54 protein-coding genes and 10 tRNA genes (1 of these 64 only partly in view) are annotated in these 57390 nt (G+C 48.9%); 31 read left to right on the plus strand and 33 right to left on the minus strand.

Annotated elements, in window-relative coordinates:
- On the plus strand, window positions 1–243 hold a 243-nt coding region (locus BM082_RS16015; protein ID WP_139218799.1), incomplete at its 5' end, for a transposase.
- Window positions 244–276: 33 nt separating this feature from the next.
- On the opposite strand, the gene BM082_RS16020 is transcribed toward BM082_RS16015, so the two are convergent.
- From BM082_RS16020 to BM082_RS16045, 6 genes are all read right to left on the minus strand, one after another.
- The gene (locus BM082_RS16020; RefSeq protein ID WP_017012675.1) at window positions 277–1698 is read right to left on the minus strand and encodes an FG-GAP repeat protein; all 1422 of its coding nucleotides are present in this window, start codon (window positions 1696–1698) and stop codon (window positions 277–279) included.
- 688 nt (window positions 1699–2386) lie between these two features.
- A complete protein-coding gene (locus tag BM082_RS16025) occupies window positions 2387–3766 on the minus strand; it encodes a TRAP transporter large permease (protein ID WP_017012674.1) in 1380 nt (459 codons plus the stop codon).
- The gene (locus tag BM082_RS16030) at window positions 3763–4329 is read right to left on the minus strand and encodes a TRAP transporter small permease subunit (RefSeq protein WP_017012673.1); all 567 of its coding nucleotides are present in this window, start codon (window positions 4327–4329) and stop codon (window positions 3763–3765) included. Before BM082_RS16030 ends, BM082_RS16025 begins: the two co-directional genes overlap by 4 nt.
- 74 nt (window positions 4330–4403) lie before the next feature.
- The gene (locus BM082_RS16035; protein WP_017008023.1) at window positions 4404–5513 is read right to left on the minus strand and encodes a TRAP transporter substrate-binding protein; all 1110 of its coding nucleotides are present in this window, start codon (window positions 5511–5513) and stop codon (window positions 4404–4406) included.
- Window positions 5514–5906: 393 nt separating this feature from the next.
- Window positions 5907–7376, minus strand: a complete 1470-nt coding sequence (locus BM082_RS16040) for a PepSY-associated TM helix domain-containing protein (RefSeq protein ID WP_074927724.1) — start codon at window positions 7374–7376, stop codon at window positions 5907–5909.
- A gap of 131 nt (window positions 7377–7507) precedes the next feature.
- Complete coding sequence (locus BM082_RS16045; protein ID WP_074927726.1) at window positions 7508–7885, minus strand: hypothetical protein; 378 nt, start codon at window positions 7883–7885, stop codon at window positions 7508–7510.
- Window positions 7886–8291: 406 nt separating this feature from the next.
- On the opposite strand from BM082_RS16045, the gene metN reads away from it, so the two are divergent.
- The 5 genes from metN (at window position 8292) to BM082_RS16070 (ending at window position 12098) form a co-directional block, all read left to right on the plus strand.
- Window positions 8292–9326 (plus strand): methionine ABC transporter ATP-binding protein MetN, encoded by a 1035-nt coding sequence (metN, locus tag BM082_RS16050; RefSeq protein ID WP_017008029.1) that lies wholly within the window; start codon window positions 8292–8294, stop codon window positions 9324–9326.
- Entirely contained in the window at window positions 9316–10008 is a 693-nt protein-coding gene (locus BM082_RS16055) for a methionine ABC transporter permease (protein ID WP_017008030.1), read from the plus strand. Before metN ends, BM082_RS16055 begins: the two co-directional genes overlap by 11 nt.
- 108 nt (window positions 10009–10116) lie before the next feature.
- The gene (gene metQ, locus BM082_RS16060; protein WP_074927729.1) at window positions 10117–10929 is read left to right on the plus strand and encodes a methionine ABC transporter substrate-binding lipoprotein MetQ; all 813 of its coding nucleotides are present in this window, start codon (window positions 10117–10119) and stop codon (window positions 10927–10929) included.
- A 122-nt stretch (window positions 10930–11051) separates the two neighbouring features.
- The gene (locus BM082_RS16065) at window positions 11052–11816 is read left to right on the plus strand and encodes a sulfite exporter TauE/SafE family protein (protein ID WP_074927732.1); all 765 of its coding nucleotides are present in this window, start codon (window positions 11052–11054) and stop codon (window positions 11814–11816) included.
- 9 nt (window positions 11817–11825) lie between these two features.
- Window positions 11826–12098, plus strand: coding sequence for an Rdx family protein (locus tag BM082_RS16070; RefSeq protein ID WP_017012669.1), 273 nt, complete (start codon window positions 11826–11828; stop codon window positions 12096–12098).
- A 143-nt stretch (window positions 12099–12241) separates the two neighbouring features.
- On the opposite strand, the gene BM082_RS16075 is transcribed toward BM082_RS16070, so the two are convergent.
- Genes BM082_RS16075 through BM082_RS16090 form a run of 4 tightly spaced genes read right to left on the minus strand, consistent with a single transcriptional unit; the run spans window position 12242 to window position 14545 of the window.
- Window positions 12242–12637, minus strand: coding sequence for a CBS domain-containing protein (locus BM082_RS16075; RefSeq protein ID WP_017008039.1), 396 nt, complete (start codon window positions 12635–12637; stop codon window positions 12242–12244).
- Window positions 12634–12984 (minus strand): P-II family nitrogen regulator, encoded by a 351-nt coding sequence (locus tag BM082_RS16080; protein WP_017008042.1) that lies wholly within the window; start codon window positions 12982–12984, stop codon window positions 12634–12636. Before BM082_RS16080 ends, BM082_RS16075 begins: the two co-directional genes overlap by 4 nt.
- Entirely contained in the window at window positions 12984–13790 is an 807-nt protein-coding gene (locus tag BM082_RS16085) for a DUF1538 domain-containing protein (protein WP_074927735.1), read from the minus strand. The genes BM082_RS16080 and BM082_RS16085 overlap by 1 nt, the downstream gene beginning before the upstream one ends.
- On the minus strand, window positions 13787–14545 hold the full coding sequence (locus BM082_RS16090) for a DUF1538 family protein (protein WP_371735782.1): 759 nt from the start codon (window positions 14543–14545) through the stop codon (window positions 13787–13789). The genes BM082_RS16085 and BM082_RS16090 overlap by 4 nt, the downstream gene beginning before the upstream one ends.
- 171 nt (window positions 14546–14716) lie before the next feature.
- On the opposite strand from BM082_RS16090, the gene BM082_RS16095 reads away from it, so the two are divergent.
- A complete protein-coding gene (locus tag BM082_RS16095; protein ID WP_017008048.1) occupies window positions 14717–15613 on the plus strand; it encodes a TIGR01777 family oxidoreductase in 897 nt (298 codons plus the stop codon).
- Window positions 15614–15706: 93 nt separating this feature from the next.
- Here the strand turns inward: BM082_RS16095 and BM082_RS16100 are convergent, their stop codons facing one another.
- A complete protein-coding gene (locus BM082_RS16100; RefSeq protein WP_074927738.1) occupies window positions 15707–18148 on the minus strand; it encodes an ABC transporter permease in 2442 nt (813 codons plus the stop codon).
- Window positions 18145–18822 carry an ABC transporter ATP-binding protein gene (locus BM082_RS16105; RefSeq protein WP_074927741.1) on the minus strand — a complete coding sequence of 226 codons (678 nt, stop codon included), beginning with the start codon at window positions 18820–18822 and terminating at the stop codon, window positions 18145–18147. The genes BM082_RS16100 and BM082_RS16105 overlap by 4 nt, the downstream gene beginning before the upstream one ends.
- Between BM082_RS16105 and BM082_RS16110 the strand changes: the two genes are divergently transcribed.
- The 3 genes from BM082_RS16110 to BM082_RS16120 all read left to right on the plus strand — a co-directional run bounded on the left by BM082_RS16110 (window position 18821) and on the right by BM082_RS16120 (window position 21585).
- Complete coding sequence (locus BM082_RS16110; RefSeq protein WP_017008054.1) at window positions 18821–19417, plus strand: arylesterase; 597 nt, start codon at window positions 18821–18823, stop codon at window positions 19415–19417. The genes BM082_RS16105 and BM082_RS16110 overlap by 2 nt on opposite strands.
- 20 nt (window positions 19418–19437) lie before the next feature.
- Window positions 19438–20265, plus strand: a complete 828-nt coding sequence (locus BM082_RS16115) for an SDR family oxidoreductase (protein WP_074927744.1) — start codon at window positions 19438–19440, stop codon at window positions 20263–20265.
- Between the two features lie 465 nt (window positions 20266–20730).
- A complete protein-coding gene (locus BM082_RS16120) occupies window positions 20731–21585 on the plus strand; it encodes a co-chaperone YbbN (RefSeq protein WP_074927747.1) in 855 nt (284 codons plus the stop codon).
- Window positions 21586–21668: 83 nt separating this feature from the next.
- On the opposite strand, the gene cueR is transcribed toward BM082_RS16120, so the two are convergent.
- The gene (gene cueR, locus BM082_RS16125) at window positions 21669–22061 is read right to left on the minus strand and encodes a Cu(I)-responsive transcriptional regulator (RefSeq protein ID WP_017017504.1); all 393 of its coding nucleotides are present in this window, start codon (window positions 22059–22061) and stop codon (window positions 21669–21671) included.
- A gap of 222 nt (window positions 22062–22283) precedes the next feature.
- Between cueR and BM082_RS16135 the strand changes: the two genes are divergently transcribed.
- From BM082_RS16135 to BM082_RS16145, 3 genes are all read left to right on the plus strand, one after another.
- Window positions 22284–24944, plus strand: a complete 2661-nt coding sequence (locus BM082_RS16135) for a cation transporter (protein WP_422111075.1) — start codon at window positions 22284–22286, stop codon at window positions 24942–24944.
- 210 nt (window positions 24945–25154) lie between these two features.
- Window positions 25155–25589, plus strand: coding sequence for a DUF411 domain-containing protein (locus BM082_RS16140; RefSeq protein ID WP_017017502.1), 435 nt, complete (start codon window positions 25155–25157; stop codon window positions 25587–25589).
- Between the two features lie 55 nt (window positions 25590–25644).
- Window positions 25645–26511 carry a TraB/GumN family protein gene (locus tag BM082_RS16145; RefSeq protein ID WP_017008067.1) on the plus strand — a complete coding sequence of 289 codons (867 nt, stop codon included), beginning with the start codon at window positions 25645–25647 and terminating at the stop codon, window positions 26509–26511.
- 261 nt (window positions 26512–26772) lie between these two features.
- Here the strand turns inward: BM082_RS16145 and BM082_RS16150 are convergent.
- From BM082_RS16150 to BM082_RS16160, 4 genes are all read right to left on the minus strand, one after another.
- A tRNA-Pro gene (locus BM082_RS16150) sits at window positions 26773–26849 on the minus strand.
- Window positions 26850–26960: 111 nt separating this feature from the next.
- Window positions 26961–27037, minus strand: a tRNA-Pro gene (locus tag BM082_RS16155).
- A gap of 207 nt (window positions 27038–27244) precedes the next feature.
- Window positions 27245–27350: transfer RNA gene (locus BM082_RS24990), tRNA-OTHER, on the minus strand.
- A gap of 37 nt (window positions 27351–27387) precedes the next feature.
- Window positions 27388–27464, minus strand: a tRNA-Pro gene (locus BM082_RS16160).
- 257 nt (window positions 27465–27721) lie between these two features.
- Here BM082_RS16160 and BM082_RS16165 point away from each other — a divergent pair.
- Window positions 27722–27862, plus strand: coding sequence for a DUF3149 domain-containing protein (locus BM082_RS16165; RefSeq protein ID WP_017009034.1), 141 nt, complete (start codon window positions 27722–27724; stop codon window positions 27860–27862).
- Window positions 27863–28128: 266 nt separating this feature from the next.
- Entirely contained in the window at window positions 28129–28713 is a 585-nt protein-coding gene (gene smrA, locus BM082_RS16170; protein ID WP_074927750.1) for a DNA endonuclease SmrA, read from the plus strand.
- A gap of 63 nt (window positions 28714–28776) precedes the next feature.
- On the opposite strand, the gene BM082_RS16175 is transcribed toward smrA, so the two are convergent.
- The 5 genes from BM082_RS16175 to BM082_RS16195 form a co-directional block, all read right to left on the minus strand.
- Complete coding sequence (locus tag BM082_RS16175; RefSeq protein ID WP_074927753.1) at window positions 28777–29391, minus strand: LysE family translocator; 615 nt, start codon at window positions 29389–29391, stop codon at window positions 28777–28779.
- A complete protein-coding gene (locus BM082_RS16180; RefSeq protein ID WP_017016725.1) occupies window positions 29388–29807 on the minus strand; it encodes a lysozyme inhibitor LprI family protein in 420 nt (139 codons plus the stop codon). The genes BM082_RS16175 and BM082_RS16180 overlap by 4 nt, the downstream gene beginning before the upstream one ends.
- A complete protein-coding gene (gene ybaK / locus BM082_RS16185) occupies window positions 29804–30286 on the minus strand; it encodes a Cys-tRNA(Pro) deacylase (protein WP_017012661.1) in 483 nt (160 codons plus the stop codon). The genes BM082_RS16180 and ybaK overlap by 4 nt, the downstream gene beginning before the upstream one ends.
- Window positions 30287–30496: 210 nt before the next feature.
- Entirely contained in the window at window positions 30497–32173 is a 1677-nt protein-coding gene (gene ushA, locus BM082_RS16190; RefSeq protein WP_074927755.1) for a bifunctional UDP-sugar hydrolase/5'-nucleotidase UshA, read from the minus strand.
- A 223-nt stretch (window positions 32174–32396) separates the two neighbouring features.
- The gene (locus BM082_RS16195; RefSeq protein ID WP_017009040.1) at window positions 32397–33740 is read right to left on the minus strand and encodes a Na+/H+ antiporter NhaC family protein; all 1344 of its coding nucleotides are present in this window, start codon (window positions 33738–33740) and stop codon (window positions 32397–32399) included.
- A 399-nt stretch (window positions 33741–34139) separates the two neighbouring features.
- Between BM082_RS16195 and BM082_RS16200 the strand changes: the two genes are divergently transcribed.
- Complete coding sequence (locus tag BM082_RS16200) at window positions 34140–36014, plus strand: methyl-accepting chemotaxis protein (RefSeq protein ID WP_074927758.1); 1875 nt, start codon at window positions 34140–34142, stop codon at window positions 36012–36014.
- Window positions 36015–36141: 127 nt separating this feature from the next.
- Here BM082_RS16200 and kdsA read toward each other — a convergent pair whose 3' ends face one another.
- From kdsA to hemA, 6 genes are read right to left on the minus strand one after another with little or no spacing between them, the layout of a single operon-like run.
- Complete coding sequence (gene kdsA, locus BM082_RS16205; RefSeq protein WP_017009042.1) at window positions 36142–36996, minus strand: 3-deoxy-8-phosphooctulonate synthase; 855 nt, start codon at window positions 36994–36996, stop codon at window positions 36142–36144.
- 13 nt (window positions 36997–37009) lie between these two features.
- Window positions 37010–37819, minus strand: coding sequence for a SirB1 family protein (locus BM082_RS16210; protein ID WP_017009043.1), 810 nt, complete (start codon window positions 37817–37819; stop codon window positions 37010–37012).
- Between the two features lie 2 nt (window positions 37820–37821).
- Window positions 37822–38205, minus strand: coding sequence for a SirB2 family protein (locus BM082_RS16215; protein ID WP_017009044.1), 384 nt, complete (start codon window positions 38203–38205; stop codon window positions 37822–37824).
- Window positions 38206–38241: 36 nt separating this feature from the next.
- Entirely contained in the window at window positions 38242–39087 is an 846-nt protein-coding gene (gene prmC, locus BM082_RS16220) for a peptide chain release factor N(5)-glutamine methyltransferase (protein ID WP_074927761.1), read from the minus strand.
- A complete protein-coding gene (gene prfA, locus BM082_RS16225) occupies window positions 39087–40175 on the minus strand; it encodes a peptide chain release factor 1 (protein WP_017009046.1) in 1089 nt (362 codons plus the stop codon). The genes prmC and prfA overlap by 1 nt, the downstream gene beginning before the upstream one ends.
- A gap of 15 nt (window positions 40176–40190) precedes the next feature.
- A complete protein-coding gene (gene hemA / locus BM082_RS16230; protein WP_017009047.1) occupies window positions 40191–41450 on the minus strand; it encodes a glutamyl-tRNA reductase in 1260 nt (419 codons plus the stop codon).
- Between the two features lie 431 nt (window positions 41451–41881).
- Between hemA and lolB the strand changes: the two genes are divergently transcribed.
- The 15 genes from lolB (at window position 41882) to BM082_RS16305 (ending at window position 51301) form a co-directional block, all read left to right on the plus strand.
- Complete coding sequence (gene lolB / locus BM082_RS16235) at window positions 41882–42499, plus strand: lipoprotein insertase outer membrane protein LolB (protein ID WP_017009048.1); 618 nt, start codon at window positions 41882–41884, stop codon at window positions 42497–42499.
- Window positions 42496–43350 carry a 4-(cytidine 5'-diphospho)-2-C-methyl-D-erythritol kinase gene (ispE, locus tag BM082_RS16240; protein ID WP_017009049.1) on the plus strand — a complete coding sequence of 285 codons (855 nt, stop codon included), beginning with the start codon at window positions 42496–42498 and terminating at the stop codon, window positions 43348–43350. The genes lolB and ispE overlap by 4 nt, the downstream gene beginning before the upstream one ends.
- 42 nt (window positions 43351–43392) lie before the next feature.
- Window positions 43393–44337, plus strand: coding sequence for a ribose-phosphate pyrophosphokinase (locus BM082_RS16245; protein ID WP_026024499.1), 945 nt, complete (start codon window positions 43393–43395; stop codon window positions 44335–44337).
- Between the two features lie 201 nt (window positions 44338–44538).
- Window positions 44539–45129, plus strand: coding sequence for an aminoacyl-tRNA hydrolase (pth, locus tag BM082_RS16250; protein WP_017009051.1), 591 nt, complete (start codon window positions 44539–44541; stop codon window positions 45127–45129).
- A 26-nt stretch (window positions 45130–45155) separates the two neighbouring features.
- Window positions 45156–46247 (plus strand): redox-regulated ATPase YchF, encoded by a 1092-nt coding sequence (gene ychF / locus BM082_RS16255; RefSeq protein ID WP_017009052.1) that lies wholly within the window; start codon window positions 45156–45158, stop codon window positions 46245–46247.
- Between the two features lie 230 nt (window positions 46248–46477).
- Window positions 46478–46554: transfer RNA gene (locus tag BM082_RS16260), tRNA-Met, on the plus strand.
- 43 nt (window positions 46555–46597) lie between these two features.
- Window positions 46598–46682: transfer RNA gene (locus BM082_RS16265), tRNA-Leu, on the plus strand.
- A gap of 34 nt (window positions 46683–46716) precedes the next feature.
- Window positions 46717–46791 (plus strand) — tRNA-Gln (locus BM082_RS16270).
- An 11-nt stretch (window positions 46792–46802) separates the two neighbouring features.
- Window positions 46803–46879, plus strand: a tRNA-Met gene (locus BM082_RS16275).
- Between the two features lie 83 nt (window positions 46880–46962).
- Window positions 46963–47049 (plus strand) — tRNA-Leu (locus tag BM082_RS16280).
- A 39-nt stretch (window positions 47050–47088) separates the two neighbouring features.
- Window positions 47089–47173, plus strand: a tRNA-Leu gene (locus tag BM082_RS16285).
- Between the two features lie 201 nt (window positions 47174–47374).
- On the plus strand, window positions 47375–48139 hold the full coding sequence (locus tag BM082_RS16290; protein WP_017012302.1) for a DeoR/GlpR family DNA-binding transcription regulator: 765 nt from the start codon (window positions 47375–47377) through the stop codon (window positions 48137–48139).
- Between the two features lie 15 nt (window positions 48140–48154).
- The gene (gene glmS, locus BM082_RS16295; protein ID WP_074927764.1) at window positions 48155–49990 is read left to right on the plus strand and encodes a glutamine--fructose-6-phosphate transaminase (isomerizing); all 1836 of its coding nucleotides are present in this window, start codon (window positions 48155–48157) and stop codon (window positions 49988–49990) included.
- 337 nt (window positions 49991–50327) lie between these two features.
- Window positions 50328–50699: a helix-turn-helix transcriptional regulator gene (locus BM082_RS16300; protein WP_017012300.1), complete on the plus strand. Its 372-nt coding sequence runs from the start codon at window positions 50328–50330 to the stop codon at window positions 50697–50699.
- 230 nt (window positions 50700–50929) lie between these two features.
- Window positions 50930–51301, plus strand: coding sequence for a helix-turn-helix domain-containing protein (locus BM082_RS16305; RefSeq protein WP_017012299.1), 372 nt, complete (start codon window positions 50930–50932; stop codon window positions 51299–51301).
- 49 nt (window positions 51302–51350) lie between these two features.
- Here the strand turns inward: BM082_RS16305 and ilvA are convergent, their stop codons facing one another.
- The 5 genes in view from ilvA to ilvG are tightly spaced (at most 30 nt apart) and all read right to left on the minus strand, a layout consistent with a single transcriptional unit that may run on beyond the window.
- Window positions 51351–52910, minus strand: a complete 1560-nt coding sequence (gene ilvA, locus BM082_RS16310) for a threonine ammonia-lyase, biosynthetic (protein WP_017014639.1) — start codon at window positions 52908–52910, stop codon at window positions 51351–51353.
- Between the two features lie 2 nt (window positions 52911–52912).
- A complete protein-coding gene (gene ilvD / locus BM082_RS16315; RefSeq protein WP_017012297.1) occupies window positions 52913–54754 on the minus strand; it encodes a dihydroxy-acid dehydratase in 1842 nt (613 codons plus the stop codon).
- A 21-nt stretch (window positions 54755–54775) separates the two neighbouring features.
- Window positions 54776–55711, minus strand: a complete 936-nt coding sequence (locus BM082_RS16320) for a branched-chain amino acid transaminase (protein WP_017012296.1) — start codon at window positions 55709–55711, stop codon at window positions 54776–54778.
- 30 nt (window positions 55712–55741) lie between these two features.
- Window positions 55742–55984 (minus strand): acetolactate synthase 2 small subunit, encoded by a 243-nt coding sequence (gene ilvM, locus BM082_RS16325; protein WP_017012295.1) that lies wholly within the window; start codon window positions 55982–55984, stop codon window positions 55742–55744.
- A protein-coding gene (gene ilvG / locus BM082_RS16330) for an acetolactate synthase 2 catalytic subunit (protein WP_074927767.1) crosses the window boundary here: on the minus strand, window positions 55981–57390 show its 3' portion. Its footprint extends 237 nt past the window's final position; the window shows 1410 of its 1647 coding nt (coding positions 238–1647); the start codon falls outside the window, past its right edge — the gene reads right to left on this strand; the stop codon is at window positions 55981–55983. Before ilvG ends, ilvM begins: the two co-directional genes overlap by 4 nt.

Here is a 57390-nt window from a genome sequence, read left to right on the forward strand (position 1 = left end):
TATCCTGATGATATTCGCAAAGCGATATACACCACCAATGCGATTGAATCGCTCAACAGCGTTATCCGTAGAGCTATCAAAAAGCGAAAAGTATTCCCAAGTGATGATGCGGCAAGGAAGATGGTGTACCTGGCCATCAAGGACGCCAGCAAGAAATGGACGATGCCGATTCGAAACTGGCGTCAGGCGATGAGTCGATTTATTATCGAGTTCGGGGAACGCCTCGAAAAGCATATTAACTAAATGGCAGTTACACAGAATCTGTTACAGGCTCTACTAAAAAAGGTATACCGCCCCTGAATTTGTCGCGCCATTAACCGTAGCATCACCATTAATATTGAGAGTTGAAGCATCCTCAGCCTGTGCCCCTACCACAATCGAAAGACCATCGGTGCTTATTGAAAGACCGTCACCAAAAGAATCATCACTCTCAGTATTCGTTGCTTTTAGAAAGTGATCATATTCCCAGTTTGAATTGCGATACCGATATACATGTATCGCCCCTGCGTTGTTTTGAGAGCTATCATTCGTCTCACCATTAATGCCAACCGCTCCCGAGTCATCTTCAGAACGAATAGCCAAAGTATTGCCATCACCACTGAGCTCAACATTTGCTAAACGATCAAAGTTCGAAGGTTCATCTAGCTTGATAAACGCCTCTTGAAACCAGTTACCACTATCAAATCGAAAGAAATAGACTGCCCCCGTATTACTTGACAGGTTGTTTGTTTGTGTTCCATTAACACCGACACCGTCTGAATCTTCTAAAGGTGCAGAAACAGCTAAAATATTCCCCGTATCATCAAGGGCAACATCTGTACCAAATTCGTCTCCATTGCCTGTATTGGATGCCTTTATAAATGACTGCTGAGACCAAACTCCAGAACTATACCGAAATATATAGGCGGCACCAGAATTAGAGCGATTGTTGTTCGTCTGGACTGCATCTATGCCGGTACCATCCGAATCTTCATTTTTGGCGCCCACAACGAGGGTGTTGCCGTCACCACTGATCGCTGCCGATGAACAGAAACGATCGTTACTGCCAGTATTCGACGCTTTGATGTACGCATCCTGCGACCAACTCCCACCACTGAACCTGAATACATGCATAGATCCAGAATTTGAGCTTCCTGCAATCGTGTCATCTCCATTAATGCCTGTTGCACTTGAGTCATCACCAGTGGAACACACTGCAGCAACATTTCCATCATTACTGAGCAAAACTCGTCCGCCAAAGAAATAAGAGCTCTTAGGCGTTGCGGGCTTAATATAGGCCTCTTGATACCAAGCACTACCCTGATACCGAAAAATATACATTGCACCAGAGCGACCAGTACTATTGTTTGATGCATCGCCATTCACCCCGGACGCATTAGACGATTCTTCGGGAGCTGTGACTGCCAACGTATTACCATCACTACTAAGTGCAATGGAACGACCAAACAAATCTCCCCCTCCCACTACAGTGGGTTTGATGTACGCTTGCTTAAGCCAAATAGTGTTTGTTTTGCGATAAAGGTATACGGCGCCAGCATTAGCCCTAGAGTTGTTAGACTCATCCCCATTAATGCCCGGAGAAATAGAATCCTCTTGCTTTGCACCAACAGCCAGTGTTTTACCATCGTCACTCAGCGCCACTGTCGCACCATAAATATCACTTGCGCCAGTGTTTGATGCTTTGAAATAGCCAATCAACTGATTGATTGCCTCGCTTTCAACAGAACGTTCATTCGACGCAAGGTATTCACCACCGGCCTGCGCAAGAACAAAGTAAACATTGTCAGCGGCTTTAAGGGCACCACCGACGTCAACATATGCACTGACAGTATTGTCGACGCTTATTAGACTTAAGCAGTCGTTAGGTTGAGATGTATCTTTTTGACATACGGTATAGGTAACCGAAACACTGGTGTTCTGTGTCGTACTCTACCATTCGAAAAGAACACGACCGATCTGCGCGTCAGGTGAGGCTGTGTTTCCAGAAGTAATGGATACGAGGTTAAAAGCGGAGAGAAGATTCTCCTGTGCGCTCCCACTCCCTGCTGATTGCCCATCATCGAATTCCCACAAAACCAACCACTGGCAACCCGCTAATAGCGCGACAGACAACCATACGCTCAAGCGGCCTATTCCCTTGAAAAAGTTGGAAGAAAACAATAGAAAAAGTGGATTACGTTGAAAAGGACGTACCATATACCGCGGTGAAAATACTTAATTTAACTATTTTGAAAGTATAGACTCATAAAAGACCCGAAAATCTCAAGTGATAGACGGGAAGTCATAAACGAGATATTTGTACGGAATACTCCCCAATAATATTGGGGTTTACTAAGAAAAAAGCCCCCATCTGGGAGCTTTTGATATGTGTGCTGTTCAGTTGATATCAGCCATAGATAGCATCCGGCAACCAGGTTGCCAGCGTTGGCCAATAGGCAAGTAATGCCAGCATCACTAGCTGAATCAAAATGAAAGGCAGTACACCGCGATAGATATCCATGGTGGATATGGAATCCGGAGCCACACCGCGCAAGTAGAATAGCGAAAAGCCAAATGGCGGTGTTAGGAATGACGTTTGAAGGTTCAACGCAATCATGATCCCAAGCCATACTGGATCCACGCCCATGGTCAGGAGTATCGGCGCAACAATCGGGATGACCACGAAGGTAATTTCAATGAAATCGAGGAAGAAGCCCAGAAGGAAGAGCACCAGCATCACTAACAACATGGCACCGAACACACCACCCGGTAGGCTCATCAAGAAGTCACGAACAATATCATCACCGCCGAACCCACGGAACACCAAGGCGAACAAGGATGCACCAATCAGGATCAGGAAGACCATGGCCGTCACTTCAGTCGTGCTTCTGAGTACTTCACGCAGAATCGACAGACTGAACATACGCTTGCTGGCAGCCAGAACAATTGCGCCAACCGAGCCGACAGATGCTGCTTCCGTCGGTGTTGCAACACCGCCGAGAATCGACCCCAACACCAGCACGATCAACAGCACTGGCGGGAACAAGACGGTGAGTACTTGCATCCACAATTCCTTGCTCACTTTTCTTTCTTCAGCAGGAATGGGTGGCACACGATGAGGCTGTGTAATCGCAACGAAAATCAGATAAACGATGTACATGCCCACCAACATGAAGCCAGGGATTAACGCACCCAAAAAGAGATCACCCACGGTAACGCTTTCTGGCGAGAAAATGCCTTGGTCTAGCTGAGCTTGTTGATAAGCCGAAGAGATAACATCGCCCAGCAAGACCAACACGATAGATGGAGGGATAATCTGACCTAGCGTTCCTGACGCACAAATAATGCCCGTCGAAAGCCTTGGGCAATAGCCACGTTTCATCATTGAAGGCAGCGACAATAAGCCCATCGTGACAACGGTTGCACCCACAATGCCGGTACTTGCTGCTAACAACATGCCCACAATAGTCACGGAAATGCCTAAGCCGCCCGCAAGCCCGCCAAACACTTGCCCCATGGTATCGAGCAAATCTTCTGCGATGCGGGATTTTTCAAGCATGACCCCCATGAAGATAAATAAGGGAATCGCCACCAATAGCTCATTCGACAAAGTGCCTTGAATACGGTTTGGAATGGCTTCCAAAAACGCAGGATCAAACGTGCCAGTCACACCGCCAATCAATGCAAACAGAAGTGCAGAACCACCAAGGGTGAACGCGACAGGGTAGCCGACCAGCAACACGCCAAAGGTAAACAGGAAAAGGAACAGGGCGAGGAATTCACTCATAGCGCGTGCTCCTCATCGTGATCTTCAAGTTGCTTGGCAATGTCTTGGTGACCAGTAATGGTCATTAACGACTTCAATGCTTCGGCAAAGCCTTGAATAATGACAAGGGCTGGCATCAGTAAAATACTGGTTTTAAAAAGGTACTTTGCTTCAACACCACCCGCTTCTTGTGAGCCTTCCATGATCTGCCAAGACACGGAAACATAATCCCATGCAATGTAAAAAATGAAGCTACACGTTGGAAGTAACAAGAAGAGAAAACCGAGCAAATCGACCCAAGCTTTTTTCTTCTCAGACATCGGACGATAAAAAATATCAACGCGAACGTGAGCGCCTTTCAATAAGGCGTAGGCCGCACCGAGCATGATGACGTAGTTATGGAAATAAAGGACAGATTCTTGCAAAAACACCGATCCGGAATTGAGCACATAGCGCATTACCACCACCACAAAGGTAATAAGCACAATGGCTAAGACGAACCAGGAAACAATGCGTCCCGTCCAATCACTAAAACGGTTGATGCCCTTAATAAGCGCGATCAATTGAGGAGAGGCGGTATTCATAGAACTACTCTAACATCAGCCTATTGGCTAAAATTGGAAAGAAAAAGAGGCGATCTAGGATCGCCTCTTAAAGGTTATTGCGGGTTACGTGCGTTCAGCATGGCTTGCTCAGAAATGGCATGCCAATCGATCGCTTGATCACGGAAGCCTTTGTAAGACTCGTAAACTTTCTTACTGATTTCGTCCACTTGTGCTTGCTCGGCAACCACTTCATCAGACAGTACTTGCAGCTGTGATAACACTTCTTGCGGATATGGACGCAAATCAACTTTGTGCTCATTTACCAAGCTTTCTAGCGCTGCATTGTTACGCGCAGTAAACTCAGCAATCATGTCAGCATTCGCAACACGCGTTGCCGCGAGAACAATTGACTGCAGGTCTTTTGGCAACGCATCGAAGGCTTTTTTGTTGATCAGCGCTTCAAGTGTTGTACCTGGCTCATGCCAACCTGGGTAGTAGTAGTATTTCGATGCTTTATGCAGGCCGAAAGCAAGGTCATTGTAAGGACCTACCCACTCAGTCGCATCAATTGCGCCAGATTGCAGTGATGGGAAGATTTCGCCACCCGGTAACAGTACAGGGGTACCACCCGCACGTTTCAGCACTTCGCCACCCAGACCTGGGATACGCATTTTCAGACCTTCGAGGTCACTGATGGTGTTGATTTCTTTGTTAAACCAACCGCCCATTTGCACACCCGTGTTACCTGCAGGCATAGGGATGATACCAAAGGGTTCGTACGCTTCAGCCCAAAGTTCAAGACCGCCACCGCTGTAAATCCAGCCGTTCATTTCTTGCGCTGTTAGACCAAAAGGCACGGCTGCGAAGAATTGACCTGCTGGCGCTTTACCTTTCCAGTAGTAACCTGCACCGTGACCCATTTCCGCAGTACCACGAGACACGGCATCAAACACATCCAGCGCGCCAACGAGTTCACCTGCACCATATACTTTCACGTCCAAACGCCCATCACTCATCTCAGTGATTAGCTCAGCAAGGTTGTTTGCACCTGTGCCTAGCCCGGGAAAGTTTTTCGGCCAAGTCGTTACCATTTTCCAACTGATTTTTTCTTGTGCTGCTGGCTGCGCCTGCGCACTTGCTTCCTGCTTTTCTTCACCACAACCAGATAACAGCACACTCAGTGCGACTGCTGTTGCGGCAAGAAACGAACGACGTTTGTACATGAGAGTGATCTCCTTGCTTGGGAAAGGCGATAGGTTTAGCAGTACTGAAGGTTTGCATCTAACAAAGGTTTACAGTTAAAAGTAGGTACTGCCTAACTAACACGACGCTCATCAATGGCTCTTGATGAGTTAATGGTTTGTTGCAATAACTTTACCCATTATCGTCACCCGCAAATAGCGAAAGGGCGAGGTTGTTTGAAGTTGGTCAAACAATGATCGCTAGAAATCTAAACATCTGATAGATAACGGCCTCTGTATGCGACCAATCTCGTGCTACTACTCGTCTGAGGGCTTTCGTCATTTTTGTTTGAATTTTCGAGTGGGAACAAAAACGCCTCCCGTATGGAAGGCGCTTTACCCTATTTCTTTATCCACGCAATAAACCGTTTCGCGTTAACTTAGGGCTTCTTTGAATGTCGTCATATAGCGGCAAATCAACGCATCAATCGTCATCAAAGCCACGATGGTTAACCCTGCCATCGGGAACGCGATACACACCAAAACCACGCTGAAAACGCCCACTTTCCAAAGCCCTGAATCCACGGCTTTTGGCGGGGCACCCAGTTTGCGCTGTCCTGCAGGACGACGTTGCCACCACATCAAAGCCCCTGTTGCTGCAATCAAAATAAACGCCAAACAGAAAACCACATTGGCGATTTTATTGATGATACTGATATCCCCTTGGTGCAGCGCAATCCCGGCCGCCATGGCTTTCGCAATCATGTTGTATTCATTCCATGTCACATCAGCGAGTACCTTTCCTGTGTACTGATCAATGTGGGTGGTTCTGTCCTGCGTAGGATCGGTAATATCCCCGCTCATGGTGTTGGCTGACACCGTAAACACACCTGTTTCTGAGCGCGGAAAATTGAGTTTGTATTGGCCAAAACCCAACACTTTCGCTTCATTCACAACACGATCGATGCCGATTTGCTCAGGTGTCATTCCTGCTTTTTCAGCACTCCCTGCCGATAAACCCGAGGTAATTTCTTCGCCGTGAACATGCACGTTAGATTGAGGTAACGGCGTCAGTTCAAGGTTCCACGGCATCTCTTCCTCTGAGCCATGATTTAGCGCCTTGTGATTAAGGTCTGACACAGGCACATCGTCCCACTTTTGGGCGGGAAAACTGCCCCAAGGCTGAACGATTTTCGCGCCCCATATGCCCGCCCACGCCAAGCCACTCAGCACGAAAAAGAGAAGCACAATGGAGAGTACGCCACCGATGTTCGCGTGAAGGTCACGAAGCAAAATCCGCGACCCATTGTCTGTGCGAATTTTCAGAAAACCAGCTCGGCGCGCATTGTCGTTGGGTAGCCAAAGATATATCCCCGACACCAACAAAATAACGGTGAGACTGGCAGCAATTTCGATCAAATAATCGCCCACATCACCAATCAACAAGGTGCCGTGAATGTCGTTCGCCAATTGATACCAACTGTCGCTGCGATCAATCGTGCCAGTGATATCTGCATTGTAAGGATTCACCAGTACAAAATGCGTCGATTCATCCGCCATGGTGACAGAAAAACGGTTAGTGACCTCCGAGGATGTCGCTGGCACAAACTGCGTCACCGTGCCATCAGGGTAAGCCTGTTGCAGCGCCGCTAACTGCGCAGAGACGGGCAAAGGTTCTTGCGAAGAGTATGCGCTGGAGTTAACCGAAAGCACCTCGCCATATCGCGCAGATTCAATCTCATCATCAAACAGCATGATGAGGCCGGTAATACTGAGCATCAGCATAAAGGGGATAACAAATAATCCTGCATAGAAGTGCCAGCGCCAAGTGAGAAAGTAACGGGATTTTTGCTTCGCAAGGATGTCTGGCGGATTGCTATCGGCGTTGAGATTGGGAGTAACCATGAATCATTCCTTTTTTCATGCACAACCTCACCGCATTTCTCGCGCATGATTAAAACACACGATAAAAACGCAGCGACATTGCATGTTGACTTTACGTTTGGGCATTTGCCCTTGTTGTTTTTATGAGGCTGTTAAACAAGGAGGAATGACGGTGGCGCTCGGGTGACAGGCAGCTCAAACCTCACCCTTTTTACGAGGTAGGTATAAGGTTCAAGCACGATATCCGTGCTGAGTGTATAAACCGGATTGAAAGAAAGTGAGTGATGATGAAAGGAGGAGAAATGACTAAAAGGGCAGGGTTTACTGCTGTGCGTTTTAGACGGTTCACCCTCGTCAATTTGTACCAATTCAAAGCCGTTAACGGTACAAAGTGTCGCCCACACGCCTGCGCTGCTGCCATGTGCGTTGATCACTGGCATCAAAGAAACGAGCAACCAACTCAAGGAGCTCGCGCAAAGCATGACATGTTTAAACAACGTATTGCGTGTTAAAGAGGCGGTTAACGTCATATTCACCATACGTACCCAATTAACCAGATACTTTACTGTAAAAATAACGCTAACGACGTGCTTCAGTGCAAAAACTAAGCAGTCGGTTCATGAATGGCAGAAATATAATTACAAACTGCGCGGGTTTGGGTATTGATAGGGATACTCCTTACCAATCTACAGATGTGCTCCCTGCAGAGCCTTGCCTACTCAGACTTCCTTCATGATCCCTCATGAATCGTATCCCCAACACAATGCCTAAAACACAACCAAATAACCGTATAGACGTCTAGCCGTCTAGCCGTAAAAATATCTATTGACTTATCGATCGACTATAAATAGCATCAAATTCTAGAACAAAGAACAAAAGCAACAATTATCACTACATTTTAACGATTATTTAACACGATTTTGTCCAGGATGGCTTATGATCGAAATTAGTCAGGTTAATAAAGAATTCAAACAAGGCGTGAAAACGATTCATGCTCTGCGTGATATTGACCTTCACATTCCAAAGGGCAGGATTTTCGGGGTTATCGGCGCATCTGGCGCAGGTAAAAGCACCCTGATTCGCATTGTTAACTTGTTGGAGCGCCCAACAAGTGGGAACGTGAACGTCGATGGCGTAGAACTCACCACCCTTTCAGCGTCAGAATTGACACGTGAACGTCAGAAGATCGGCATGATCTTCCAGCACTTTAATCTTCTTTCTTCTCGCACTGTGTTTGATAACGTCGCGTTACCTCTTGAACTCGCTGGTAAAGACCACGCGCATATCCAAGGCAAAGTCACTGAATTGCTGGAATTGGTTGGGCTTGATGACAAGCACACCAGCTACCCTGCCAATTTAAGTGGCGGACAAAAGCAACGGGTAGCCATTGCTCGCGCACTCGCCAGTGACCCAAAAGTCCTGCTTTGCGACGAGGCCACCAGCGCCCTGGATCCTGCGACCACACATTCGATTTTGAATCTGCTGCAAACCATCAATCAGAAGTTGGGATTAACCATCTTGTTGATCACCCATGAAATGGATGTGGTAAAGCGCATCTGTCATGAAGTGGCCATTATTGGCGACGGAAAGTTGGTGGAGAAGGGCACGGTTGGCGATATTTTCGCCCACCCCAAAACCGAACTGGCGCGTGACTTCATTCGTGCCACCTTGAACCTGTCGATTCCTCAAGATTACGCGGAGCGTCTTCAAACAGAAAACACGGGCACACTTCCCCCTTTGGTTCGCCTAGAGTTTACTGGCACCAGTGTGGATGCCCCTCTCGTGAGCCAAGTGTCGCGCAAGTTCAACGTTGATGTGAGCATTTTAAGTGCAGACATGGATTACGCCGGTGGCGTGAAGTTCGGCCTCATGCTGGCAGAATTTTTCGGCGACGCCTCAGACGTCACACATGCTCTCGCGTATTTAAAAGAAAACAACGTCAACATCGAGGTGCTTGGTTATGTCGCTTAGTATTGCTGCCATTTCTGGCTGGTTCGCTGAAAACGAACGCCTTGTCAGTCTGTTGATTGATGCCCTTGGCCAAACCCTCACCATGGTGTTTGTTTCTGGCTTTGTTGGCTTTGTGTTTGGTATCCCATTAGGTGTGTTGCTGCATCTTTCCAAACCTCGCGGGTTGCTTGAGAACAAGCTACTCAACCGCAGCCTTGGTGCGGTAGTGAACATTGGCCGTTCGATTCCTTTCATCATTTTGCTGGTTGCCATCATTCCGTTCACTCGCCTTGTGGTGGGCAGTTCGATAGGCACAGCCGCGGCGATTGTGCCTTTGATTGTGGGTGCGATTCCTTTCATTGCTCGCCTTGTTGAAGGTGCGCTGATTGAAGTGCCATCAGGCTTGGTGGAAGCGGCGCAAGCCATGGGGGCTACCCCGCTGCAAATCATCCTTAAGGTTCTGCTACCAGAAGCCCTACCGGGCATCGTGAATGGCGCGACCATTACTTTGGTGACGCTGGTGAGCTACTCCGCCATGGCGGGCGCTGTAGGCGGTGGTGGCTTGGGCGATGTCGGTATTCGCTACGGGTACCAGCGCTTTGATGGCACCGTCATGATGATCACCATTGTCATGCTCGTCATTTTGGTTCAATTGATTCAGTCGGCGGGCGATTACTTCGTTAAACGCGTCGACCACAGATAAAACACAGTGACAAAAGAAAAAACGATGACGCAGAAAGGCGAGATATCCCCGCTTTCTGCGCCATAGAAAATAAAAAAATGGAAATTTAAGCTCATAGGAGATGCGCAAATGACGTTCAATCTTAAAAAAATCGCGACAGTACTCGGTTTGGCTTCCGCTCTGGCATTGACGGGCTGTGGTGAAGAAAAAGCGGTCGACCTGACCAAAGTAAAAATTGGCGTAATGGCTGGTGCAGAAGAGCAAGTTGCCGAAATCGCAGTAAAAGTGGCGAAAGAGAAATACGGCCTAGACGTAGAGCTAATCACCTTTACAGATTACGTATCACCCAATGCTGCCTTGGAAGAAGGCTCCATTGATGCCAACGCTTTCCAGCACAAGCCGTACTTGGATCAGCAAATTTCTGACCGTGGCTACAAGTTCGAAATCGCAGGCAATACCTTGGTTTACCCGATTGCAGGTTACTCAAACACAGTGACCTCTGTTGATCAAATCGAAGATGGCGCACAAATCGCTGTGCCTAACGATCCAACAAACCTAGGCCGTTCTTTGCTTCTTCTTGAACAGCAAGGTCTTCTTACCCTAAAAGAGGACGTTGGCCTTCAAGCGACCGTATTGGATATCGTCGGCAACCCGAAGAATTTGGACATTGTTGAGCTAGAAGCGGCGCAACTTCCGCGTTCATTGGACGATGTAACGCTGGCGATCATTAACAACACTTACGCTGCAACCATTGGTCTTTCACAAGAAAAAGACGGCGTGTTTGTTGAAGACAAGAAATCACCTTATGTGAACCTGATTGTTGCGCGTACCGATAACGTGAATGCTGAAAACGTGAAACAGTTTGTCTCTGCTTATCAGTCAGACGCTGTTTACACTGCGGCGGTAGATACCTTCCAAGGTGGTGTGGTGAAAGGCTGGTAATCCACCCATAACCTGGTTCCCCTTTTTTCCCCCCTCCAAAAGCCTGTGTAAAACACAGGCTTTTTCTTTTTGTGCATGTCATCATGCGCGATATTTATTCAAAGGATGATTTTCAGGCGCATATGGATATTCTCGCCACGTTCGGTCTCTTTGTCGGTTCGCTGATCGCAAACACACTGGCGTCACTCGCAGGTGGCGGCGCAGGCTTGCTGCAACTTCCCCTTCTTATTTTTCTCGGCCTCGCCTTTTCAGTCGCCCTCGCGACCCATAAAGTCGCCTCTGTCGCACTTGGCCTAGGGGCGGCTATTCGACATTGTCGAAGTGGCAACCTTAGTCTCGCATTAACCGTTTACGTCACGCTTGCAGGCGCTGCGGGTGTCATTGCAGGGGCGAACCTTATTCTGTTCATCCCTGGCCCAACAGCAGAAGGGTTGCTCGGTGTTTTCATCATCTTATTGGGGTTGTATTCCCGCGCCCGAAAAACGTTAGGGCATGAAGCCGACCCTAAACATCGCGATACCTTAGGCATGGTGATCGGTTGTGTTGGTTTAAGTGTCATCGGCGTACTGAATGGCTCGCTCACCGCAGGCACGGGGTTGTTCGTCACCCTCTTTTTGGTTCGATGGTTTGGACTAGATTACAAACAAGCGGTAGCGCTCACACTGGTCAGTGTTGGTTTGTTTTGGAATGGTTTAGGAGCAATCACCTTAGCGATTGCAGGTGCAGAAATTTATTGGCCATGGATTCCCGCCCTTCTTGCAGGCTCCTTGCTAGGGGGATATCTCGGTGCCTACATGGCGGACAAATACAGCAACAAACTGATCAAAATCGCCTTCGAACTGCTGACCTTTGCCGTCGGCATTAAATTGCTCGTAGGCGTACTTTAAGGAATAACAATGAAAGCAAAAATTGCCATTTACTATTGTCGTCAATGCAACTGGATGTTGCGTTCAACGTGGATGAGCCAAGAACTTCTAACGACGTTCAGTGAAGAAATTGAAAGCCTGACTCTGCACCCCGACACTGGTGGGCGTTTTGAGGTGCACTGTAACGATGAAATGATCTGGGAAAGAAAGCGTGACGGCGGCTTCCCCGATGCGAAACAGCTAAAGCAGCGGGTGCGCGACGTGATCGATCCGACGCGCGATCTCGGTCATGTTGATCGCTAACGGCTAGGGTCTGTTGACCTTTGGTGATGATTTTTGCAACAGTTTGTGGCGACCTTGTGCAAGGCAGAGGCTTCGATGTGCAGTTTGTCTACATGAGAAGCGGATAACACAGAAGGAAGTCGCCACGAACAGACTGCGCGCAATCAGTCTGCCAACATGCCAAACATAACAATGCTGTTGTAACTCACGATCCCTTTGATCTCGCCGTTTTCGACCACGGGCGCGCGGCTAATGCCAAACCGCTCAAACAAACGCGCGCAGTATTTTACGTTCATGTCTGGTGACACACCCAGTGCTGGTTTGGTCATGATTTCATACACATTCACGCGCTCTGGCGATTTATTCTGCGACAGCACTTTCTTGGCGATGTCGTTCATTAGCACCAAACCATACTCGTCATTCTCATCGCGCTTTTTCACGATCAGGCATTTAATTTCTTTGCTTCTGGCGATGCGAATGGCCTCGGCAACCGTTGTTAAACCATCGATAAGTGCGAAATCGTTTTTCATCACTTCTCTTACGCATTTGCTCTCTTTCATAGCTCGTCCTCAATCACAGTACTGAGTTCTTGTACTTGGTGTGCCACGCCAACAGCATCTTCCACGTCGAGCTGTACCGCGATCCCCTTCCCTGAACTGGCATCAAACTCCCCGACGTCATTGATGGTCTCGAGAATGCTGCGAGCAAGGTGTTCTTCAACCAAAAACAGGACAACATCGCGTTGAACATCCAGCGTCAGGCCAAAGAAGGTTTTCTTTTTTGTCAGCCCTTCACCGCGCGCATTATTGATGACCGTTGCCCCGGTTGCCCCCGCTTTCCGTGCCGCATCAAGCACAGCATCTGTTTTTGAATCTTCAATAAAAGCGACGATCAATTTAAACCGCATTAGGATTCCCTCGTTTTGTTACTGACACGTTGACGCCTAGCGACCCATTCCGTGATTTGGGCGTAGCCCATAACGGTGATCATCGGAAAGAGACTGGCAAACGCAATTAACCCAAAACCATCAATCATGGGATTTCTCCCAGGTACCGTAGACGCAAGACCAAGACCAAGTGCTGTCACCAAAGGCACCGTTACCGTCGATGTTGTCACCCCGCCGGAGTCATAGGCCAGTGGCACAATAAACTTCGGCGCATAAAAGGTTTGGATCACCACCAGTACATAACCGGCAATGATGTAGTAATGAATCGGGTCGCCTTCCACAATGCGATAGCAACCCAATGAAATCCCAATGGATACGCCTAAAGCGACAGAAAAACGCAATCCATTCACGCTGATTGCACCACCTGACACTTGCGCCGCTTTAATGGCGACCGCAATCAACGACGGTTCCGCCACCGTGGTACTAAAGCCTATAGCAGCCGCGAAGATGTAAACCCAATAGTAATGCTGCCATTGCACTCGTGTAGGCATGATGCCGCCTTCCCCAAAAAGGAATTCAGGCGCAGTGAGCTGAATCGCCATGGATTCCCCAAGCGGGAACAACGCCATTTCCAACCCCATCAAAAAGAGCGTTAAACCAAACAGCACGTACGCAAAACCAAACACGATGCGTTTTAGGTTCGCGATGGGCTGACGTAACACGGCGAATTGGAAACCAAACAAAATACACACGATGGGAAACACATCGCGCACGGTCGAAAGAAAGGTATCAAAGAAGGTAGGGATGAGGGATTGAAGCAAGGTCATATCGCCACCATGCCGTAAACCATGACGAAAATCATGGGAGAAAGTGAGGCAAACGCGATCAGGCCAAAGCCATCCACCATGGGGTTTCGCCCTTTGATCACTGTGGCAAGGCCTACGCCAAGCGCCGTCACTAAAGGCACGGTGATGGTCGATGTGGTCACGCCACCAGAATCATAAGCGATACCTATGATGTAACGCGGCGCGATCATGGTCATCGCGACAACCAAGAGATAACCACCAATGATGATGCGATGAATCGGCCAGCCTTTCAGGATGCGCAATACACCCAGCATGATGGCAAACCCCACAGAGAGTGCGACCGTGATCCTAAGCCCATTGGCGTAGCTGTCTTGCGCTTCCATCGCCATAGGGATCATTCCTCCTTCCGCAGCCACTTCAGCCGCTTCCGCAGCCACAGCCGTGAGCGCAGGTTCGGCGATAGTCGTGCCAAAACCGAGCAGGAACGCAAACACCATCAGCCAAAAGACACTGCCTTTTCGAGCGAGTGCGTGCGCCATGGATTCGCCAATCGGAAACAGGCCCATTTCGAGGCCAAAGACAAAGAAGGTAAGCCCCATCACCACCAACACGAGTCCAACGAGGATAGACGCAAGATCAGGCATGGGTTGTTGAAGCACAAACACTTGGAAGAAGCCGATCACCAAAATAATCGGGAGCAAGTCTTTAAAACTTCCCAACATAGCGGATAGCAATGCAGTGATTCCCTTCACACTCGCTCCATTCCAGCATCGCATAATTGCCCACAAATGTAACCAGATGTAACCAGACTTTCTAGACCACAATGTGAATAGGGTGATTGAGTTAGCAAGGTTTTGCTTAAAATAGGAACGAAAGGCACGTCTAGAATGATCATTTAACCATTTGAATGCATACTCAATACAACAGCCCAGCGCAAAAGGTTAACAATGCACATTCTAATTACTGGTGGGACAGGTCTCATTGGCCGCACTTTGATCAGCAAACTTGGTGACCATGAAATCACCGTGCTTACGCGCTCGCCTCAAAAAGCGAAAAATGTTCTGCCTTCAACCGTCACCACCATTGCCGATCTCGATGAGCTCACGGACTTCAACAACATCGATGCAGTAATTAATTTGGCAGGTGAACCGATTGTCGATAAGCGTTGGTCAGATCGGCAAAAAGGTATCATTTGCTCAAGCCGATGGGGTATCACGGAAAAAATCGTTAGCCGCATTTTAACGGCTGACAATCCGCCCAAAACCTTGATAAGCGGTTCCGCGGTTGGTTATTACAGCGACCAAAAAGACGCGATTGTCGATGAATCCCTGGTGGTGGATGCCACGGATTTCGCCCATGCTGTGTGTGCAAACTGGGAAAGAATCGCCTTGCGCGCAAGACCCGCTAAAACGCGAGTTTGCTTGCTGAGAACAGGCATTGTTCTGAGCAAAGAAGGCGGTGCATTGAAGAAAATGTTACTGCCATATCAACTGGGATTAGGTGGCGCTATCGGCGATGGCAATCAGTATTTCCCTTGGATCCACATCGAAGACATGGCCAATGCCATCGTGCACCTTCTCGAAAAAAGTGAACATGAAGGGGCATTTAACCTGACAGCGCCGAACCCAGTAACGAATCGCGAGTTTAGCCAAAGTCTGGCGGCGTCTCTTGACCGTCCACACATTCTTTTCACACCTGCTTTTGCCATTAAATTGATGCTGGGTGAAGCGGGTCAACTCCTCCTTGAAGGTCAACGGGCGATTCCAAAAGCATTGGAGGAGGACGGCTTCACGTTCACCTACAAAGAAATCCGCCCAGCACTCGACAGTTTGCTTCGCCAATAAGCGCCTTCTCTCAATGAGGTGTTAGATCAGCCAATAAAAAACAAAAAGGCACGCTAATACGTGCCTTTTTTAGTGCCGAATAGGGCCCAGGATTTAACGTTTCAAGGGTTCAAGCAATCCACGCAGCATCCAAGCGACCGTCATAAAGACAAGGCCCACGGCGATCATAGGCAGACTCAACCACACCTCAGGGTGCAAACGCACAGGCAGCTCAACACCCCATTTGAGCAATGCGGCCATCGCAAGTTCTGCCCCGCCCACAGCCATGCAACCTGACACCAAGGCCATGATGCCGTATTCCGCCCAAAGTGTGGTGTTGATGCGTTTCTTACTCGCGCCTAAGGTGCGATAGAGCATGATTTCACGCTGCCTTTCCGAGAGCGTTATCCGCAGGAGCGTGAGCAGCAGCAATAACCCGCTGACCACAGCAAGGCCCGCCAGCACTGACAGCGATAAGCTCACTTGGCGCAACATCACTTGGATGCGCCCACTCATGGTACGCAAATCCAACAAGGTAATGGTTGGGTAATCACGTCCAAGCTGGTTAACGATGTCGCTCTGCTCGCTTTCAAGGCGGAAGCTCACCAGCCAGTTTGCAGGTAAACTCTCGACCAGTTTTGGGTCGAAAATGAAGTAAAAATTTGGCTTCATGTTGCGCCATTCCACATCGCGCACTGAGTTAATGGTGGCAATGAATTCTTGGCTGTTCACACTGAACGTCAGTTCATCGCCCATCCGCAACCCGAGTCGCTCCGCAATGCCACTTTCCACCGACACGCCGCCTTTCGTTGGCCATGTGCCTTCAAGCAATGCGTTATGTGTAGGCAGTTCATCACGCCATGTGAAATTCAACTCGCGGCGAAGGGCTTCATCACGCTCCTCGCGATTCGGTTCCATGTCCGCATAACGATTGCCATTGTTTGCCACCAGGCGCCCTCGAATGATCGGATACGCTTCAGATCGTTCAAGGTTGTTGGCATCCAAACGCCCAACGTAATCGTCCAGTTCAGATTTCGCGATGTTCAACGCAAACACATTGGGTGCATCCGGCGGTAACGTTTGCTGCCAATCTTCCAGCAAATCGGTACGCAGCAACCAGATGATCGACAGCAACATGAACGAAGTGGCCAGCGCACCAAGCTGCGCGCCACTCGACGCGGGGTTACGGGCAATGCGGCTCAATGCCAATTTGAACGCAGGTTGGGTGACACGTTTTTGTGCAAAACGCAGCACCATCACACCAATGCCAGCAAGCAAACTGAGCATCACCACCAAAGCAGCCAACACTAGCCACAACAGGCGATTGTCATAAGACCACGCCACCAACGCCAAAATAGGCACGGAAGCGAGCAACCAACTCCAAGGGCTCTTTCTTGCTTTCACTGCCCCTTGCGATTGCAACACACTCAATGCGGGTGCGTCGATCAAGCGAATGAGCGGAATGCCCAGCGCAGGCAAGGCCACCAGCAAGGCCACTAAAGGCCCCAAGAACCAAGGCAACAAACCATAACTTGGTAGCGGCGATGGCAACACATCGGCCAACGGTAAGCGAAGCAGGTATTCCAACGCAGCACCAAACGACAACCCCAACACGGTCGCCATCAGCATTAACATGACGAGTTGTCGGCCCAGCCAACGTCTTACCCAGCTTCGTTGTGCCCCTAGGCTTTTCACCATAGCAAGGGTCTGCGTGCGGCTATCAACATAGTGCTGACACGTCAGCAGCAAGGTCGCGGCTGCCATAATGATCACAAGAACAACCGTGAGCGACAAATACCCGCGACTGCGATCCAACATGTCACCGGTGCGATCCCCGGTATTTTCATCAATCCAACGTTGCCCTTCAGCCACCGGATACACGGCTTTTACCGCATCAAGTTCGCTGTTGTCGCCACTGAAAAAATAACGATAGTTAACACGGCTTCCCGGACGTACTACCCCTGCCGCAGCTACATCGCTTTGGTGCATCATGGCGGCAGGCATTTGGCTAAATGGGTTAAACGAAAGTTCAGGCTCAGAGACGATCAAGCCTGATACTTGCAGGCTGACATCCCCCACGTCCACGCTGTCACCGACTTGCACATCCAGCAAGGTAAACAAACGCTCCTCTAGCCAAAGTTCGCCAGGTTTCACGCTGTCGTGCATCGTGGTATCGGCTTGCAACTCAAGGTTTCCACGCAGCGGGTAGTTGCTTTCCACAGCCTTCACGCTAATTAGTTGCATGTTGTCTTGGCTAAATGCCATGGTGCCAAATCGGGTTTGATCTGACACTTCAACGTCAAGGGTTTCGAAGTTCGCGAGAGTTTGTTCGGTGAGAGGCTGATTACTTCTCAGCACGAGGTCAGCAGCCAGCATCGATCGGCCTTGCTGAGTTAATACAGATTCAATGCGCCCCGCCAATGCTGACAAGGCAAACACACACGCGATGATCAGCGCCAACGCCGCAACAACGGGCCAGAGCTGGCCATGAAATAATTCACGCCACGCCCAGCGCCACACTAAGGTGCCTTTCTTTTTATTCCGAGATTCGCTCATGCAACCCCCGCCAGCTCACCCGCGTTGATGTGTAATGTGCGCGTGCAGCGATCCGCCAATGCAGGATCATGCGTAACAAGAATCAGCGTCGTCCCGTGATCGCGGTTAAGCGAGAAAAGTAAATCGATCACCGTCGCCGCGGTATGTTGGTCAAGGTTGCCAGTCGGCTCATCCGCAAACAGCACGCGAGGGCGCGTCATGAATGCGCGCGCAATGGCGACACGCTGTTGCTCGCCGCCAGAGAGTTGGGAAGGAAGGTGCGTTTCACGACCTTTCAATCCCACGGAGGCGAGCAATTCGAGTGCACGGTCTTCGTCTTCGTCATCCCCGCGAATGGTGCAAGGGAGCATGACGTTTTCGAGCGCATTCAATGAAGGAACTAGGAGGAAGCTTTGGAAAACAAACCCAATGGATTCGGCGCGAAGTGCGGCTCGCCCATTATCATCCAATTGGCTAAGCGGCTTACCGAGAAGCTCGATTTCTCCGGTGCTTGGGGTATCTAACCCAGCGAGCAATGTCATTAAGGTGGATTTACCCGCGCCAGAAACCCCAACCAAAGCAATACTTTCGCCCTGCTCGACCTGAAGGGAAACATCCTGCAGAATGGTCAGAGTCTGTGCATTCGTTGTCACTGTTTTCGTGACGTTATTCGCCCTGATCACTGGAGTTGTCATGATTCGCATCCTTTCTTTTTGTCTTTTGATTATCAGTCAAAGCGCCGTCGGACAGACATTGCTTGTACTTGGAGATAGCTTGAGTGCTGGCTATCAAATGGCGATTGAAAAAAGTTGGCCTAGCCTTCTAGCGCCTCAATTGGTCGGCCAAGGCACGGTAACCAAAGTGGTCAATGCCAGTATCTCAGGCGACACCAGTGGCAACAGCCTTGACCGTCTCCCAGCCTTACTCGAACAGCATGCTCCGGCCTGGGTAGTGATTGAACTTGGTGCTAACGATGGATTACGCGGGTTTCCGCCAAAGAAAATACGCGAGAACCTGACAAAACTGATCACTTTGAGCCAAGAAAGTGGCGCTAAAGTCATGCTCATGCAAATTCAAATCCCACCTAATTATGGTCAACGATACAGCAATGCTTTTGCAGATATCTATCCAGAGTTAAGTAAAGAAATGCAAATCCCACTTATTCCCTTCTTTATGGAAAAAGTCGTGATGACGGAAGGATGGATGATGCAAGATGGCCTTCATCCTAAAGCCATTGCTCAACCGTGGATTGCTGATTTCATGCAAGAACACATTACGCCAAACCTGTAAAAACAAGGAAATACATAAGAATGAATAACACGGTTCTCATCACAGGATGTTCAACGGGTATTGGCTATGTATGCGCACATGCATTGGTAAAAGAAGGCTTTGATGTCATCGCGTCTTGCCGAAAAGACGAAGACGTTACACGTCTCCAACAAGAAGGGTTGCATTGCATCAAACTCGATCTTGCAGACACGGCCAGCATTCTTTCTGCGGTTGAAACCGTCAAGGCACACACTGGCGGAACACTTTATGGGTTATTCAATAACGGGGCGTATGGTCAGCCCGGCGCATTGGAGGATCTTCCAACGGATGCCCTGCGCGAGCAATTTGAGGCCAACTTCTTCGGCTGGCACACACTCACGCAAGCGGTGATCCCAATGATGCATGCCAATGGAAAAGGGCGGATCATTCAAAACAGCTCCGTGCTTGGCATCATCGCGTTGAAATTTCGCGGCGCATACAACGCCAGCAAATTTGCGATTGAAGGCTGGACAGACACCATTCGCCTCGAACTCGCTGACACGCCCATTCAAATAAGCTTGATTGAGCCAGGCCCTATCGAAAGTCGCTTTCGCGCCAATGCTCTCGCAGCATTTCATCGCGCGATAAACATTGATACAAGTCGCTTCACCAACGCCTATCTATCACAAAAAGACCGCCTTGAAAGCGAGCATTCAACCAACAAATACACCTTGCCTGCTGAGGCAATCGTGCCTCCACTGCTTCACGCACTGACGGCTGCGACACCTAAAATTCGTTATCGCGTCACCAAACCCACGCAATATATGGCGCTCTGTAAAAGGCTACTTCCATCTAGAATGCTCGACAAGATCTTGGCGAAAGGTGGTTGATGCTAGTTAGATCGCAAAAATAAATCGGAAGATCATGACTTCACCGTCACATTCTTGTCATAAATGCTGGGTAACATAGCTCCTGTACCGTGAAACACCTGCCCCCTACAACCAAATTAATGTGATGAGTGTCGGATCAGGCCGTGAACGGGGACCACAAAAAATTATAAATTCCCCAAAGGAGCCGGGCTATGTCCCTAAGTCAATTGAACTGGCTCTGTTTGAGTGTGACGCTGGCGGTTTTGCTTGTTTTCTAAGTCAGCGAACTATTCGACAAGCGCCAAAGAGAAGGCCACTGTGATAACGGTGGCCTTTTTCGATCTTGCCTAATGTGCTGCCAGTATCATCAATTCAGGTGATTCCCTCAAACTTTGTTATCTAGGCATAAATTCACGGGTTAATGCCTTGAATTTTCAGCGCTGCCGCCCCACCTTTACAGCATTACTTAAATGATCAGGCCAATCCATGCACCCGAACTACATTGTTGAACTTACCGAGCAGAACTTTCAGCAAGTGTTGGAAGCCTCAGCCTCCGCACCTGTACTGATCCACTTTTGGGCACAGATGAGCCCAGAAAGCACTGAAATAACGCCTGTTCTCGAAAAACTGGCTCATGAATACGGCGGCGCATTCACCCTTGCCCTGCTTGATTGTGAACAGCAACAAATGCTTGCGTCTCAATTTGGCGTGCGCGCATTACCAACCATCGCATTGTTTAGCAACGGGCAACCGGTTGATGGCCTGGGTGGCCCTCAGACAGAACAAAGCGTTCGCGAGATGCTAACCCGTCACTTGCCTAGCCAAGAAGAAATGACCTTCAAACAAGCACAAGCCTTGATTGCCAACGAGCAATACACAGAAGCACAGGCCGTGCTAAAGCCACTTGAGACTATTCTCGGTGAAGCTGGCTTGTTCAAGCTAGCCATGGCGGAATGCTATGTGGAAACACAGCAATATGACGCTGCTGAAGCCTTGCTTGCAACGGTGCTCATGCAAGATCAAGACGCGCAATACAAAGCTTTGATGGCAAAAGTAGAGCTTCACAAACAAGCCGCGGATACCCCAGAGATCCGTGAGTTGCAGAAAGCCTACGATGCTGACCCAACCAACACATCGTTAGCGTTTGAGCTAGCGATCCAATTGAGCCAGGTGAACAAACAAGAAGAAGCACTAGAGCTTTTGATTGGTCTACTGCGTAAAGATTTAAATGCGCAAGATGGCGAAGCGAAGAAAACCATGATGGATATTCTCGCGGCACTGGGTCAAGGCAACGAAGTCGCCGCACGCTATCGTCGTCAACTTTATTCTCTGCTTTACTGATTTCCTTTCTCTGCAGTACTGAAAAAGCGCCTTCTCGGCGCTTTTTTTATCAATATATTTTGTCGTTGAGCTGTATTCTTCGTTTAGTCAGATGAAGACAAAGCTTCAATGATTGGGCAACACGCGCTGTCATTTCCAGGACACGCACTGGCCAACGTTTTCAAGCTCGTTTTCATGGCTTGAAGTTCTTTGATTTTCTCATCAATTTCGTCAATTTTTTCCAATGCCTTTTGCTTTACGTCAGCACTTCTTCGATTTGGATTTCTCGACAAATCGAGCAGTGCTTGGCATTCATCGAGGCTAAATCCCACCAATCGAGAACGGCGAATCATTTGCAGTTCATTCACCTGACGCTCGTTGTAATCACGATAGCCATTTTCACTGCGTGACGGCTCGCTGATGACACCCTTTTGCTCATAAAAACGAATGGTTTTGGCGTTTAAGCCAGTAATCCGTGACACCTCATTAATCTTCATCGCTCACTCCTGCTGACTCAATATCACAGCATTAACACCGCGCTTGACCTTACATCTACTGGAAGGTTTATGCTTTGCATTATGAACAAAAGACCCGCTTGATCGCAAGCAAGGCATGCTAAGTAAAAGGTACCGCTCATGGCTGATTTAGACACTGTTGTCGCATCGACGCCGACATCAGACACATCGGTGATCACGCTTCCCCTTTCAGGATTGAGCTGCATGGGTTGCGCACGAAAAGTGAAAAGTGCAGCAGAAGCCATTGAAGGCGTAACATTTGTTGATGCAGACACACACTCCCTGACGGTGAATGCGGATGCGCCGCTTGATGCGATTCTAGAAGCCGTTAATACGCTGGGTTATCAGGCGGGTAACACCATTACTGTTCCGCTTGCAGGGCTGAGCTGTGGCAAGTGCGTTGCAAAACTGACGAGTGCGTTTGAATCAAACCCGCACGTGTTTTCGCAGGACATCAGCAAAACAGAAGCCAGCATTACCGGGTTGCTTGACAAAGACGCCGTGATTCACCTTGTCGAAGCCACGGGGTATCACGTGCCTGCAGTCTCAGACGCGGAAAGCACTTCACATGATGAAGCCGTACCTGAGCCTCTCACAGACACCAAAGCTGAACCCGAAGAAAAGCCACGTACTTCAGCACATACTCAGCAACTGATTCTTTCCGGCATGAGCTGTGCGAGTTGTGTTTCTTCGATAGAAAAAGCGGTCAGGGCTGTTGAGGGCGTTAATACCGTGAATGTGAATTTAGCGGAGCGCACTGCGCTCGTTTCCGGCGATGTTGATGCGAACTTGTTGATCACTGCGATTGAGCAAGCAGGCTACGGCGCTGAACTCAGCGAAGATGAAGCAACGCGTCGAGAACGCCAAGCGGCGCTTCATACCGCGCAATTTGCCGAACATAAACGCAATACATGGCTTGCCCTAGGCTTAGGCGCACCCTTGATGTTGTGGGGCATGCTCGGCGGCACCATGAGTGTCGAAAGCACCGTCAGCCAAATCGGTTGGGGCATCATTGCAGTCGTCACCTTGCTGTTGCTGTGCACTGCGGGGAAACACTTCTTCGCGAATGCGTTTAAGGCAGCGCGACATCATCGCGCCAGTATGGACACGCTTGTCGCATTGGGAACCGGCTCTGCGTGGCTTTACTCCACGGCAGTTGTTCTCGCACCTGCGCTTTTCCCTGAACAGGCTCGCCATGTGTATTTCGAAGCGACAGCCATGATTCTCGGCCTCGTGACATTGGGGCATGCGCTAGAAGCCAAAGCGCGCGCATCCACGTCCAAGGCGTTAGATCGCTTGCTCGATCTCCAACCTGCGACCGCCATCATTGTTGAGAATGGCCAAGAACGCGAAGTGGCCTTGGCCGATGTTCAAGCTGGCATGACGCTACGCGTTAAACCGGGCAGCAAAATTGCGGTTGATGGCATCGTTGAAGACGGTGAAACCTTCGTTGATGAATCCATGCTGACGGGCGAACCACTTGCGGTGCGCAAAACGCACGGTGACACCTTGCATGCGGGCACCATCAACCAAAATGGCAGTTTGTTGTTTAAAGCGACAGGCATCGGCAGCGATACCATGTTGTCACGCATCATCCAGTTGGTGCGTCAGGCACAAAGCAGTAAGCCTGCTTTGGCACGAATGGCGGATACCGTGTCTGCCATTTTCGTTCCGACCGTCATGATCATCGCGATATTAACGGCGCTAAGCTGGTACAACTTTGGGCCAGACCCGAAACTGAGCTTTATGCTTGTCACTGCTACCACGGTACTGATTATTGCCTGCCCTTGCGCATTGGGATTAGCAACACCGATGTCTGTCACGACAGGCGTTGGCCGAGCGGCAGAGTTGGGTGTTCTGATCCGTGATGCTGAAGCACTTCAACACGCGTCACGCATCGATACCGTCGTGCTCGACAAAACAGGCACGCTCACCGAAGGCAAGCCGCAGGTGACGTCCATCCTTGCTATGCACGGAACGGATGATGGTTTGCTGCGCATTGCAGCCAGCCTTGAACAAGGCTCTGAGCATCCACTTGCCAAGGCCGTGATTGATGCTGCAAATGACCGTGCCCTCTCTATAGCGGCTGTCAGCCAGTTTGAAGGCATTCCCGGTAAGGGGCTAAAAGCCGTCATCGATGGTCAAACCTACATACTCGGCAATGCGCGTTTGTTGGAAGAGAACCATATCGATCTCTCAGCACATGCGAACGCGGCCAAAAACGTCGCCATGCAAGGTGAAACGGCGGTCTATCTCGCCACGGACGGCCAATTGCTTGGCATCATCGGCATTAGTGACCCACTGCGTCATGATTCCAAAGCCGCCGTTACTCGCTTAAATGCGCTCGGTTATAAGGTGGTGATGCTGACGGGAGATCATCCCGATACCGCGAACGCCATTGCTGCTTTAGCAGGAATCGAAGAGGTGGTTGCCGGCGTTCTGCCTGACGGTAAAGCCGATGAAATCACGCGCCTTCAAGCGCAAGGGCGTCGTGTTGCCATGATTGGTGATGGCATCAACGATGCACCTGCGTTAGCAAAAGCAGAAGTGGGGATTGCAATAGGTAGCGGCAGCGACGTGGCCATCGAAAGCGCGCAAATGACGCTAATGCGCCACTCCATTGATGCGGCAACGGACGGTCTTTTGCTTTCCAAAGCGACGCTCAGAAACATGAAGGAAAACCTGTTTGGCGCATTTGTTTACAATTCACTGGGTATTCCCATTGCCGCGGGTGTGCTATATCCCCTCACCGGCACGTTACTGAGCCCGGTTGTTGCGGGCGCAGCCATGGCTTTGTCTTCCATTACGGTTGTGATGAACGCCAATCGACTGCGTTGGTTTGCACCCAAACGAGGTAACGCATGATCATTAATTTCGTAGGCATTGGCCTGATTGGGCTAATCATCTGGTGGTTTTGGCTAGCAGACAAAAATGATACCCAAGAGTAAATAACGCTTTCGTGGTAGCAGTCGTTTCAAATGCGGCTGTGCCACCTAGCGATAAAAACGTGGCAGACGGCGAGCAACACTCGCCGCTCTGCTGCAATAAAGTCTCGACGCATTGAGGAGAAAACAAATGAAAAACCTGCCGAAGTTCGCCGCATTATCCCTAGTTCTGCTTTCAACAAGCACACTGGCTGCAACAGGTACAACCTATAAATCCCCATACTGCGGCTGTTGTAAAGAGTGGGTAAAGCACATGGAAGACAATGGCTTCGACATGATTTCTGAAGATCACGTCAACATGGACCCAATTAAAGTAAAATTCGGCATTAAGCCTCAATTGGCGTCTTGCCACACAACCGTTATTGATGGGTATGTTTTCGAAGGCCACATCCCTGCCAGCGACGTAAAAAGCTTCTTAGAGAAGAAACCTAAACTGGCAGGCCTTTCCGTGCCTGGCATGCCTATGGGCTCTCCGGGTATGGAATATGGCAACCAGAAAGATGCATATAACGTTGTCGCCTTTTCTCATACAGGCATGACCATGGTGTATAACAAGCACAACTAAAGCTGACTTTTATACCCTTAGCCTCCATACTGAAAATCACGGTTATGGAGGCTTAATGAAACGTTTTTTCCCCGCATTATTTTCACTTTTCTTCGCGCAAGCAGTGACAGCTGAACCTTTGGTCTGGCAAGCACAAAAAGGTGACCTCACTTATACCCTCATGGGCTCAGTCCATGTCGGTAAGCCAGAGTTTTACCCACTTCCCGACATTATTGAATCTCGCTTTGTGGCAGCTGACGCCTTGATTGTTGAAGTCGATATCATTAACGACACCCAATTAAATATGCCCAAAGGCAAACCATCTGACGATGTAATAACCTCACAACAACGTAATCAACTCGCTCAAATCGCTCAAGAACTCGGCTACACAGATTCAGTGCTGCTCAAGATGCCGCCTTGGCAAACAGCCATGGTCTTGCAGATAGCGCAAACTCAGGCGTTAGATCTTCAACAAATACTGGGCGTCGACCTTCATTTTCTCTCCCGAACCGACAGTTTCAATATTCCCATCATCAGTTTAGAAACCATGCAAGAACAAATAGATCTGCTCGCTAACGCACGTGATAATGGTATTGAACTGCTCGACGACACCTTGCTGTACTGGGATCTGTCGAAGGATTTTATATCTTGTATGATAGAAGCATGGCGCCTCGGTGACGGTGAGAAAATTACCGCCATCGCTGAGGAAATGAGCGATACAAACGATTTAGAACGTAAGATTCTTGTTGATAGAAACCTGAACTGGATTGAAATGCTGACCGATTCAGCACAAGTACCGAATGGAGATTATGTGGTGATTGTTGGCGCGCTACATTTTCCGGGGGATGAGGGGCTATTGGCCTTATTGGAAAAAAAGGGGTTCACTATCACGCAATTGAATCAAGGCCAAAAAGCGGGCTGCGAACTGCCAGAATTACCTTAGCGATAAAAAGGTCGGCCTTAGCTGCCGACCACCACTTTGGTCACAATCATTGATACGAAGAAAAGCAAAATAAACCAAATAATGAATGACTTGCGCATAGTACTGCCCTGTTGATGCTGATTGGATTCTTTGATGGTGGGTATTTTACCGCAATGTGGTGGCTGTGGTAGTGGGATTTCGAGTTTCGAGTTTCGAGTTTCGGAAAAATCCTATTCCATTCAAACGAAAAAGGCCTCGCATTTCTGCGAGGCCTTTTAAAGGTGGTCGGTGAAGAGGGATTCGAACCCCCGACCCTCTGGTCCCAAACCAGATGCGCTACCAAGCTGCGCTATTCACCGAGTATTTGGTTCCAAAGCTTATAGCTTTAGTTCCTGATGCTGACTCTATGTTCAGCTAGTAACAAGATTGCTTCTCGAAACTCGCGTCTCGTCATCTCGCCACTTAAATAGTGGTCGGTGAAGAGGGATTCGAACCCCCGACCCTCTGGTCCCAAACCAGATGCGCTACCAAGCTGCGCTATTCACCGATATTCTTTGTGTTTCTTCGGAGTGCTCTCAGAGGGTCACCCTCTGGTCCGCTACTCGCAAGAGCCGGATGCGCCACAAAGCTGCGCTATTCACCGAGTGTTAGGTTCTAAAGCGTATTGCCCTAGTACCTTATGCTGACTCTATGTTCAGCTAGTAACAAGATTGATTGTCGAAACTCACGTTTCGTCGTCTTGCCACTTAAATAGTGGTCGGTGAAGAGGGATTCGATGGGACTTGCCGTCAAGCCCCCGACCCTCTGGTCCGCTTTTCACCAAAAGATGGATGCGCTACCAACCTGCACTATTCACACCGCTTACTGAATTAACAGAGGTGGATATCTACCCAAATATGGTCGGTGAAGAGGGATTCGAACCCCCGACCCTCTGGTCCCAAACCAGATGCGCTACCAAGCTGCGCTATTCACCGAAAATCACCGCTACGCTGTGCGCTGCGGAGGTGGCTTATATTACTCATCCTCGCCGCAGACTCAAGTGTTTTATGAGGATTTTCACTTGTTACGGACCGATCGCTTAAAGGATCACCAAATGCGGACGAATTGCGACCACAAACACAGTTAAAAAAGCACGTGCTACTAACCCGAACTTCACTTGATCTGGATCATCGTAGAATGTTTTACCAATTGGCAACCTAGCTTTAACGTTAACAGACAAAGGAATACAAAGATGGACTTCTGGTTAGACCTACTTTTCGGAAACGCAATTGGCCTCTCCTCTATGATCGTCATTTTTGTCGCGCTCGGCATGATCAGTTTCATGGGAGGCTTCTTTGTCTATAAGGCATTCAAAGACCCAGAAACAAACTGAATCCCTTAGGCGATATGTTTACACCAAACGCGAGTATCGAGCAGCAAAATAGAGCGCCAAACGCTCTGTTCGACTAACGTAATTCGGTTGAGTTGCTTACACCAGAGTGCTCGCTATATGCGGTACTCTGGTTTTTTTGTCCTTTGTTTTTGCGAGCGACAGCGAGTGTGGATTGAACGTTTTCTAAGCAGTCGGTTTGCTTCCTACAAGATCTCTGCGTAAATTGTCATTATACTCAAGCGACGCTTTACCAATCCGTAATGACTATGAACGGCAATAATGAGTCGGATTTATTCCGGGAAATGATGGCAGATGTCGCCCCTATCGCGCACGATACGGTGGAGAAAGTCAGCCAGCCACACAAGCCTACTGATGCTCAGCTTGCTCGACAAACTGCGGCACAAAAGCTGTCGGACAGTAATCCTGAGTATTTATCTCTCGATTACGCTGAGATGCTCAAACCTGATGATGTCGTCACCTTTAAGCGTCCAGGCGTGCAAGATGGCGTGTTTAGAAAGCTTCGCTTAGGCAAGTATGATATTCACGCACGCCTCGATTTGCACAAATACACCCTTAAAGATGCGCGAGAAGAAATCCTCACCTTTTTGAAACAATGCCAACGCATGGACGTAAGAACCGTCATCATTGTTCATGGCAAAGGTGAGCGTACTAACCCACCAGCGCGAATGAAAAGCTTTGTTTGCCAGTGGCTTGAACAGATCAGTGACGTTATGTGTGTGCACTCAGCACAGCGCCATCATGGCGGCACAGGCGCAGTATATGTTCTGTTGAAGAAGAGCCAAGATAAGAAATTAGAAACGCGTGAGCGTCATTTAAACCGACGCGCATAGCTGGAAAGAAACGTAAAAAGGAGCCGATTTGGCTCCTTTTTTTTGGGCTTTACTCTTCGCTTTTTATAGCGTCACGACAACACGAATCGCCAGCCCAATAAGCACGATGCCGCAGAATTTATCAATCCACACCGCGCGACGTTTGAGGGTGTCGAGCATTCGACTGGATGACAACACCAACGCGACAATGGTGTACCAAAGTCCATCTATAACCAAAGGTGTCGCCACAATCACTGAGCGACTAAACACATCGGTACCAACCGCCACAAACTGGCTAAATAGTGCCAAGAAAAACAAAGCCAGTTTAGGATTCAGTATAGAGATCATGGCACCGTCACGCGCCGCTTCCAGCAGAGTCGTTTTCTCGCCAGATTCAAGCTTTGCGGCAACACCGCCTTTTGATTGTAAAGATTTTATGCCAAGCCACGCTAAGTAGCCCGCGCCCGCATAGGCAATGATCTGAAATGCCATCGGCGATTCTTTCAATAGCACCGCCAACCCAAGCAAGGTGATCACTGCATATAAGCCCACGCCCAAAGCGTGTGCCCAAGCCGCGACAATACCGTGCAAACGGCCACCCGCTAAGCTATGCCTCACCATCACGACCAGGCTTGGGCCAGGAGACATCGCGCCCAGCATGCAGACTAAAACTAGGCTTAGCCATACAGAAACCGTCATTTTTCGTTGTCCTTGGCCCCCATCAAATGATTGATGCGGTCGATTTGTTCATTCGTGAGTTCAATCTTACAGCTCAAATACCCCAAACCGCTACCAGATCCTGATGCAAAGCTCGCTTCAACCATCTTGCATTGCTTGTCGCGCCATTCGTTGAAGCTTCCTTGCGTGGCTTTCGCAGACATAACGGCATTTTTCATCGAAGACACAGCATCTAACTTGGCAAAATGTTCTGTCAGCGCTTTTTCTTTCGCTATGAGTTTGGATTCTGCAATTTGCCAGTGGTTATCAAGGCATGCGGCCACTTCAACCTGCGTTTCATGTGCCGTGTAACAATGCATGAGAACAGCGTCGCTGCTTTTACTCGCCATCACAGGGAGACTCATTAGCGACAACATCAGCACACCGATATACTTCATTTACCTTCCTTACCTATCTCCGCCATCTTTCCTTGCGTTAATGTCAGCAAATCAGAGGGCGTTAGCTCTATCTCTAATCCTCTTCGACCTGCGCTGACATATATCGTTTCAAACTGTTCAGCACTTTTATCCAATAACGTGGGTAAACGCTTCTTTTGCCCCAATGGACTGATGCCGCCAACCACATACCCTGTTGTTTTTTCTGCGATAACTGGGTTGGCCATTTCGGCTTTTTTTGCACCCGCCGCTTTCGCTGCCGCTTTTAAATCAAGTTGCCCTGCGACAGGTACAATGGCCACCGCCAGTTTTTTTGGATCGCCGTTCATCGCGAACAACAAGGTTTTAAAAACACGACTGGCATCTTGTCCCAACACACTTGCGGCTTCTAAACCAAAATGGGTGTTGTTCGGATCATGCTCATAGCTGTGTACATGAAAAGAAATACCGGACTTTTCCGCGAGGGTGATTGCAGGTGTCATAACTCTTGTCTCTCGTTACTAGGGCCTATTGACCTTGGACAAGCCAACGTCAGATCCTATTGATAATGACATAAAAAAAGGCACTGATAACAGTGCCTTTTTAAGACGTCTTAGAGAGCAATCACTTACTCCCTATTGATACACAATCACCCTGTCGATGTTCTCATATGAACATCGATAGGCTGTTTGAATAACTGACGCATCGCAACCTTATTTGTAAACCATTTCGCCATTTGGCGCATACTTGTTCACATCAATCGGTGTGTTTTTCTCTAGGAAGTCTTTCAACACTTCTGCGTCAACAAAACCTGTGTTGACGTTACCTGGGTGGTCAGTAATTTTCGGGTAACCATCACCGCCTGCAGCGTTATAGCTAGGTACGGTGAAACGGTATGTTTTGTTTGGATCGAGAGCTTCACCACCGACCTTTACATCACTCACACTATCACCATCAACCACCATTGAAATGCCATAGAATTGCGCGTATGCACCAGAATCTACAGGCTTAGTTGCCACAACGTTCAGGTAATCCAACACTTCTGAACCGCTCATGTCGGTATACGTCAGCATGTTACCAAATGGCTGAACGGTCAGTACGTCTTTGTACGTTACGTCGCCAGCTTCAATAGAGTCACGCACACCGCCAGAGTTCATGACAGAGAAGTCTGCTTTAGCACGCTCTTTGTGCGCAGCTGCAATCATTCGACCAAGGTTGGTTTGTTGGAAACGCACCACGTTGCGGTCACCTTCGAGTTTGTCGTTGGTTTCTGCAATCTTCACATTCAACTGATCCTGACCTTTCTCTTGGTAAGGTTTCAGGAAGTCATAAATGCCTTTGTCTTTTGGAATTTCATTCTGAATGAAGACACGTTTTTTCTCGCCATTCACCTTAATTTTCTTTTTAAGGTTCACAGGGATCAAATCGTAAGACACCAAGTTAAGCTCGCCATTACGGAATTCGAAATCCGCTTTACCGACGTATTTGCCCCACTCGTGCGCTTGAACGATGTAAGTACCATTTTGGTTATCAGGTTTACATTCATCACCCGGTTTGAAGGTTTTGCTCGCGACATTTGGGCCTTCCATACAAACAGGCTCTTGTGAGTGACCACCCACAATCATGTCCAGTGAACCTTCATTCAAGTAGCGTGCAAGTGCAACGTCACCCGGCGCGTTGATGCCGCGCTGGCCATCTTCATAGTGACCCATGTGCGTCGCGGCAATGATGATGTCTGGGTTTTCTGTTTTTTCCAGTTCAGCGATCAGTTTCTTCGCCTCTTCTTTCGGATCGCGGAATTCCAGCTCTCCGATAAACTCTGGGTTACCAATTTTTGCTGTGTCTTCTGTTGTCAGACCCATCACAGCAATGCGCAGACCATTCTTCTCGAAGATTTCGTACGCTTGGTATTTACGCTCGCCAGTGGCTTTGTCATAGATGTTGGCAGAAAGCATTGGGAAGTCGGCCCAGTTCATTTGCTTCTCAAGCACATCTAACGAGTTATCAAACTCATGGTTACCCAATGCCATTGCGTCATAACCAATCATGGTCATGCCTTTGAAATCAGGTTCTGCATCTTGCAGGTCTGACTCAGGAACACCGGTGTTGATGTCACCACCAGAAAGCAGGAGTACCGCTGCACCGTCTGCTTCGGCTTCCGCACGAAGTTTGTCGATCAGTGTCTTACGCGCGGCCATACCATACTCGCCGTGGCGGTTATGCCAGAAACGACCGTGGTTATCATTGGTGTGGAGAATGGTGACGTTATAGGTGGTATCTGGTTGCCAGCCTGGCACAATTTCCGTTGTTTCAGTCGTGGCAGAACAGCCTGCTAGAGAAGCAAGCAATGCAGCGCTAATGGCTGCTTTCAGAGAAAGGCGATCCGTCATGGTGTTACCTATTTGTTTGTTGAAAACCTTGCGGTAAGGGCGAACAGCGTCGCACCCAAATGCACTGTGTTAACGTCGACATTTACGTCGTTTTCACGAAGTAGTCTAAATATATAAGTTAACCAACACATTCTTCTCTCAACAAAGTGCCGCCTAGATCACTGAAAAACACACTTACACGCGTGAACGTTCAGGATTTAGACGGCACCAAGGTCATGAGCGATTATTTTTTCTGCAGCTTGCCCTTAGAGCGAGCAATGGCAAATGCGGCCGCCAATGCCAACAAGAAACAGTAGTAAGATTGGCTCACCACAGACAACGGTGACAACTCGAAAATTGAGCCTAACAATAGAGCCTGCGCGCCATATGGCAACAAACCTTGCACCACGCAAGAGAAGATATCTAACAAGCTCGCGCTACGCTTAGGTTCAACGCCATGCTGTGTTGCCAGCTCTTTTGCGACACCGCCAGAAACGATGATCGCGACGGTGTTGTTTGCCGTGCACAAGTTACTGATGCTAACCAAAATAGCGATACCCGCCTCACTGGCGCGCGAAGAGCCTTTTTCCGCCGCTTTATCAGCGCGAGAAAGAATCAAACGGCTCAGTTTTTCAGTAACAAATGCCAAGCCACCTTGTTGGCGCATCAGCTCCGCTAAACCACCAATCAATAGGGACAACAAGAAGATCTCTTGCATGTTGCCAAAGCCTGCGTAGATATCCTGACTCAATGACATCACGCTGTAATCTTCAATGCGTGCAATGCCCACAGCACCCGCAAACACGATGCCTAACGTCAACACCACGAACACATTCACGCCGTAGACAGCAAGACCTAAGATGGTCAAATACGGCAATACCGCCAGCCAATCAATAGAACCTGAAGCCGGAGCCTGGGTCACTTCATTGGAAAAAAAGAAAATAACGAGGCTCACCAACGCTGCAGGTACCGCAATTTTCACGTTCTCGCGGAACTTGTCTTTCATGTGACAGCCTTGAGAGCGCGTCGCAGCAATGGTGGTATCAGAAATAATAGAAAGGTTGTCACCAAACATTGCGCCACTCAGCACCACACCCGCCATTAGCGTGGCATCAATGCCTGTGCTTTGTGCAATGCCCAACGCGACTGGCGCAACGGCTGCGATGGTCCCCATTGACGTACCCATCGCTGTGGCGATGAATGCTGAAATGAGGAACAGCCCCGGCAGTATCATGCTTGATGGCAAAACGGCCAAACCTAGGTTTACCGTCGCATCAACGCCGCCCGTTGCTTTGGCAACCGCAGAAAAAGCACCTGCAAGAAGATAGATCAAACACATCGCCGTGATATCACGGTGAGAGACACCCTCAATAAATTGACCAATGGCACCATTGAGTTTTTCTTTGCTCATCAACACCGCGAGCACTATCGCCGGCAAAACGGCAATAGGGGCAGGTAATTGGTAAAATGCGAAATCGACATTTTGCGTCGAAAAATAGACGCCAGTACCAATGAACAAACACAAGAACAGCCCAAACGGCAAAAGCGCTTTGGCTGAAGGAGTGGGGGAAATTTGCTTCTCTGTCATGTTGTGTTACATCGTTTTTGTGATTTGGAGCGAAGAGTAAAATGAAACCATCAATGCGTCAATATATAGACGTCTAAACGTCCGAATCATTTCGCTACGATTCATGGCTGCTTTATATACAAGGCATTGATACAAAGCGACCCTGTCAAGGAAAATCATGATGCCATCCATAAATATCATTTTAAATCATGATGTTATGATTTATTATTTTATAATATGTGTACGTACGAGCCCACGGCGCTTGTCGGCATCACGAGTAAACTAAAATAGTTGCACATTCCCTCTAAAGCCTCCTCATTTTGCGCCGATACAACACTCCGTACTAATAACAAAAAAACGATCTGATCCTGTCTGTTCGGGATCTATTTTTATCATGAGTTCGATGCAAGGAAGTTAACAATGACGCTGACACTCAAACAGAAGTTGATAGGCACCTGTCTTTTTGCTGTAACGGCAATGGCGATGGTCCTTTCCATGCTTGCCGCCAATCAACTGTCTACACAAACCCAACGGAATCTTGAGGAACGCGTCACAAGTATGTCTGACGTTGCCAAAGCAGGTATTTCTGACTGGCTCGTTGCGCATGAAACGGAATTATCTGGTTTTATCAAAACACAGCCTCACAGCAACCCTGAGCAAGCGTTAAAAATGCTCCAGATTGCGGGCGAGTTTGCCATGACATTCTATGCAAAGACCGATGGTACCTTGTATCTCGCGAATGGCGCGAACGTGGACATCGACCCTCGTCAGCGTCCTTGGTATATCGATGCCGTTAGGGAAGGTGACAGTGTAAGCACAGAACCCTACAAAGACGCACTAACGGGTGACACCATGGTAACGGTAGCAACGCCTACGTTCACGAATGGAAAATTGAGCGGTGTTATTGGCGGCGACATTAGTCTTCGCAAGATCGTGAATGACTTGGCGCAATTTCGTTTCGGTGAAAATGCCTATGGCATGCTGCTCACCAACAAAGGCACCTTGATTGCTCACAAAAGCGCAGCACTTCGTGGGAAACAGCTTTCACAGTACAATGCAGCCCTCGATATTTCGACGGTGAAGGAAGCGGCCTTCAACGGCGACATCCTATCGCTGTCGCTGAACGGCGAAGATAAAGCGTATTACTTTGCGACGTTACCTAACGCGAACTGGATCATTGGTATTGAGCTCGATATGGCGACCGAATTGGCAAGCCATAACAGTGCCGTCACAACGCTTATCATCACCAGTCTGGCCATTACTTTATTGGTCTTAGCAATGGCTGCTTGGGTCGTGAGCTTCTTGTTCCGCGATTTGAAGCGCGTCTCTACCGCAATGGCTGAAATTGCCAGTGGCGATGCCGATTTAACTCAACGTCTCACGCCACACAGCAAGGATGAAGTGGGTCAGCTTGCGCAAAACTTCAATACCTTCGTAGCAAACATGCACACCATGGTGACACAACTGAAAAACGTGGGTGAAGCACTGGCTGTTCAGGCCAATACATCGGCCGAGCAAGCCAGTGAGCGCAGCGCACGTATTCGTGGTCAACAAGACGAAATCAATATGGTAGCAACCGCCATCCATCAAATGACCGCAGCCACACATGAAATTGCAGGTAGCGCAGAAAACACCGCACAACTGTCAAAAGAAGCTGTGGGTTGCTCGTCTACGGGTGCTTCTCAGGTAAACCAGAGCCAGGTGTCGATCGGTAACTTATCGACAGAAGTGGAATCTGCGACAGCCGTTATTGCAGAACTGCATGCGCATACTCAGAGCATCAATTCCATTCTTTCGACGATTCAAGGCATTGCGGAACAAACCAACTTACTGGCATTAAACGCAGCCATCGAAGCCGCACGTGCCGGTGAACAAGGTCGTGGGTTTGCGGTGGTTGCTGATGAAGTCCGCGTATTGAGCCAACGTACACACGATTCAACCCGCGAAATTCAGGCGACCATCGAGACGCTTCAAACCACAACGCACTCCGCGGTTCAAATCATGGAAGACAGCCGCCATTTGGCGACCACCAGCGTTGATGACGCAAATTCCGCGACGGTGAGCTTATCGCAAATCACCACGTCGGTTTCCACCATCAGTGACATGGCGACTCAAATCGCGTCAGCGGCGGAAGAGCAATCCTTGGTGACCTCTGAAATTACTCGAAATACAGAAGCAGTTCGCACAGCGTCAGATCAATTGGCAGCAGAAGCGAATCAAGCGAGTATTCAAGCCAGCGAGTTATCTGGCTTGTCGCAGCAGCTGAATGCGGAAATTTCACGCTTCAGACTGTAACTCGACGCCCCCTCGCGGTGAAGGCTGCGAGTTTAAAACGAGAAAAGCCGGCATCAGCCGGCTTTTTTATTCGATGCTTGCCCAATCTTTAAAGGTAAGACGGGACAGGCGTTAAGCGAAACAGCACTTAGCGAATGTCTAATTCTTCAAAGCTCTTCACCAGATCGTCCAGCGCTTTCATTTGCTTTAGGAATGGCTCAAGCTTATCGAGTGGCAACGCAGAAGGACCATCACAACGCGCGTTGTCTGGATCAGGGTGCGCTTCAATAAACAGACCGGCAATCTTGGTGCCCAAACCAGCACGAGCCAAGTCAACCGTCTGCTCACGACGACCGCCAGATGCCGCGCCCAGCGGATCACGACATTGCAGTGAGTGGGTAACGTCAAAAATGATTGGGCTGCCGTTGCTTGCCTTTTTCATCACGTCAAAGCCCAGCATATCAACCACAAGGTTGTCATAACCCATGCATGAACCACGTTCGCAAAGAATGACTTTGTCGTTGCCGCATTCTGCGAATTTATCAACGATATTGCCGACTTGACCCGGGCTCATGAACTGCGGTTTCTTCACGTTGATCACCGAGCCGGTCTTTGCCATCGCTTCAACCAAATCAGTTTGACGAGCCAAAAACGCAGGCAGCTGCATAACGTCAACCACTTCAGAAACAGGCTGAGCCTGTGCTTCGTTGTGGATGTCAGTGATGATTTTCACGCCGAAGGTGTCTTTCAGCTCTTGAAAGATCTTCATGCCTTCATCGAGGCCAGGACCACGATAAGAGTGAACTGATGAGCGGTTTGCTTTATCAAAAGACGCTTTAAACACGTAAGGAATACCCAGCTTTTGGGTCACTTCAGCGTAATGCTCACAAATCTGCATCGCCAGATCACGAGACTCCAACACATTCATTCCTGCAAAAAGAACAAATGGTTTGTCGTTAGCAACTTGAATATCGCCAATCTGAACCGTTTTTTGTGCTGTCATGGTAGTTTCCTGATTAGTGGAAAATTGGGGCTTCTGCAGTCAGAACTTTGACCTGCAGTTTTAGCAACTCAGCGGCCGGATCGTCAGGGCACTGAGCAATAAAATATTCGTAGTCTTCCGCGGCAACCCAATCACATTTGAGTTGTTGGAATATATAGCCACGGTCGCGGATTTCGTAAGGGTCATCAGGGCTGAATGTCAGCGCCAATTCACTGCACCGCAATGCCATGGCGTAGTTTTCTTCACGAAGCAATGCACTTTTAACGACGGCTAACCAGCGGCCAATCAAGGTTGCATTGTCTGATGATTCTAAATACTCAGGTTTCACTTCAGCACTTGGGCCTTCTTTCCCAATCAACCAACCGCGAAGTACGCGTTGAGAAAGGTATTCGCCATCAAAAGGATTGATGTATTGCGCTTCTCTGTCGAGCCAGTTTGCTTTCAAGATCAATTGAGTGGGATACCCCACTGGCTGCAACGGTAAATCTAAACGGTGGGCAAAGAAAAGAAACACTGCGCCAAGGCTCACGGGAATGCCTTTGCGGCGGCGAAGCACTTTCTCTACAAACGCGTTGTCAGAAGAGAAATATTGCTCGAAATCCCCTTTGAAGCCCCACTCTTTGTAGAACAAACGCAACAGGCCATCAAGACGGAGTTCGTCATTGGTTTCGCCCGCTAAAAGGTGATCTGCTTCTTTGGCTAATAGCTCAAGTTCAGCACGAACCCAATGCAAGGATGTGGCTGGCTCAACAGCGGCATTCAGTGCCAATGCACCTTCAACCAGAGTCAGCGTATCTAATTCTTGATCCGTAAACGCTTTCATTCTTACCCCAACAACTGCGGCGTTTTGGTGATAGCTAGGTTAGCGGCAGCATATACCCAACCTAAAGCACCAAAGAAGGCGAACAGTCTGAACAAGGTGCCTTGGCTGTAATTCAGAGCCACGAAGCCCAAAGCAATATACGCAAACACACAGGTCAGTTTTTCGGTCATCCACACCGCACCCGGTGTAAACGGCGTGAAGCCAGTAATGACCACGAGAGAAATACCCGTTAGCAACAGTGCAGTGTCGATAACATGAGGAACGACTTTCACCCACTTCTTCTCGAGCATTTTACTGTCCATCATGCGCCATACGAAACGAATGATGAAAAGAGTCACGCTAAGCGCGATGGTAAAAAGGTGTATATGCTTCAATGCAACGTACATAGTCCGTCTATCTCTTTATTGTTGTTTAGGGTGGAATCAGCGCGAACAGCGCCCCAGCGTAACACGATCTTGTCCTGCGTAATCTTGCACCGTTTCCACATTGCAAAACCCCGCATCAGAAAAAATGGTACGAACCACATCGCCTTGGTCATAACCGTGTTCGATTAAAAGCCAGCCACCCGTCGCCAAATGCTGAGGGCTTTGCTGACAAATGTGGCGAATATCCGCCAAACCATGCTCATCAGCAATCAACGCCGTTTTAGGCTCAAACCTCACATCGCCCTGTGAAAGATGCGGATCTTCAGGGTCAATATATGGCGGGTTACTCACGATCATGGTGAAGGTTTGTCCCGCAAGGTTATCAAACCAGCTGCTTTGCAAAAACTCAGCGTTATTAATGGCATTGCATTGCTGATTACTTGCGGCAAGTGCGACAGCTTCCGGACGAAGATCAACGCCCACAACGCGTATATCTTGACGCTCACTTGCTAATGACAACGCAATCGCGCCCGTTCCTGTGCCTAAGTCCAACACGCGCCCTTCACCGACAGGTAGTCGTTCCAGCGCGAGTTCAACCAAGCGTTCCGTATCAGGACGAGGGATGAGCGTACTTGGCTCCACATTCAATCGCAGCGACCAAAAATCACGATAGCCGATGATGTAGGCCACTGGCTCTCCGTTTACACGGCGAGCGAGCAACGCATTAAAACCACGCTCCTCTTCCTCAGACAACAGGTTGTCTGACCATGTATAGAGATAGCTGCTTGGCTTGTCTAACACATGACAAAGAAGGACTGACGCATCAATCTTGGGTGACGGACTTTGATTTTCACTTAGCAAAAGCGCTGCATCACGCAGCGCATTTTCAATGCTGATGGGCATTAGTGTTGCTCTGCCAACGCTGCCAATTGGTCCGCTTGGAATTCTTGCATGATTGGATCAATAAGGCATCTCAGGTCACCTTCCATCACTTCATCTAAACGATAAATCGTCAGCGTAATGCGGTGATCAGACACACGGCCTTGTGGGTAGTTGTAAGTACGAATACGGTCAGAGCGGTCACCTGAACCTAGCAGGTTACGGCGTGTGCTTGCTTGTTCAGCCGCGCGTTTTTCTTCTTCCGCTTTAATCAAACGCGCAGCCAGTACTGACATCGCTTTCGCTTTGTTTTTGTGCTGTGAACGCTCGTCCTGACACTCAACCACCGTACCGGTTGGCAAGTGGGTAATACGAATGGCAGAGTCGGTGGTGTTAACGTGCTGACCACCCGCACCTGATGAACGGAACGTATCAATTTTCAAATCAGACGGGTTGATGTCTGGAATTTCTGCTTCTGGGATTTCAGGCAAAATCGCAACGGTACACGCTGATGTGTGAACACGGCCTTGAGATTCAGTTGCAGGAACACGCTGAACGCGGTGACCACCCGATTCGAATTTCAATACACCATAAGCGCCGTCACCAGAGATGCGTGCCACCATCTCTTTATAGCCGCCTTGCTCAGAGCTATTGGCGTTAATCACTTCAACACGCCAGCCTTTCGATTCGGCGAAACGGCTGTACATGCGGAACAAATCGCCTGCAAAAATACCCGCTTCATCACCCCCCGCACCGGCGCGAATTTCAATGAAACAGTTACGTTCGTCATTTGGATCTTTTGGCAACAGCAACACTTGCAGCTCGTCAGTCAGACGTTCGATTTCTTCTTTGGCTGCTTTGACTTCTTCTTGCGCCATTTCACGCATTTCAGGGTCGTCTTCGTTCGCCATTTCTAGCGCAGCTTCGAGATCGCCTTCTGCTTGCTTGTAAGACGTAAAGCACTGGGTGACTTCTTCAAGCTGGCTGTACTCTTTTGACAACGCACGGAATTTATCCTGATCGCCAATAATGCCGGGATCACTCAGAAGGTGTTGCACTTCTTCGTAGCGCTCGCTCAGCGCTTCTAGTTTGGCGAGAATAGATGGTTTCATAGTGAATTCTTTTTACTACTTTTGAGGATCCAGACCTAGGCTCTGACGAAGCGTGTCTAATGTGCGTTCGTCACCATTTCTGGCGGCGTCTTGCATGGCCTGAGTGGGCGCATGGATCAGTTTATTGGTCAATTTATTGCTTAGCTCTTTGAGCACTTTTTCTGGGTCTGTCCCATTAGCAAGGGCTTGAAGGCTTCGGCTAAGCAATTCATCTTTGAGTGCTTCAGAATCCGCACGGTACTGCTTGATGCTGTCCACCGCATCACGGGAGCGCATCCAGGTCATAAACCCAACGCTTTCCTCATCGACAATGGACTCCGCTTTAACAGCGGCGGCTTTTCGTTGTTCTCGATTTCGCTCAACGATTGATTGCAAATCATCAACCGTATAGAGGTAGGCATCATTCAATTCGCCAACCCCTTCTTCAATGTCTCGCGGCACCGCAATGTCGATCAGCAGCATTGGCTGATGACGACGTGCTTTTAGTGCTTTTTCAACCATGCCTTTACCGATGATTGGCAAAGGTGCAGCCGTGGAACTGATGACAATATCAGCACGGTGCATGTGCTCTGGTATTTCTTCCAGAGAAATAATGTCTGCGCCAAACGCATCAGCAAACGGTTTTGCACGTTCACGGGTTCGGTTTGCCACGATAATCTTACGGCAATTGTGCTCGTAGAGATGCTTGGCAACAAGCTCAATGGTTTCACCTGCGCCAACAAGCAATGCGGTCGAAGTTTCCAATGACTCAAAAATTTGACGTGCCAGCGAACACGCAGCAAACGCGACAGAAACAGCGTTGCCACCGATATCGGTTTCAGTGCGTACACGCTTGGCAACCGTAAATGTTTTGTGGAACAAGCGTTCAAGTGGGCCGTTAATGGCTTCAAGGTCAACCGATTCGGCATACGCTTGCTTCACTTGCCCCAGGATTTGAGGTTCGCCCAGCACCAAGGAATCAAGGCCACTGGCGACACGCATTAAATGCTGTGCGGCAGCTTGGTCATGATAGGTATATAGGCAAGACAACAATGCATCGCTGTCGAGATTGTGGAACTGTTGCAACCAATCAACAACGTTGCCAGGACTCGGATGGTCGGTTTCACAATAAATTTCAGTTCGGTTACAGGTAGACACAATGACCCCACTCTGCACGACCTGCTGACTTTTCAGCTGGGATAATGCATCGCGAAGTTGTTGCGGTGAAAAAGCCACTTTTTCACGCAAGTCGACCGTGGCGGTCTTGTGATTGATTCCGAGAACTAACAAGCTCATTAAGCAGGGTTACCGACAGCACCAGATGAAATCCGAGCCGAGGATTTTACTTTATGGGCTCTTCGATTAAAAGATAACATTACTTCCTCACCATCGCGAACCTGACTATATCTCTAGCCAAGTGAGAATACTTAGCATTCACGTTTGTTTTTTGCCGACTTTTTCAGCGGTTATGCTTTTCAAATCCGCGCGTTTTGACCCTAACACTCCCTATAACACAAAGATACTTGGCTTTTTGCTCGCGCGTCACCGTTAAGTCTATGAACATTTGGCCTAATTCATGACTAACCCCAAGAAATCTGGAGATGCTCAGGTATTACCCATATCTAAGAATGATTGAGTCATCACTTCAGCAAGGCTGCTTCAAGTCTGCATCTTGAGATATACTAGGCCAATATTTTCATGATGATAAAGGTACGCGGAGCATAATTATGACCCGACACGTCAAGCATTTCTTCCACGCTTTATTGCTCGTTGCTAGCGTCCTAGGGCTATCTGCATGTGCGACCAAACCCGCGCCGATGACGGAATGGGAAACGCATGAACAAACCCTGTTGGACATTACCCAGTTCACCGCCAAGGGAAAAGTCGCCTTTATTAGCCCAGCCCAACGCGTCTCCGCTAACTTTGTGTGGGAGCAAAATGGCGACGCCATGTCATTGCGTCTCACCAATTTTTTGGGCTCAACCTTATTGAAATTGGAAGCGACACCAAAGGGTGCAATTCTGGTCGATAATGAAGGGCAACGTTATATCGGTAGAGATGCAGCGAGCCTTCTGCAAAAACTCACAGGCATTGCGCTGCCCGTAAATGATATGACGCAGTGGATTAAAGGCCTACCTGCCGAAACAAACGATTTCACGCTTGGTGCAGATAACCGTCTCGCCTTCTTATCAGAAAACGATGCCTCAACCAATAAACCGGGTTGGCAGTTAGATTACCAAACCTATGACGCGGCAACTGACAGCTTGTTACCCGCAAAAATCAAAATGAACCAGAACGATCAAAAAGTGAATCTGGTGATCTCCAACTGGAAATATGCACAATGAGTCAAACACGTTCGGTATGGCCTTCACCTGCCAAACTCAATCTTTTTCTCTACATTACGGGTCAACGAGAGAACGGTTATCACGATTTGCAAACCCTGTTCCAATTTCTTGATTACGGCGACACGCTTTCCATCACGCCCAATGAAACAGGCAAAATAACCTTATCGCCAGACATCGAAGGCGTGCCGGTTGAAAGCAACTTGGTTTATCGTGCAGCCATGGCGTTGAAAAATAACGCATCAGAGACACTCGGCGCACATATTCATATTAACAAAGTACTGCCAATGGGCGGTGGGTTAGGTGGCGGTTCATCGAACGCTGCAACCACACTTGTGGCACTCAATCACCTTTGGAATACGTGTTACTCAACCGACGAACTGGCTGAGATGGGCTTGGCGCTTGGCGCTGATGTGCCTGTGTTCGTTCGTGGCGTGACTGCTTTCGCAGAAGGGGTTGGAGAGTTACTTCAACCTGCCTATGCTGAAGAGAAATGGTATATAGTTGCTAAACCGGACGTAAGCATCGAAACGGCAAAAATTTTTGGACATTCTCACCTTACTCGCAACACGCCAAAACGCTCACTAAACGCGCTATTGGCAGGAAATTACGAAAACGATTGCGAAAAGATAGTAAGAGAGTTGTTTCCAGAGGTTGATAAGGCTATTTCGTGGCTGCTAGAATACGCGCCGTCAAGACTGACCGGAACGGGCGCCTGCGTCTTCGCGGAATTCGAAAATGAAGCAGCGGCTCGTTCAACATTAAACAAATTGCCCGACTGGCTTTCTGGATTCGTCGCTAGAGGTGTGAATACATCACCGCTTGTAACCACACTGAACGCACAAACCCAGTGAGACAGACAAAAATCAATGGATACAACCCCGAGGTTTTCCACCGTGCCTGATATGAAGCTGTTTGCTGGTAATGCAACGCCTGTACTCGCCCAACGCATCGCGAATCGCCTATATATGTCACTAGGTGACGCAACCGTTAGCCGTTTTTCTGACGGAGAAGTGTGTGTACAAATCAATGAAAACGTACGGGGTAGCGACGTATTCGTTATCCAGTCGACTTGTGCGCCAACCAATGACAACCTAATGGAATTGGTTGTGATGATCGACGCACTGCGTCGCGCATCAGCTGGCCGAATCACTGCTGTTATTCCTTACTTTGGTTATGCTCGCCAGGACCGCCGTGTTCGTTCTGCGCGTGTGCCAATCACTGCAAAAGTTATCGCAGACTTCCTGTCAAACGTAGGTGTTGACCGCGTACTGACTGTTGACCTGCACGCAGAGCAAATCCAAGGCTTCTTCGACGTACCCGTAGACAACATCTTCGGTACGCCTGTTTTGTTGGAAGACATGCTGGCGAAGAAACTGGAAGATCCTGTTGTTGTTTCTCCAGACATCGGTGGTGTTGTACGTGCGCGTGCAACGGCAAAACTTCTGGATGACACGGACATCGCAATCATCGACAAACGTCGCCCACGTGCGAACGTTTCGCAGGTTATGCACCTTATCGGTGACGTTGAAGGCCGTGATTGCATCATCGTTGATGACATGATCGACACCGGTGGCACACTGTGTAAAGCAGCAGAAGCACTGAAAAACCGTGGCGCTAAGCGTGTATTCGCATACGCAACCCACGCCGTGTTCTCTGGCAACGCGCCACAAAACATCAAAGAATCAGTGATTGATGAAGTTATCGTGACTGACTCAATTCCATTGAGTGCTGAAATGCAAGCAACGGGTAAAGTGTCTCAACTAACACTTTCAGGCATGCTGGCTGAAGCCATTCGTCGCATCAGCAACGAAGAATCAATTTCAGCAATGTTCGATTAATAGAATACATGCGAGAAGAAACGCCCTGCTCATGCAGGGCGTTTTTGTTTCTGGCGATATCCACTGCCCCTCTCACATTGCCCAGCATCTTCAAGTTGCTTGGGTATAGTGGTAGGATATGCCGCCTTTAGCGCTGACGAATGTGCCTCTTGGGTCTTCCTCGCGCCTGACGCGTTACACAATAACAACGAGAATCTCATCGTGAGCGACCAAATTCGCCTTTTAGTGGGGCTGGCCAATCCAGGGCCGGAGTATGCCAAAACCCGCCACAATGCGGGCGCTTGGGTAGTAGAAGAGTTAGCCCGTATTCATAACGTGCAACTCAAAGAAGACAAAAAGTATTTCGGGCTGACGGCCAGAATCAGCATCGGTGGTGAAGATCTCCGCTTGTTGATCCCGACAACCTTTATGAACCTATCGGGTAAAGCAGTGGCTCCACTGGCGAAATTCTTCCAGATTAAGCCAGAAGAAATCATGGTTGCCCATGACGAGCTAGACTTGCCTCCAGGTGTCGCTAAATTCAAAAAAGGCGGTGGCCATGGCGGTCACAACGGCCTTCGCGACATCATCAGTAAAATGGGCAACAACAAAGAATTCTACCGTCTTCGAATTGGGATCGGGCATCCCGGTCACAAAGACAAAGTTGCAGGGTTTGTATTAACCAAAGCGCCTGCAAACGAACAAAGCCAGATCGAACAAGCAGTTGACGAAGCGGTACGCTGTATCGACATTTTGCTCAAAGACGATTTGGCCAAGGCGCAAAACCGCCTTCATACATTTAAAGCGCAATAGCGCCATAAACGAAAGGTTACCATCTCATGGGTTTTAAATGCGGTATCGTTGGTCTACCAAACGTAGGTAAATCAACTCTGTTCAACGCTCTGACGAAAGCCGGTATCGAAGCGGCAAACTTCCCGTTCTGTACCATTGAACCAAACACTGGTGTGGTACCAGTGCCGGATCTTCGCTTGGATGCACTGGCAAAAATCGTGAACCCTCAACGCGTTCTGCCAACGACGATGGAATTCGTAGACATCGCAGGTCTGGTTGCAGGCGCGTCAAAAGGTGAAGGTCTAGGTAACAAATTCCTAGCAAACATTCGTGAAACCGATGCGATTGGTCACGTTGTTCGTTGTTTTGAAAACGACAACATTATCCACGTAGCGGGTAAAGTTGATCCAGCAGATGACATCGAAGTGATCAACACTGAGCTAGCTTTGGCTGACCTTGAAGCGTGTGAGCGTGCAATACAACGCCAAGCGAAGAAAGCGAAAGGCGGCGATCGTGACGCTAAAATTGAAATTGCAGTGCTTGAAAAGCTACTTCCAGTGCTGGAAGAAGGCAACATGCTACGTTCAGTTGAGCTGACCAAAGAAGAAAAAGCAGCGATTGATTACCTGAACTTCTTGACCATGAAGCCAACCATGTACATCGCGAACGTGAACGATGATGGTTTCGAAAACAACCCTTACCTAGATAAAGTACGCGAAATCGCTGCAACAGAGAACGCAACGGTTGTTGCTGTTTGTGCAGAGATCGAGGGTGAGCTTTCTGAGCTAGATGCAGACGAAGCAGCTGTATTCCTAGAAGAAATGGGTCTAAGTGAGCCAGGTCTTAACCGTGTTATTCGTTCAGGTTATGAACTACTGACTCTGCAAACTTACTTCACCGCTGGCGTGAAAGAAGTACGTGCATGGACTGTGCCTGTAGGTGCAACTGCGCCACAAGCTGCGGGTAAGATCCACACCGACTTCGAAAAAGGCTTTATCCGTGCTGAAATCATCGGTTACAACGATTTCATCGACAACAACGGTGAAGCTGGCGCGAAAGTTGCTGGTAAATGGCGTTTAGAAGGTAAAGAGTACATTGTTAAAGATGGCGATGTTATCCACTTCCGCTTTAACGTTTAATTCCAATCGTTAACTCGATGATAAAAGCTGGCTTTTGCCAGCTTTTTTCGTTTTAGATCTCCCTAGTTTCGCCATTTACAGCTCAAATGAATAAGAAAACACCTCCCCCTGCTCAAAATCACAGCGAAGTCACCAATATGATAAAAAAAGCATGGAAAAAAGGTTGACGACACCCTAGGTTCTTCGCATAATGCGCCCCGCACTCAGGGCATGTCCCTGAACGAAAAGATGGCTACGTAGCTCAGTTGGTTAGAGCACATCACTCATAATGATGGGGTCACAGGTTCGAATCCCGTCGTAGCCACCATTCTTTTCAGTGCATCGCTTTCTTTGTGAAAGCCGTAACAAATGCGGAAGTGGCGAAATTGGTAGACGCACCAGATTTAGGTTCTGGCGCCGCAAGGTGTGAGAGTTCAAGTCTCTCCTTCCGCACCATATTAAAGGATCATGCGATAAGCGTGGTTGCTGTTGGGATATCGCCAAGCGGTAAGGCAGCGGCTTTTGATGCCGCCATTCCCTGGTTCGAATCCAGGTATCCCAGCCATATTTTGGCATGGCTACGTAGCTCAGTTGGTTAGAGCACATCACTCATAATGATGGGGTCACAGGTTCGAATCCCGTCGTAGCCACCATTAATTCGAAAGCGTTGGCTTTCAAACAGACTGACGCACTACCAAGTGTCTAGAGTGACAAACTCAAAGTCTGAGCAAAACATGCGGTGGTGGCGGAATTGGTAGACGCGCTAGCTTCAGGTGCTAGTGTCCTAACGGATGTGAGGGTTCAAGTCCCTCCCTCCGCACCAGATTTACTGTCCCTTTAAGGGATAGGCAAAAAGAAACACGCGGAAGTGGCGAAATTGGTAGACGCACCAGATTTAGGTTCTGGCGCCGCAAGGTGTGAGAGTTCAAGTCTCTCCTTCCGCACCATATAAAAAAAGCAGGCTTATTAGCCTGCTTTTTTTTCGTCCAAATTTTATCCTCAGTGTTCCATCTCCCTCGTTGTGACAGTCCCTTGTATAATGTCTTTCTTCACGCTTTAACAAAATTGCTGTGAGTTTTCTCGCATTTGATTCTTGATCTTTAGGTTAAAGTGAATATTATCTTTCGAAACGAAAGTTTGGTGGTTACATGTCGAAACGTAATACTCAACAACGGCGTCACGCCATCGTGGCAATGTTGAGTGAGAAAGGAAAAGTCAGTGTAGATGAGCTCTCAGGCTTATTTGAAACATCCGAAGTTACCATCCGTAAAGACCTTGCTGAGCTTGAGAAAAACGGAATTCTACTTCGTCGTTACGGTGGTGCCGTGCCGGTTCCGCACGAAATGGTTTCGGAAAATGCCGTAAAAGTTTCGGAACAAAAGTTATCGATAGCGAAAATGGCAGCAAGCCGTATTCGGGACCATAATCGTATTGTGGTAGATAGCGGTTCAACAACCGCAGCGCTAATTCCTCTTCTGAATCAAAAACGTGGATTGGTTGTCATGACAAACTCTTTAAGTGTTGCGCAAGCAATCAAAGAGTTAGAAAACGAACCCACCCTATTGATGACAGGAGGCACATGGGATCCGCACTCTGAAGCTTTTCAGGGACAAATGGCGGAACAAGCACTGCGTGCGTATGACTTTGACCAATTATTTATCGGTGCTGACGGTTTAGATGTCATTCGAGGTACCACGACGTTTAATGAACTCGTTGGACTCAGCCAAGTCATGGCAGAGGTTTCCAGAGAAATTGTCGTGATGATTGAATCGGAAAAGATAGGACGAAAAATCCCTAATCTAGAATTGCCTTGGCAGGTAATTACGACCGTTATTACAGATAACAATATCGACAGTACCACAAGACTGGCCATTGAAAAGACGGGCACAGAAGTTATCTGCGCCCCAGATTGATAACGGGGATTTTCTATGTGTGGAATTGTTGGCGCGGTGGCGCAAAGGGATGTGGCGGAAATTCTAGTCGAAGGGTTACGCCGATTGGAATATCGCGGATATGACTCCGCGGGTTTGGCGGTGATCGATGCAGACTCGAATCTGAGCCGCTTGCGCCGATTAGGCAAAGTGAAAATGTTGTCTGATGCACTCGACGACCAACTTATTACTGGTGGTACAGGGATCGCACACACCCGTTGGGCTACACATGGTGAACCCAGTGAAGCAAATGCGCACCCACACATGTCCGGTGAAAACATTGCTGTGGTTCATAACGGCATTATCGAAAACCACGAGCCGCTGAGAGAGCGACTCGTTGGCCGAGGTTATACCTTCGCGTCGCAAACAGATACCGAAGTTATCGCGCACCTTGTACATTGGGAGCTCGAGCAAGGCGGTTCGCTGCTTGAAGCATTTCAGCGCACAGTCGCGCAATTAGAAGGCGCTTATGGCACCGTTGTAATGGATCGTCGTGATCCGGACAGATTGATCGCTGCGCGTTCTGGTAGCCCACTGGTGATCGGCTTAGGGATCGGTGAAAACTTCCTGGCGTCTGATCAGTTGGCGCTATTAAACGTGACCCGTCGTTTCATGTTCCTGGAAGAAGGTGATATTGCGGAAATTACACGCCGTAACGTGGACATTTTTGATGTTGATGGCAATGCAGTCGCGCGCACGGTTCACGAATCAACGGCAGAGCATGATGCGGCAGATAAAGGGAAATACCGCCACTACATGCAAAAAGAAACCTTCGAACAGCCTTCTGCCATTATCAATACCCTTGAGGGGCGTATCGATTCTGAATCCGTGCTGGTGGATGCATTGGGCCATGGTGCGAAGGACATTTTGCAAAAAGCAGAGCATATCCAGATCATCGCCTGTGGCACGTCATACAACGCAGGTATGGTTGCTCGCTATTGGTTTGAATCGATTGCTGGTGTGGGTTGTGATGTAGAGATTGCCTCTGAATTTCGTTATCGCAACTTTGTGACGCGTCCAAACAGTGTTCTCATTACACTGTCGCAATCGGGCGAAACGGCAGATACGCTGGCGGCGTTGCGTTTGGCAAAAGAGCGCGGCTTTATGGCTGCCATGACGGTGTGTAATGTGGCTGGTTCGTCGTTGGTTCGCGAATCCGATATTGCCATCATGACGCGTGCAGGCACCGAAATAGGTGTGGCATCCACCAAAGCCTTTACGACGCAATTAACGGCTCTTTTGATGATGGTGACAGCGCTTGGTAAACAAAAAGGTATGGTGAGCGCGGAGAAAGAAGCCGAGATCGTAAAAGCCTTGCACCGTTTGCCTATGGACATAGAACAAGCATTGAAATTTGATAAGCAAATTGAAGCGCTTGCAGAAGGTTTTGCTGATAAGCATCACGCCTTGTTCCTTGGCCGTGGTGAGTTTTACCCTATCGCCATGGAAGCGTCGCTAAAGCTCAAAGAGATTTCTTACATTCACGCTGAAGCGTATGCTGCTGGTGAGCTCAAACATGGCCCTCTGGCGCTTATTGATGCGGACATGCCAGTGATTGTGATAGCGCCAAACAATGAACTGCTTGAGAAGCTCAAATCGAACATCGAAGAAGTGCGTGCTCGTGGTGGTCAGTTGTATGTGTTTGCGGATGAATCGGCGGGATTCCAAGAAAGCGAAGGGATGACGATCATCGCTATGCCACATGTTGATGAAATCACTGCGCCGATCTTTTACACCGTGCCAATGCAGCTTTTGTCATATCACGTCGCTCTTATTAAAGGTACGGATGTGGATCAGCCGCGTAACCTAGCGAAAGCTGTAACGGTAGAATGATTTATATTTCAATCAAATAGCGATCTATCTCTTGCTCGCAAAAATCACGTAAAGGCGCTTATTGCGCCTTTTTTGTATCGTAAATAAGACATTAAATTTGCTCTTTGCTATTTGCAACTTCGAAATATTGGCTGATATTTGCATTTTGCAAATCATTTCGCAGTGATAACAAGACATCCCGCCTAGAAAGATAAACATAACACCATTCTGTATATGTAACTCTATGATTTTTATTGATTTAAACCTTGTCTAAATAGTTGGCGCGTATTGTGCATATTGTCGATAAAGCAGCAATAATCAAAAACGAGCTGTACGTCGTAGGGAGTGAAGGTGAAGTATGATTGACTCAAAATCACAAGTAGCGAAACGCATCAAAGAAGCACGTGAGTGGAAAGGTATCACTCAGGTAAAAATGGCAAAACTACTGGAAGTAGCGCGCCAAACATATTTAGACATCGAAACCGGTAAAACAGAGCCTCGCGTTCGAATGCTGTCTGAGATTGCAGAAATCACAGAACGCCCATTGGTTTGGTTTGTTTACGGTGATGCAGATGTAGAACTGCATGATGTTCAATATAAGCAAGATGTAAATCGTCTGCTTGAACACTTCTCAAAACTGCCTCATGAGGCACGTACTGCCATACTAAACCAAAGTGTAAACATGGCATCATTTTTAGTAAATTACTCTAAATCAGCCCAAAGAGGTTGAGCACTTACTTACGCGGCAGGCTAGGTCAGACCTTGCCTGCCAAAATAGGTATTGCACTATTTGCTTGTCATCTGGCTTAGGCAACAACGGCCTAGATTCACAATTCAATGACGCTTTACATGTGAAGCCAACGCCGCTGTGCATAATGCAGGATCTAGCTGTTAAGCGCTTTACGGTGGTGTGGCAATTTCGCTACAACGCTTTAGTGTCGAGTTGTGGGGCAAGAAGTGATGTTGATTGTCAAAGCTCACGTTGCGCAGCGCATTCGAGAAGCGCGCGAATATCGCGAAATTACGCAAGTAGAAATGGCGCAACATCTTGATGTTGCACGCCAGACGTATTTGGATATCGAGTCGGGAAAGACTGAACCAAAAATTTCGTCGCTTGCGGTAATTGCTGACGTTACTGGCCGACCATTAAACTGGTTGTTATACGGTGAAAGTACACGCAGTGATATCGCGTTTACGCACAGAGATGAGTTGAACACATTATTAATGTTGTTTAATAAATTACCTCTGTCCGCGCGTCACCTTGTGATGGAGCAAGCTTTATTGTTGGCGGCGTATATGGTTGATATTGGCTCGTCACCAAACAATGAATAACGTGAAAAAAAACCGGCTGACGCCGGTTTTTTTATCTCTATTTTTTACATTATTGCTTCGCAAGAAAGAAACGATAAGACGGGTTTTCCGTTTCATCTTTCCACGAATACCCAAGCTCACGGAGATGGGTGGTAAACGAAAGCAGATCCGCCTCTTCAAGCTCGAAACCGCACAGTACACGCCCATAGTCAGCACCATGGTTACGATAGTTAAAGATGCTGATGTTCCAATGCGTGCCCAGCGTGTTGAGAAAGCGCAGCAATGCACCAGGGTATTCTGGAAATTCGAAGCTGTATAAACGTTCCTTCATGACTTTGGTTGGTCGCCCGCCAATCATGTAGCGTACGTGAACCTTGGCCATTTCATCGTCTGATAAATCTTCGACTGCATACCCGCCTTTACGCAAATCTGCAGTGATGCTATCAAGCTCTTCTTGGCCATTAAGCAAACGGACACCGACAAAGATGTTTGCTTCTGCGTCATCGCTGTGGCGATAGTTAAACTCGGTCACCGCGCGTCCGCCTAGCACTTTGCAGAAATCCAAAAACGCACCGGTACGTTCAGGGATGGTAACCGCAAGTAACCCTTCACGTTTCTCACCCAGTTCAGCGCGTTCAGACACGTAACGAAGGCTGTGGAAGTTTGTGTTTGCACCCGAAAGAATAGTGGCAAGGTTCTTATCTTTGAGCTGGTGCTGCTCGACATAACGCTTCAGGCCGGCGAGGGATAATGCCCCTGACGGCTCGGAAATGGCGCGAGTGTCCTCAAAAATGTCTTTCACCGCTGCACAGATTTCATCACTAGATACCGTAATGATGTCATCAATATGTTCTTGGCACAGACGGAAGGACTCATCGCCAATGCGCTTAACAGCAACACCATCAGCAAAGGTACCCACGTTATCAAGGGTTACTGGCTCTCCGGCATCGAGTGCTGCTTTCAAGCACGCTGAGTCTTCCGCTTCCACCGCGATTACCTTGATATGCGGCATCAGCTGTTTAACGATGACTGCAACGCCGGCTGCGATGCCACCTCCGCCTACGGGCAGGAAAATGTAATCTAGGTGGCCATTTTGCTGCAGCATTTCCAGACCGATGGTGCCTTGTCCTGCAATGATGGATGGATGGTCGAATGGTGGAACGAAGGTGTAGCCGTGCGCTTGTGAGAGTTCAATGGCTTTTGCTTTGGCTTCATCAAAGTTATTGCCATGTAAAATCACGTTACCACCAAAGCTGCGTACCCCTGATACCTTGATATCTGGGGTCGTTCTTGGCATCACGATCGTGGCTTTCACGCCCAACTTGCTGCCAGACATAGCAACACCTTGAGCGTGATTACCTGCAGAGGCGGCGATCACGCCAGCCTTTCTCTGCGCCTCAGTCAGTTGAGACATCATGTTGTAAGCGCCACGCAACTTAAACGAATGCACCGGTTGGCGGTCTTCACGCTTCAATTGAATAGTGTTGCCTAATCGCTGGGAAATTCGTGGCATGTCCTGTAAAGGACTGATAATCGCCACTTCATACACAGGCGCGCGCAAAATGTCGCGCATGTAATCGGCATCACTAAGCGGTGCAATGTCTTTCGTCTGTTGGTGGGCCTGCGTCATGATTACCCCTCCAGTTTGCTTTTATCGCGAACAGCACCTTTGTCTGCACTGGTCGCAAGGCTTGCATAGGCTTTTAGTGCTAAGGAAACAACGCGTTCACGTGAAACGGGTTTCCAACCACGCGCATCCGTTTCTGCACGACGGGTAGCCAGTTCTGCGTCATCAACTTCTAACACAATGGAACGGTTAGGAATATCGATAGCTATGATGTCGCCTTGCTTCACCAAACCGATTGTGCCGCCGCTTGCCGCTTCTGGTGAAACGTGACCGATAGATAAACCGCTGGTTCCGCCAGAGAAGCGGCCATCGGTGATCAACGCACACGCTTTACCTAAGCCCATGGATTTCAGATAGGTGGTTGGGTAAAGCATTTCTTGCATACCCGGGCCGCCTTTCGGGCCTTCGTAACGAATAACAACCACTTCGCCCGCTTTCACCGCACCAGACAAAATGCCGCTAACCGCATCTTCTTGTGCTTCAAAGACATGAGCAGGACCTCGGAAGACGAGATTCTCTTCGTCTACGCCCGCCGTTTTAACGATACAACCGTTTTCGGCAAGGTTACCGCCAAGTACAGCAAGGCCGCCTTCTTGGCTGAATGCATTTTCACGGGTACGGATACAGCCGCCAACACGGTCATCATCAACGGTGTCCCAACGACAGTCTTGTGAGAAGGCTTTGGTGGTACGAATACCTGCAGGGCCCGCACGGAAGAAGGTTTTCACGTCTTCATCTTCGGTCACCATGATGTCGTATTGCGCAATGTTTTCAGCCATGGTTTGGCCTAGTACGGTCGGTACATCGGTATTGAGCAAATCTGCACGCGCCAGCTCGCCCAAAATCGCGATAACGCCACCAGCACGGTGGACATCTTCCATGTGGTATTGCTGAGTAGATGGCGCCACTTTACAAAGGTGAGGGACACGACGAGACATGCGGTCGATATCATCCATGTCGAAGTCAATCTCACCTTCTTGTGCAGCAGCGATAAGGTGAAGCACCGTGTTACTCGAACCACCCATGGCGATATCGAGCGCGGTGGCGTTCTCAAAGGCTGCGCGGCTTGCGATGTTACGCGGAAGCACAGATTCGTCGTCTTGTTGGTAGTAACGCTTGGTTAAATCAACGATGCGGTGACCGGCTTTCAGGAACAATTGCTCGCGATCGGCGTGCGTTGCCAGCATTGAACCGTTCCCTGGCTGACTAAGGCCCAGCGCTTCGGTGAGACAGTTCATTGAGTTTGCAGTGAACATGCCAGAACATGAACCACAGGTTGGGCACGCAGAACGTTCGATTTGCTCGCTTTGCTCGTCTGACACTTTTGGATCAGCACCTTGGATCATGGCATCCACCAGATCCAGTTTTAAGATCTGATCAGAAAGCTTGGTTTTACCCGCTTCCATTGGGCCACCTGAAACAAAGATCACCGGGATGTTGATGCGCATGGCAGCCATCAGCATTCCTGGGGTGATTTTGTCACAGTTCGAAATACACACCATGGCATCTGCACAGTGTGCATTCACCATATATTCCACGGAGTCTGCAATTAGCTCACGTGATGGCAGGCTGTAAAGCATGCCGCCGTGGCCCATGGCGATACCGTCATCCACAGCGATGGTGTTAAATTCTTTGGCGATACCGCCTGCTTTTTCAATCTCGCGTGCAACGAGTTGGCCCATGTCTTTTAGGTGAACGTGTCCCGGTACGAACTGGGTAAAAGAGTTCACGACGGCTATGATGGGCTTTCCGAAATCTTCATCTTTCACGCCAGTGGCACGCCAAAGGGCACGTGCGCCGGCCATGTTACGGCCGTGAGTGGTGGTGGCTGAACGATACTTAGGCATTTCCTTGTCCTCTTTTACTGCTTATTTGGCTTCCGGAGAGACCGGATCGAGCCATCCCCACTTGTCTTCGGTTTGGCCGTTGAACAGGCCAAAGAATGCTGATTGCACTTTTTCTGTGATTGGGCCGCGCGCGCCTTCACCCACGGTGATTTGGTCAACGCTGCGAACCGGCACGATTTCAGCGGCGGTACCTGTCATGAAGACTTCATCAGCCAGATACAACGCTTCACGTGCGATGTTTTCCTCGCGCACTTCATAACCCATGTCACGAGCAAGGATCATGATTGAGTCACGGGTAATGCCCGGCAAAATTGCGCTGGTGGCAGGTGGCGTAGAAATCACCCCATTTCTGACCACAAACAAATTCTCGCCAGCGCCTTCTGATAAATAACCATCCACGCTCAGTGCAATACCTTCAGCATAGCCATGACGGCGTGCTTCACCACCGACGAGCAAGCTCGACAGGTAGTTACCACCCGCTTTAGCTGCTGTTGGAATGGTGTTTGGTGCAGCGCGGTTCCAGCTTGAAATCATCGCATCCACGCCGTTTGCTAGCGCTTCTTCACCGAGGTATGAACCCCAGCCGAAAGCGGCAATGATGAGGTCCATTTTGGTTTCTGGTGGTGGGCAAACGCCCAAACCGACGTTACCGACAAAACCCAACGGGCGAATGTAAGCCGAGTTCAGTTTGTTGGCGCGAAGGGTTTCACGACAGGCTTCCATCAGCTCATCGACGCTGTATGGGATCGGGAAACGGTAGATTTTTGCACTGTCTTTCAGACGTTGCATGTGCTCACGATGGCGGAAAACGATAGGGCCATTAGGTGTGTCGTAGCAACGAATGCCTTCGAACACCGATGTACCATAATGCATCGCGTGAGTCAGAACGTGAACCGTGGCATCTTGCCAAGGAATGAGTTCACCGTTAGACCAAATATAATCCGCTGTGTTTGCCATGTATTCATCCTTTTTAGTAACGCACTACTATTATTCTTGCGGGAGCAGACGTACGTGTGAGACATCCCATAATTTGTCTAATTGGCTGTGAAGGTTGGCAACAGGGCGAGTGCTCTCCACCTTCAAGGTAATTTCAACCACATCATTACTGTCAGTATGATGCATGTCTAAGCGGGTGAGGCGAAAGCCACGGTGACGCACGATGCGAAGCAATCGCTCCAGCAATTCAGGCTTATCGTCCGCTTCAATAAGTAGGGTATGTGATTGGCTCATGTTCTCTCCAACATATCCTGGTTGGCAGCGCCGGGTGGAACCAGCGGCCATACGTTCTCTTCCTCTGAGATAGCCACATGCAGCAGGTAGGCTGTGTCACTGGCCATCATCTCTTGCAGGGCAGGGATGACCTCTTCTTTACAGGTAATGGTTTTGCCGGGAATGTTAAACGCGCTAGCGAGCGTCACAAAATCCGGGTTGTCAGACAAATTGGTTTCGCTGAAGCGTTTGTCGAAAAACAGCTCCTGCCACTGTCGAACCATCCCTAAGCGCTGATTATCCAATAGCACCATTTTGACGGGTATATTACGTCGTTTTAAAGTTCCTAGCTCCTGAACGTTCATCATAAATGAACCATCTCCCGAAACTAATACAACCTCATCTTCAGGCCTTGCCATTTTCGCGCCCATGGCGGCGGGTAAGCCAAATCCCATGGTGCCTAGCCCCGCTGATGTCAGCAGGTTTTCAGGGCGTCGAGGACACACGTGTTGTGCCACCCACATTTGGTGTTGACCCACATCGGTCGCGACCACGGTTGAATCTGGCATCATGTCAGAAAGTTGCTTTAACAACAAAGGCGCATAGATAGCCTCGCCCGGATGATCATAACGCCAGCCAAAATCCGTCATCATTGAACGAATATTGCCCTGCCACTCTGAAATATCAGACGGCTCACCGAGCTGTGGTAATACGGTATTGAGTTCGCCACGAAGCGGTACGTTAGCACGACGCAATTTGTTAAATTCCGCAGCATCGATGTCGATATGCACCACGGTCGCATTCGGGGCAAAGGTATCAAGCTTGCCTGTCACCCGATCATCAAAGCGCGCACCAATCGCAATCAGCAGATCGGATTGCTGAACTGCAAGGTTCGCTGCTTTGGTGCCATGCATGCCTAGCATACCCAAGTAGTACGGATAATCGCGATGGACCGATCCTAGGCCTTTCAAGGTACAGGTCGCGGGGATTTGGCTGTGATTCAAGAACTGACGCAGGGTGTCTGTTGCGTGTGCCAATTGAACGCCGCCACCGATATACACAATAGGCTGTTTACTTGCCGCAATGAGCGTGTTGGCTTCTTGCAGTGACGTGATGGACACGTTTGGTGCAGCAGGCGTGGATATATTAGGTGCAGTTGTGTCGTCGATTTGCCCGAGTTGGACGTCTTTCGCGATGTCCACCAGCACAGGACCGGGACGGCCTTCTTCCGCCACGACGAAAGCTTCTGCAAGGGTTTTGGCTAACTCACGTTGGTCGGTCACCAGAAAGCTGTGTTTGGTACACGCAAGGGAAAGGCCGAGCACGTCGACTTCTTGAAACGCATCGGTACCGATAAGGGGGCTGGCAACTTGGCCTGTGATGGCGACGATAGGCACGGAGTCCATCATGGCATCTGCAAGGCCTGT

Origin of the sequence: Enterovibrio norvegicus DSM 15893 (assembly GCF_900115495.1) — a bacterium.
In the GTDB taxonomy this organism is placed as follows: Bacteria; Pseudomonadota; Gammaproteobacteria; order Enterobacterales; family Vibrionaceae; genus Enterovibrio; species Enterovibrio norvegicus.

Coding starts and splice junctions, on each gene's coding strand:
- BM082_RS16025 (WP_017012674.1), bottom strand. CDS start 3,766: ATGAGTGAATTCCTCGCCCTGTTCCTTTTCCTGTTTACCTTTGGCGTG.
- BM082_RS16030 (WP_017012673.1), bottom strand. CDS start 4,329: ATGAATACCGCCTCTCCTCAATTGATCGCGCTTATTAAGGGCATCAAC.
- BM082_RS16035 (WP_017008023.1), bottom strand. CDS start 5,513: ATGTACAAACGTCGTTCGTTTCTTGCCGCAACAGCAGTCGCACTGAGT.
- BM082_RS16040 (WP_074927724.1), bottom strand. CDS start 7,376: ATGGTTACTCCCAATCTCAACGCCGATAGCAATCCGCCAGACATCCTT.
- BM082_RS16045 (WP_074927726.1), bottom strand. CDS start 7,885: ATGACGTTAACCGCCTCTTTAACACGCAATACGTTGTTTAAACATGTC.
- metN (WP_017008029.1), top strand. CDS start 8,292: ATGATCGAAATTAGTCAGGTTAATAAAGAATTCAAACAAGGCGTGAAA.
- BM082_RS16055 (WP_017008030.1), top strand. CDS start 9,316: ATGTCGCTTAGTATTGCTGCCATTTCTGGCTGGTTCGCTGAAAACGAA.
- metQ (WP_074927729.1), top strand. CDS start 10,117: ATGACGTTCAATCTTAAAAAAATCGCGACAGTACTCGGTTTGGCTTCC.
- BM082_RS16065 (WP_074927732.1), top strand. CDS start 11,052: ATGGATATTCTCGCCACGTTCGGTCTCTTTGTCGGTTCGCTGATCGCA.
- BM082_RS16070 (WP_017012669.1), top strand. CDS start 11,826: ATGAAAGCAAAAATTGCCATTTACTATTGTCGTCAATGCAACTGGATG.
- BM082_RS16075 (WP_017008039.1), bottom strand. CDS start 12,637: ATGAAAGAGAGCAAATGCGTAAGAGAAGTGATGAAAAACGATTTCGCA.
- BM082_RS16080 (WP_017008042.1), bottom strand. CDS start 12,984: ATGCGGTTTAAATTGATCGTCGCTTTTATTGAAGATTCAAAAACAGAT.
- BM082_RS16085 (WP_074927735.1), bottom strand. CDS start 13,790: ATGACCTTGCTTCAATCCCTCATCCCTACCTTCTTTGATACCTTTCTT.
- BM082_RS16090 (WP_371735782.1), bottom strand. CDS start 14,545: ATGCGATGCTGGAATGGAGCGAGTGTGAAGGGAATCACTGCATTGCTA.
- BM082_RS16095 (WP_017008048.1), top strand. CDS start 14,717: ATGCACATTCTAATTACTGGTGGGACAGGTCTCATTGGCCGCACTTTG.
- BM082_RS16100 (WP_074927738.1), bottom strand. CDS start 18,148: ATGAGCGAATCTCGGAATAAAAAGAAAGGCACCTTAGTGTGGCGCTGG.
- BM082_RS16110 (WP_017008054.1), top strand. CDS start 18,821: ATGATTCGCATCCTTTCTTTTTGTCTTTTGATTATCAGTCAAAGCGCC.
- BM082_RS16105 (WP_074927741.1), bottom strand. CDS start 18,822: ATGACAACTCCAGTGATCAGGGCGAATAACGTCACGAAAACAGTGACA.
- BM082_RS16115 (WP_074927744.1), top strand. CDS start 19,438: ATGAATAACACGGTTCTCATCACAGGATGTTCAACGGGTATTGGCTAT.
- BM082_RS16120 (WP_074927747.1), top strand. CDS start 20,731: ATGCACCCGAACTACATTGTTGAACTTACCGAGCAGAACTTTCAGCAA.
- cueR (WP_017017504.1), bottom strand. CDS start 22,061: ATGAAGATTAATGAGGTGTCACGGATTACTGGCTTAAACGCCAAAACC.
- BM082_RS16135 (WP_422111075.1), top strand. CDS start 22,284: ATGGGTTGCGCACGAAAAGTGAAAAGTGCAGCAGAAGCCATTGAAGGC.
- BM082_RS16140 (WP_017017502.1), top strand. CDS start 25,155: ATGAAAAACCTGCCGAAGTTCGCCGCATTATCCCTAGTTCTGCTTTCA.
- BM082_RS16145 (WP_017008067.1), top strand. CDS start 25,645: ATGAAACGTTTTTTCCCCGCATTATTTTCACTTTTCTTCGCGCAAGCA.
- BM082_RS16165 (WP_017009034.1), top strand. CDS start 27,722: ATGGACTTCTGGTTAGACCTACTTTTCGGAAACGCAATTGGCCTCTCC.
- smrA (WP_074927750.1), top strand. CDS start 28,129: ATGAACGGCAATAATGAGTCGGATTTATTCCGGGAAATGATGGCAGAT.
- BM082_RS16175 (WP_074927753.1), bottom strand. CDS start 29,391: ATGACGGTTTCTGTATGGCTAAGCCTAGTTTTAGTCTGCATGCTGGGC.
- BM082_RS16180 (WP_017016725.1), bottom strand. CDS start 29,807: ATGAAGTATATCGGTGTGCTGATGTTGTCGCTAATGAGTCTCCCTGTG.
- ybaK (WP_017012661.1), bottom strand. CDS start 30,286: ATGACACCTGCAATCACCCTCGCGGAAAAGTCCGGTATTTCTTTTCAT.
- ushA (WP_074927755.1), bottom strand. CDS start 32,173: ATGACGGATCGCCTTTCTCTGAAAGCAGCCATTAGCGCTGCATTGCTT.
- BM082_RS16195 (WP_017009040.1), bottom strand. CDS start 33,740: ATGACAGAGAAGCAAATTTCCCCCACTCCTTCAGCCAAAGCGCTTTTG.
- BM082_RS16200 (WP_074927758.1), top strand. CDS start 34,140: ATGACGCTGACACTCAAACAGAAGTTGATAGGCACCTGTCTTTTTGCT.
- kdsA (WP_017009042.1), bottom strand. CDS start 36,996: ATGACAGCACAAAAAACGGTTCAGATTGGCGATATTCAAGTTGCTAAC.
- BM082_RS16210 (WP_017009043.1), bottom strand. CDS start 37,819: ATGAAAGCGTTTACGGATCAAGAATTAGATACGCTGACTCTGGTTGAA.
- BM082_RS16215 (WP_017009044.1), bottom strand. CDS start 38,205: ATGTACGTTGCATTGAAGCATATACACCTTTTTACCATCGCGCTTAGC.
- prmC (WP_074927761.1), bottom strand. CDS start 39,087: ATGCCCATCAGCATTGAAAATGCGCTGCGTGATGCAGCGCTTTTGCTA.
- prfA (WP_017009046.1), bottom strand. CDS start 40,175: ATGAAACCATCTATTCTCGCCAAACTAGAAGCGCTGAGCGAGCGCTAC.
- hemA (WP_017009047.1), bottom strand. CDS start 41,450: ATGAGCTTGTTAGTTCTCGGAATCAATCACAAGACCGCCACGGTCGAC.
- lolB (WP_017009048.1), top strand. CDS start 41,882: ATGACCCGACACGTCAAGCATTTCTTCCACGCTTTATTGCTCGTTGCT.
- ispE (WP_017009049.1), top strand. CDS start 42,496: ATGAGTCAAACACGTTCGGTATGGCCTTCACCTGCCAAACTCAATCTT.
- ychF (WP_017009052.1), top strand. CDS start 45,156: ATGGGTTTTAAATGCGGTATCGTTGGTCTACCAAACGTAGGTAAATCA.
- BM082_RS16290 (WP_017012302.1), top strand. CDS start 47,375: ATGTCGAAACGTAATACTCAACAACGGCGTCACGCCATCGTGGCAATG.
- glmS (WP_074927764.1), top strand. CDS start 48,155: ATGTGTGGAATTGTTGGCGCGGTGGCGCAAAGGGATGTGGCGGAAATT.
- BM082_RS16300 (WP_017012300.1), top strand. CDS start 50,328: ATGATTGACTCAAAATCACAAGTAGCGAAACGCATCAAAGAAGCACGT.
- BM082_RS16305 (WP_017012299.1), top strand. CDS start 50,930: ATGTTGATTGTCAAAGCTCACGTTGCGCAGCGCATTCGAGAAGCGCGC.
- ilvA (WP_017014639.1), bottom strand. CDS start 52,910: ATGACGCAGGCCCACCAACAGACGAAAGACATTGCACCGCTTAGTGAT.
- ilvD (WP_017012297.1), bottom strand. CDS start 54,754: ATGCCTAAGTATCGTTCAGCCACCACCACTCACGGCCGTAACATGGCC.
- BM082_RS16320 (WP_017012296.1), bottom strand. CDS start 55,711: ATGGCAAACACAGCGGATTATATTTGGTCTAACGGTGAACTCATTCCT.
- ilvM (WP_017012295.1), bottom strand. CDS start 55,984: ATGAGCCAATCACATACCCTACTTATTGAAGCGGACGATAAGCCTGAA.